66 protein-coding genes and 1 tRNA gene (2 of these 67 only partly in view) are annotated in these 57,245 nt (G+C 41.5%); 39 read left to right on the forward strand and 28 right to left on the reverse strand.

Translation table 11 applies throughout. The features are described 5' to 3' along the window. Positions 1–780: the 3' portion of an ammonium transporter gene (locus NAQ_RS08545; protein WP_100183121.1), read on the forward strand. It extends 498 nt beyond the left edge of the window; only the last 780 of its 1,278 coding nucleotides appear in the window; its start codon lies off the left edge, out of view; it ends in the stop codon at positions 778–780. Between the two features lie 314 nt (positions 781–1,094). Here NAQ_RS08545 and NAQ_RS08550 read toward each other — a convergent pair whose 3' ends face one another. Together NAQ_RS08550 and NAQ_RS08555 are read right to left on the reverse strand one after the other, a co-directional pair. Continuing rightward, entirely contained in the window at positions 1,095–1,517 is a 423-nt protein-coding gene (locus tag NAQ_RS08550) for a universal stress protein (RefSeq protein ID WP_162858719.1), read from the reverse strand. 1 nt (position 1,518) lies between these two features. Further along, complete coding sequence (locus NAQ_RS08555) at positions 1,519–2,382, reverse strand: CBS domain-containing protein (RefSeq protein WP_100183123.1); 864 nt, start codon at positions 2,380–2,382, stop codon at positions 1,519–1,521. A gap of 123 nt (positions 2,383–2,505) precedes the next feature. Between NAQ_RS08555 and NAQ_RS08560 the strand changes: the two genes are divergently transcribed. Beyond that, positions 2,506–2,850, forward strand: coding sequence for a P-II family nitrogen regulator (locus tag NAQ_RS08560; protein ID WP_100183124.1), 345 nt, complete (start codon positions 2,506–2,508; stop codon positions 2,848–2,850). A gap of 55 nt (positions 2,851–2,905) precedes the next feature. On the opposite strand, the gene NAQ_RS08565 is transcribed toward NAQ_RS08560, so the two are convergent. Beyond that, entirely contained in the window at positions 2,906–3,802 is an 897-nt protein-coding gene (locus NAQ_RS08565) for a transcription initiation factor IIB (protein WP_100183125.1), read from the reverse strand. 89 nt (positions 3,803–3,891) lie between these two features. On the opposite strand from NAQ_RS08565, the gene NAQ_RS10215 reads away from it, so the two are divergent. From NAQ_RS10215 to NAQ_RS08585, 4 genes are all read left to right on the forward strand, one after another. Next, complete coding sequence (locus NAQ_RS10215; protein WP_162858720.1) at positions 3,892–4,044, forward strand: hypothetical protein; 153 nt, start codon at positions 3,892–3,894, stop codon at positions 4,042–4,044. A 383-nt stretch (positions 4,045–4,427) separates the two neighbouring features. Beyond that, positions 4,428–4,736, forward strand: a complete 309-nt coding sequence (locus NAQ_RS08575) for a P-II family nitrogen regulator (protein WP_100183127.1) — start codon at positions 4,428–4,430, stop codon at positions 4,734–4,736. A gap of 204 nt (positions 4,737–4,940) precedes the next feature. Then, positions 4,941–6,176: an MFS transporter gene (locus NAQ_RS08580; RefSeq protein WP_100183128.1), complete on the forward strand. Its 1,236-nt coding sequence runs from the start codon at positions 4,941–4,943 to the stop codon at positions 6,174–6,176. A gap of 123 nt (positions 6,177–6,299) precedes the next feature. Next, positions 6,300–6,728 carry a universal stress protein gene (locus NAQ_RS08585; protein WP_162858721.1) on the forward strand — a complete coding sequence of 143 codons (429 nt, stop codon included), beginning with the start codon at positions 6,300–6,302 and terminating at the stop codon, positions 6,726–6,728. Positions 6,729–6,987: 259 nt separating this feature from the next. Here NAQ_RS08585 and NAQ_RS08590 read toward each other — a convergent pair whose 3' ends face one another. After that, positions 6,988–7,302: a hypothetical protein gene (locus NAQ_RS08590; protein WP_162858722.1), complete on the reverse strand. Its 315-nt coding sequence runs from the start codon at positions 7,300–7,302 to the stop codon at positions 6,988–6,990. 115 nt (positions 7,303–7,417) lie between these two features. On the opposite strand from NAQ_RS08590, the gene NAQ_RS08595 reads away from it, so the two are divergent. Both NAQ_RS08595 and NAQ_RS08600 read left to right on the forward strand, forming a co-directional pair. Continuing rightward, positions 7,418–7,843, forward strand: coding sequence for a winged helix-turn-helix transcriptional regulator (locus NAQ_RS08595; protein WP_245871600.1), 426 nt, complete (start codon positions 7,418–7,420; stop codon positions 7,841–7,843). A 184-nt stretch (positions 7,844–8,027) separates the two neighbouring features. Then, positions 8,028–8,411 carry a hypothetical protein gene (locus tag NAQ_RS08600; protein ID WP_100183131.1) on the forward strand — a complete coding sequence of 128 codons (384 nt, stop codon included), beginning with the start codon at positions 8,028–8,030 and terminating at the stop codon, positions 8,409–8,411. A 250-nt stretch (positions 8,412–8,661) separates the two neighbouring features. Here NAQ_RS08600 and NAQ_RS08605 read toward each other — a convergent pair whose 3' ends face one another. Beyond that, on the reverse strand, positions 8,662–9,147 hold the full coding sequence (locus NAQ_RS08605) for a hypothetical protein (RefSeq protein ID WP_100183132.1): 486 nt from the start codon (positions 9,145–9,147) through the stop codon (positions 8,662–8,664). Between the two features lie 102 nt (positions 9,148–9,249). Here NAQ_RS08605 and NAQ_RS08610 point away from each other — a divergent pair, with 102 nt between their 5' ends. From NAQ_RS08610 to NAQ_RS08625, 4 genes are all read left to right on the forward strand, one after another. Further along, a complete protein-coding gene (locus tag NAQ_RS08610; protein ID WP_100183133.1) occupies positions 9,250–10,638 on the forward strand; it encodes an NAD-dependent succinate-semialdehyde dehydrogenase in 1,389 nt (462 codons plus the stop codon). 58 nt (positions 10,639–10,696) lie between these two features. Further along, complete coding sequence (locus tag NAQ_RS08615; protein WP_100183134.1) at positions 10,697–12,247, forward strand: hypothetical protein; 1,551 nt, start codon at positions 10,697–10,699, stop codon at positions 12,245–12,247. A gap of 567 nt (positions 12,248–12,814) precedes the next feature. Continuing rightward, positions 12,815–13,096 carry a hypothetical protein gene (locus tag NAQ_RS08620; RefSeq protein WP_100183135.1) on the forward strand — a complete coding sequence of 94 codons (282 nt, stop codon included), beginning with the start codon at positions 12,815–12,817 and terminating at the stop codon, positions 13,094–13,096. A gap of 162 nt (positions 13,097–13,258) precedes the next feature. Continuing rightward, on the forward strand, positions 13,259–13,477 hold the full coding sequence (locus NAQ_RS08625; protein ID WP_100183136.1) for a hypothetical protein: 219 nt from the start codon (positions 13,259–13,261) through the stop codon (positions 13,475–13,477). Between the two features lie 56 nt (positions 13,478–13,533). Here NAQ_RS08625 and NAQ_RS08630 read toward each other — a convergent pair whose 3' ends face one another. Further along, entirely contained in the window at positions 13,534–14,781 is a 1,248-nt protein-coding gene (locus NAQ_RS08630) for a coiled-coil domain-containing protein (RefSeq protein WP_100183137.1), read from the reverse strand. Positions 14,782–15,181: 400 nt separating this feature from the next. On the opposite strand from NAQ_RS08630, the gene NAQ_RS08635 reads away from it, so the two are divergent. Continuing rightward, positions 15,182–16,027: a hypothetical protein gene (locus NAQ_RS08635; RefSeq protein ID WP_100183138.1), complete on the forward strand. Its 846-nt coding sequence runs from the start codon at positions 15,182–15,184 to the stop codon at positions 16,025–16,027. Here NAQ_RS08635 and NAQ_RS08640 read toward each other — a convergent pair. Together NAQ_RS08640 and NAQ_RS08645 are read right to left on the reverse strand one after the other, a co-directional pair. Then, positions 16,024–16,389 carry a response regulator gene (locus NAQ_RS08640; RefSeq protein ID WP_100183139.1) on the reverse strand — a complete coding sequence of 122 codons (366 nt, stop codon included), beginning with the start codon at positions 16,387–16,389 and terminating at the stop codon, positions 16,024–16,026. The genes NAQ_RS08635 and NAQ_RS08640 overlap by 4 nt on opposite strands. Before the next feature lie 36 nt (positions 16,390–16,425). Continuing rightward, the gene (locus tag NAQ_RS08645; protein WP_100183140.1) at positions 16,426–18,282 is read right to left on the reverse strand and encodes a sensor histidine kinase; all 1,857 of its coding nucleotides are present in this window, start codon (positions 18,280–18,282) and stop codon (positions 16,426–16,428) included. A 380-nt stretch (positions 18,283–18,662) separates the two neighbouring features. Between NAQ_RS08645 and NAQ_RS08655 the strand changes: the two genes are divergently transcribed. Together NAQ_RS08655 and NAQ_RS10220 are read left to right on the forward strand one after the other, a co-directional pair. Further along, positions 18,663–19,109: a hypothetical protein gene (locus NAQ_RS08655; RefSeq protein ID WP_100183142.1), complete on the forward strand. Its 447-nt coding sequence runs from the start codon at positions 18,663–18,665 to the stop codon at positions 19,107–19,109. Between the two features lie 55 nt (positions 19,110–19,164). Next, entirely contained in the window at positions 19,165–19,335 is a 171-nt protein-coding gene (locus tag NAQ_RS10220; protein ID WP_162858723.1) for a hypothetical protein, read from the forward strand. Positions 19,336–19,591: 256 nt separating this feature from the next. On the opposite strand, the gene NAQ_RS08660 is transcribed toward NAQ_RS10220, so the two are convergent. After that, positions 19,592–20,161, reverse strand: a complete 570-nt coding sequence (locus tag NAQ_RS08660) for a hypothetical protein (RefSeq protein WP_162858724.1) — start codon at positions 20,159–20,161, stop codon at positions 19,592–19,594. 259 nt (positions 20,162–20,420) lie between these two features. Between NAQ_RS08660 and NAQ_RS08665 the strand changes: the two genes are divergently transcribed. The 3 genes from NAQ_RS08665 to NAQ_RS08675 are packed head-to-tail and all read left to right on the forward strand — an operon-like array spanning position 20,421 to position 23,741. Then, positions 20,421–21,335, forward strand: a complete 915-nt coding sequence (locus NAQ_RS08665; RefSeq protein ID WP_100183144.1) for a ligand-gated ion channel — start codon at positions 20,421–20,423, stop codon at positions 21,333–21,335. A 39-nt stretch (positions 21,336–21,374) separates the two neighbouring features. Beyond that, positions 21,375–22,784 (forward strand): SLC13 family permease, encoded by a 1,410-nt coding sequence (locus NAQ_RS08670; protein ID WP_100183145.1) that lies wholly within the window; start codon positions 21,375–21,377, stop codon positions 22,782–22,784. 3 nt (positions 22,785–22,787) lie between these two features. After that, positions 22,788–23,741, forward strand: coding sequence for a sodium:calcium antiporter (locus NAQ_RS08675; protein WP_100183146.1), 954 nt, complete (start codon positions 22,788–22,790; stop codon positions 23,739–23,741). A 36-nt stretch (positions 23,742–23,777) separates the two neighbouring features. Here the strand turns inward: NAQ_RS08675 and NAQ_RS08680 are convergent, their stop codons facing one another. From NAQ_RS08680 to NAQ_RS08690, 3 genes are all read right to left on the reverse strand, one after another. Then, the gene (locus NAQ_RS08680; RefSeq protein WP_162858725.1) at positions 23,778–24,536 is read right to left on the reverse strand and encodes a hypothetical protein; all 759 of its coding nucleotides are present in this window, start codon (positions 24,534–24,536) and stop codon (positions 23,778–23,780) included. Between the two features lie 260 nt (positions 24,537–24,796). Next, complete coding sequence (locus tag NAQ_RS08685; protein WP_100183148.1) at positions 24,797–25,354, reverse strand: TIGR00341 family protein; 558 nt, start codon at positions 25,352–25,354, stop codon at positions 24,797–24,799. Next, positions 25,308–25,715, reverse strand: coding sequence for a hypothetical protein (locus NAQ_RS08690; RefSeq protein ID WP_100183149.1), 408 nt, complete (start codon positions 25,713–25,715; stop codon positions 25,308–25,310). The genes NAQ_RS08685 and NAQ_RS08690 overlap by 47 nt, the downstream gene beginning before the upstream one ends. 131 nt (positions 25,716–25,846) lie before the next feature. Here NAQ_RS08690 and NAQ_RS08695 point away from each other — a divergent pair, with 131 nt between their 5' ends. The 3 genes from NAQ_RS08695 (at position 25,847) to NAQ_RS10225 (ending at position 27,179) form a co-directional block, all read left to right on the forward strand. Beyond that, on the forward strand, positions 25,847–26,281 hold the full coding sequence (locus NAQ_RS08695; RefSeq protein WP_100183150.1) for a universal stress protein: 435 nt from the start codon (positions 25,847–25,849) through the stop codon (positions 26,279–26,281). 204 nt (positions 26,282–26,485) lie between these two features. After that, on the forward strand, positions 26,486–26,935 hold the full coding sequence (locus NAQ_RS08700) for a universal stress protein (protein ID WP_100183151.1): 450 nt from the start codon (positions 26,486–26,488) through the stop codon (positions 26,933–26,935). A gap of 100 nt (positions 26,936–27,035) precedes the next feature. Then, positions 27,036–27,179, forward strand: a complete 144-nt coding sequence (locus NAQ_RS10225; RefSeq protein ID WP_162858726.1) for a hypothetical protein — start codon at positions 27,036–27,038, stop codon at positions 27,177–27,179. Positions 27,180–27,410: 231 nt separating this feature from the next. On the opposite strand, the gene NAQ_RS08705 is transcribed toward NAQ_RS10225, so the two are convergent. The 3 genes from NAQ_RS08705 to asd all read right to left on the reverse strand — a co-directional run bounded on the left by NAQ_RS08705 (position 27,411) and on the right by asd (position 30,002). After that, positions 27,411–28,340, reverse strand: coding sequence for a heme o synthase (locus tag NAQ_RS08705; RefSeq protein WP_100183152.1), 930 nt, complete (start codon positions 28,338–28,340; stop codon positions 27,411–27,413). 52 nt (positions 28,341–28,392) lie between these two features. Beyond that, positions 28,393–28,818 (reverse strand): Lrp/AsnC family transcriptional regulator, encoded by a 426-nt coding sequence (locus tag NAQ_RS08710; protein WP_245871780.1) that lies wholly within the window; start codon positions 28,816–28,818, stop codon positions 28,393–28,395. A gap of 101 nt (positions 28,819–28,919) precedes the next feature. Further along, positions 28,920–30,002: an aspartate-semialdehyde dehydrogenase gene (gene asd / locus NAQ_RS08715; protein ID WP_100183541.1), complete on the reverse strand. Its 1,083-nt coding sequence runs from the start codon at positions 30,000–30,002 to the stop codon at positions 28,920–28,922. An 80-nt stretch (positions 30,003–30,082) separates the two neighbouring features. Here asd and cobD point away from each other — a divergent pair, with 80 nt between their 5' ends. The 5 genes from cobD to NAQ_RS08740 are packed head-to-tail and all read left to right on the forward strand — an operon-like array spanning position 30,083 to position 34,211. Beyond that, positions 30,083–31,147: a threonine-phosphate decarboxylase CobD gene (gene cobD / locus NAQ_RS08720; RefSeq protein WP_100183154.1), complete on the forward strand. Its 1,065-nt coding sequence runs from the start codon at positions 30,083–30,085 to the stop codon at positions 31,145–31,147. Continuing rightward, complete coding sequence (locus NAQ_RS08725; RefSeq protein ID WP_245871603.1) at positions 31,144–31,977, forward strand: cobyric acid synthase; 834 nt, start codon at positions 31,144–31,146, stop codon at positions 31,975–31,977. Before cobD ends, NAQ_RS08725 begins: the two co-directional genes overlap by 4 nt. Next, the gene (locus NAQ_RS08730) at positions 31,974–32,933 is read left to right on the forward strand and encodes a cobalamin biosynthesis protein (protein WP_320410618.1); all 960 of its coding nucleotides are present in this window, start codon (positions 31,974–31,976) and stop codon (positions 32,931–32,933) included. The genes NAQ_RS08725 and NAQ_RS08730 overlap by 4 nt, the downstream gene beginning before the upstream one ends. Further along, positions 32,926–33,651: an adenosylcobinamide-GDP ribazoletransferase gene (gene cobS / locus NAQ_RS08735; protein ID WP_100183156.1), complete on the forward strand. Its 726-nt coding sequence runs from the start codon at positions 32,926–32,928 to the stop codon at positions 33,649–33,651. The genes NAQ_RS08730 and cobS overlap by 8 nt, the downstream gene beginning before the upstream one ends. After that, positions 33,648–34,211 (forward strand): NTP transferase domain-containing protein, encoded by a 564-nt coding sequence (locus NAQ_RS08740; RefSeq protein ID WP_100183157.1) that lies wholly within the window; start codon positions 33,648–33,650, stop codon positions 34,209–34,211. Before cobS ends, NAQ_RS08740 begins: the two co-directional genes overlap by 4 nt. Here the strand turns inward: NAQ_RS08740 and NAQ_RS08745 are convergent. Together NAQ_RS08745 and NAQ_RS08750 are read right to left on the reverse strand one after the other, a co-directional pair. Next, positions 34,194–34,394, reverse strand: a complete 201-nt coding sequence (locus NAQ_RS08745; protein WP_100183158.1) for a 30S ribosomal protein S27e — start codon at positions 34,392–34,394, stop codon at positions 34,194–34,196. The two genes, NAQ_RS08740 and NAQ_RS08745, sit on opposite strands and share 18 nt — an antisense overlap. Continuing rightward, positions 34,391–34,669, reverse strand: a complete 279-nt coding sequence (locus NAQ_RS08750) for a 50S ribosomal protein L44e (protein WP_100183159.1) — start codon at positions 34,667–34,669, stop codon at positions 34,391–34,393. The genes NAQ_RS08745 and NAQ_RS08750 overlap by 4 nt, the downstream gene beginning before the upstream one ends. Before the next feature lie 122 nt (positions 34,670–34,791). Here NAQ_RS08750 and NAQ_RS08755 point away from each other — a divergent pair, with 122 nt between their 5' ends. Genes NAQ_RS08755 through NAQ_RS08765 form a run of 3 tightly spaced genes read left to right on the forward strand, consistent with a single transcriptional unit; the run spans position 34,792 to position 39,032 of the window. Next, positions 34,792–36,504, forward strand: coding sequence for an adenine deaminase (locus NAQ_RS08755; protein ID WP_100183543.1), 1,713 nt, complete (start codon positions 34,792–34,794; stop codon positions 36,502–36,504). Between the two features lie 42 nt (positions 36,505–36,546). Next, a complete protein-coding gene (gene thsB, locus NAQ_RS08760) occupies positions 36,547–38,142 on the forward strand; it encodes a thermosome subunit beta (RefSeq protein ID WP_100183160.1) in 1,596 nt (531 codons plus the stop codon). Positions 38,143–38,174: 32 nt separating this feature from the next. Continuing rightward, a complete protein-coding gene (locus NAQ_RS08765; RefSeq protein WP_100183161.1) occupies positions 38,175–39,032 on the forward strand; it encodes an ROK family protein in 858 nt (285 codons plus the stop codon). On the opposite strand, the gene NAQ_RS08770 is transcribed toward NAQ_RS08765, so the two are convergent. The 6 genes from NAQ_RS08770 to NAQ_RS08795 form a co-directional block, all read right to left on the reverse strand. Further along, positions 39,029–39,406, reverse strand: coding sequence for a hypothetical protein (locus tag NAQ_RS08770; protein WP_100183162.1), 378 nt, complete (start codon positions 39,404–39,406; stop codon positions 39,029–39,031). The two genes, NAQ_RS08765 and NAQ_RS08770, sit on opposite strands and share 4 nt — an antisense overlap. A gap of 35 nt (positions 39,407–39,441) precedes the next feature. Then, positions 39,442–39,870, reverse strand: coding sequence for a hypothetical protein (locus NAQ_RS08775; RefSeq protein WP_162858727.1), 429 nt, complete (start codon positions 39,868–39,870; stop codon positions 39,442–39,444). 111 nt (positions 39,871–39,981) lie between these two features. Beyond that, positions 39,982–40,875 carry a hypothetical protein gene (locus NAQ_RS08780; protein ID WP_100183164.1) on the reverse strand — a complete coding sequence of 298 codons (894 nt, stop codon included), beginning with the start codon at positions 40,873–40,875 and terminating at the stop codon, positions 39,982–39,984. Positions 40,876–40,918: 43 nt separating this feature from the next. Continuing rightward, positions 40,919–42,442, reverse strand: coding sequence for a glutamine-hydrolyzing GMP synthase (gene guaA, locus NAQ_RS08785; RefSeq protein ID WP_100183165.1), 1,524 nt, complete (start codon positions 42,440–42,442; stop codon positions 40,919–40,921). A 4-nt stretch (positions 42,443–42,446) separates the two neighbouring features. Next, positions 42,447–42,989 carry a hypothetical protein gene (locus tag NAQ_RS08790; protein WP_100183166.1) on the reverse strand — a complete coding sequence of 181 codons (543 nt, stop codon included), beginning with the start codon at positions 42,987–42,989 and terminating at the stop codon, positions 42,447–42,449. 36 nt (positions 42,990–43,025) lie between these two features. Further along, entirely contained in the window at positions 43,026–43,778 is a 753-nt protein-coding gene (locus tag NAQ_RS08795) for a 6-hydroxymethylpterin diphosphokinase MptE-like protein (RefSeq protein ID WP_245871604.1), read from the reverse strand. Positions 43,779–43,795: 17 nt separating this feature from the next. Between NAQ_RS08795 and folP the strand changes: the two genes are divergently transcribed. Genes folP through NAQ_RS08810 form a run of 3 tightly spaced genes read left to right on the forward strand, consistent with a single transcriptional unit; the run spans position 43,796 to position 46,604 of the window. Then, positions 43,796–44,650 (forward strand): dihydropteroate synthase, encoded by an 855-nt coding sequence (folP, locus tag NAQ_RS08800; RefSeq protein ID WP_100183167.1) that lies wholly within the window; start codon positions 43,796–43,798, stop codon positions 44,648–44,650. A 26-nt stretch (positions 44,651–44,676) separates the two neighbouring features. Beyond that, positions 44,677–46,107, forward strand: a complete 1,431-nt coding sequence (gene guaB, locus NAQ_RS08805) for an IMP dehydrogenase (RefSeq protein WP_100183168.1) — start codon at positions 44,677–44,679, stop codon at positions 46,105–46,107. A 32-nt stretch (positions 46,108–46,139) separates the two neighbouring features. After that, positions 46,140–46,604, forward strand: a complete 465-nt coding sequence (locus NAQ_RS08810) for a hypothetical protein (RefSeq protein ID WP_100183169.1) — start codon at positions 46,140–46,142, stop codon at positions 46,602–46,604. Here NAQ_RS08810 and pheA read toward each other — a convergent pair. The 4 genes from pheA to dph2 form a co-directional block, all read right to left on the reverse strand. Continuing rightward, positions 46,601–47,407, reverse strand: coding sequence for a prephenate dehydratase (gene pheA / locus NAQ_RS08815; RefSeq protein WP_100183170.1), 807 nt, complete (start codon positions 47,405–47,407; stop codon positions 46,601–46,603). The genes NAQ_RS08810 and pheA overlap by 4 nt on opposite strands. A 1-nt stretch (position 47,408) precedes the next feature. After that, a complete protein-coding gene (locus NAQ_RS08820; RefSeq protein ID WP_100183171.1) occupies positions 47,409–47,954 on the reverse strand; it encodes an exosome complex RNA-binding protein Csl4 in 546 nt (181 codons plus the stop codon). 38 nt (positions 47,955–47,992) lie between these two features. Continuing rightward, on the reverse strand, positions 47,993–48,361 hold the full coding sequence (locus NAQ_RS08825) for a hypothetical protein (RefSeq protein WP_100183172.1): 369 nt from the start codon (positions 48,359–48,361) through the stop codon (positions 47,993–47,995). A 102-nt stretch (positions 48,362–48,463) separates the two neighbouring features. Beyond that, positions 48,464–49,459 (reverse strand): diphthamide biosynthesis enzyme Dph2, encoded by a 996-nt coding sequence (gene dph2, locus NAQ_RS08830; protein WP_100183173.1) that lies wholly within the window; start codon positions 49,457–49,459, stop codon positions 48,464–48,466. Between the two features lie 80 nt (positions 49,460–49,539). On the opposite strand from dph2, the gene NAQ_RS08835 reads away from it, so the two are divergent. After that, the gene (locus NAQ_RS08835) at positions 49,540–50,862 is read left to right on the forward strand and encodes a TiaS agmantine-binding domain-containing protein (RefSeq protein WP_420887481.1); all 1,323 of its coding nucleotides are present in this window, start codon (positions 49,540–49,542) and stop codon (positions 50,860–50,862) included. A 4-nt stretch (positions 50,863–50,866) separates the two neighbouring features. Here NAQ_RS08835 and NAQ_RS10230 read toward each other — a convergent pair. Next, positions 50,867–50,976, reverse strand: a tRNA-Met gene (locus NAQ_RS10230). Positions 50,977–51,056: 80 nt separating this feature from the next. Between NAQ_RS10230 and NAQ_RS08840 the strand changes: the two genes are divergently transcribed. The 6 genes in view from NAQ_RS08840 to NAQ_RS08865 are tightly spaced (at most 37 nt apart) and all read left to right on the forward strand, a layout consistent with a single transcriptional unit that may run on beyond the window. Continuing rightward, positions 51,057–52,148 (forward strand): PQQ-dependent sugar dehydrogenase, encoded by a 1,092-nt coding sequence (locus NAQ_RS08840; protein WP_100183546.1) that lies wholly within the window; start codon positions 51,057–51,059, stop codon positions 52,146–52,148. A gap of 1 nt (position 52,149) precedes the next feature. Beyond that, a complete protein-coding gene (locus NAQ_RS08845) occupies positions 52,150–53,388 on the forward strand; it encodes a hydroxymethylglutaryl-CoA reductase, degradative (protein WP_100183174.1) in 1,239 nt (412 codons plus the stop codon). Between the two features lie 37 nt (positions 53,389–53,425). Continuing rightward, positions 53,426–54,403: an ATP phosphoribosyltransferase gene (gene hisG, locus NAQ_RS08850; RefSeq protein ID WP_100183175.1), complete on the forward strand. Its 978-nt coding sequence runs from the start codon at positions 53,426–53,428 to the stop codon at positions 54,401–54,403. Then, positions 54,403–55,659 (forward strand): histidinol dehydrogenase, encoded by a 1,257-nt coding sequence (gene hisD / locus NAQ_RS08855; RefSeq protein WP_100183176.1) that lies wholly within the window; start codon positions 54,403–54,405, stop codon positions 55,657–55,659. The genes hisG and hisD overlap by 1 nt, the downstream gene beginning before the upstream one ends. Further along, positions 55,656–56,726: a histidinol-phosphate transaminase gene (gene hisC, locus NAQ_RS08860; RefSeq protein ID WP_100183177.1), complete on the forward strand. Its 1,071-nt coding sequence runs from the start codon at positions 55,656–55,658 to the stop codon at positions 56,724–56,726. Before hisD ends, hisC begins: the two co-directional genes overlap by 4 nt. Next, positions 56,723–57,245, forward strand: partial view of an HAD family hydrolase gene (locus NAQ_RS08865; RefSeq protein WP_100183178.1) — the 5' portion only. It continues 449 nt past the right edge of the window; only the first 523 of its 972 coding nucleotides appear in the window; it begins with the start codon at positions 56,723–56,725; its stop codon lies off the right edge, out of view. The genes hisC and NAQ_RS08865 overlap by 4 nt, the downstream gene beginning before the upstream one ends.

Raw genomic sequence — 57,245 nt, forward strand, 5'->3', positions numbered from 1 at the left:
GTAATTCACACTAGTGTCGGCATGGGGGCACTGGCAGCTGCAATTGTTCTAGGCAAGAGAAGGAACTATGGGCCGGCAATAATGGTCCCGCACAGCATTCCAATCGCTGTTTTGGGCTCGTCATTACTCTGGCTGGGATGGTTTGGATTCAACGCAGGAAGCGCACTGTCTTCTGGCGGAGTAGCTGGAAACACTGTGATTGTCACTCACATGGCATCGTCCATTTCTGCCCTGATCTGGGTTGGATTGTCATGGATGAGAACAGGCAAGCCAAGCGTAATAGCTGCAATCAACGGCGCCATTGCAGGCCTTGCAGGAATCACGCCGGCGTCTGGCTATGTTAGCGTAGAGCACTCGTTTGTAATTGGTATTGCAATTGGCCTTGCGTCGTATTGCGGTGTATTGTTAATCAAAGACAGATTCAAAATTGATGATGCGCTGGATGTCAGCTCAGTCCACGGTATAGCTGGAATCATTGGATCTCTGGCAATTGGAATCTTTGCGTCTGCTGCAATCAACCCGGGCGGACCAAACGGATTGCTCTTTGGCAACCCGATGCAAATAGTCATTCAAGGAATAGGCGTAGCTGTTGCAGCTGCACTAGGGTTTGGAGGAACATTTGCCATACTCAAGGTAATCAAGTTCCTAATCGGAATTAGAGTATCAAAGGAAGTAGAGGAAATTGGCCTAGACATTGGCGAGCATGCGGAGCAGGCATATGCCGATGAGGAAGAATTCAAGCTAGACGAAGAAGCTCAGCACAAGCCAAAAGAAAGATGATAATCAAATAACGAGTTATATCGTTGATCTTCTAATTAGATCCAGATTTGGTCAAAGTAAGCGACGAGATAGTCCAGCTCATAATTCGGCAGGGAAACGTGGTCCTAGTCGATGCGTATTGCCGCCATGTAAAGGACTTGCTTTCAGCCGAGTAAATATCACGTCTGAAATTTACAATAATAATTATACTGGCCAAAAACCAAACTTGGCATGATGGACAGAAAGAAACTGACTTGGATTATTTCTGGAATAGGACTTGCAGCAATTTTTGTAGGTCCGGTTGTTTATTATCTAATTACCAACCCGAAATAATATTATCTTATCAAATACACTGGGATCTCTGATTTGTGCACAACATAGTTTGAAACACTTCCTAACATGTCGTCTTGTGCAGAGCCTGTACCTGTAGTGCTCATTATGACGTGATCAAACTTGCCCTTTTTTGCCAGCCTGACAATTGCATGTCCAGGCGAGTCCTTGAGAAGACTGGTCTTGAACTTGACTTTTTGCTTTTTTGCAATGGATGCGGCGTCATCTAAGATATCCTGACCCTGCTTTTCCAATTGCTTTTCAAACGCAGTCATTCTTGACTTGGGACTTTCTTCGACTGCCGGTATGACATGCAGTATTGTGATCTGTGCTCCAGACATTTGTGAAATTTCTATTGCGCTGTTTAGCGCCTTGAGCGATGCAATAGAGCCATCAACTGGAACTAGAAGATTTTCAAATAGCCCCATATTAGATCGTGTCCTTTTTCTTTTTGGAAATTGCGGCAATTGCCCGAACCACATCTGTTTTACTGAGAATTCCGGTAAGCTTGCCGTTGACCAAAACTGCAGCTGCATTAATGTCATTTTCAATCAAAGTGGTGCATGCCATGGTTAAGTCATCGTCATGCTCTACTGTTATCATGTTGAGAGTCATTGCCTCCTTTACTTGTGCTGTTGCGCCAAAGCCTGTCTTTGAGATCAGGCCTTTTCTTGAAAAGAGAACAGTAATTCCTGACGAATTATCCACAATTTCTTCTTCCTTTCCTAAAACCATTGATAGTCTGAATAAATCCCTAAATGACATGACGCCAACTGGCTTTTCTGCCGCGTTTTTGACTATGATTCTAGATACCTTTTGGCTTACCATGCTGGAGAGTGCTTCGTATAATGGATCGTTCTCATAACATGACACAAAAGAAATTGTCATGACATCGCCTACGCGTTTTTCTCCGACAAACTTTGTAATGTAATATCTGGTAAGATCCGTTCTTGTTATGATCCCCTGAGTTTTTCCATTGAAATTGACGCCAAGTGAGCCAATGTCTCGCTCTGCCATTATTTGGGCGCAGTCCTCTATGCTTGTAATGTGATTTACCGTTACCAGCTTACTCATTAATTCTGTAATTGGAACTGCGTCAATCTTTCTCTCTGTCTGCTCTGTTAGCAAGAAAAGCCCAACATCGCGTTCAGTTGCTACTCCTATTGGCTCACCATTGTCGCTAATTAGAACGCGGCTAATGTCGTCGTTTACCATTTTTCGTAGAGCGTCTGCAACGCTTGCTGCTCTATCAACAGTAATTGGTTGCTTCATTAGGTCTTTTGCGGTGGTCAATGAGACATTTCTTGCGTTTGTCTATAAAAAATCGAGACATAATTTTCTGTCTTGAAAATCAGAGATGCTCAAATCTGATAATCGGCTATTTGTATTTTAAATTGCAATTTCGCTCTTTTACCTATGAAGAGGATCGAGGCAATAATACAGGAAGACAAGCTTAGCAATGTCGTTAACGCATTAAAGATAAGCGAAGTGGGAGGAGTAACAATCACCCAATCTCGCGGAATAGGCTCTGGAGAACGACCAATGTTGCAAGGATCCAGAGGAACTGCCAAATTTGAGGCTGCCTACAATAGAATTGCCACAATAATGACCGTAGTCGATGATTCAAAGGTGGGCACAGTCGTGAACGCAATAATGAATGCCGTTAGCACAGGCACTGCAGGTGACGGCAAGATCTTTGTCACAAACGTAGAAGAGGCATTTGACATTGCCACAAAGCAAAGCGGCAAAAACATTCTCTAGATTTGCAAACCTTGGGAGTCGACTTCCATGATGTTTGTATGAGTCTAAAGAATGCCTAGGCTAGGCCTATTGCACACCTAATTGACGCGGTTCTATTTCTGATTGCAACCTCGGTTACATTTGCCGCCTGCGCAATGTCTCTTTGGGTAAAGCCATCGTTGTTTTTCAGAGTGGCAATGTATACTGCAGTTGCCGCAACGACCATCGGGCTTTTGCCTGCAGTGGTTTCCTTTCTTTCATATTCTTTGAGAATGTTTGCAGCCTCGCGTTTTGTCTTTTCTGATACTCCTGCCTTGTTTGCTATTCTTGAAACGCACACAATGGGGTCGACTAGCGGCATTCTCAGATCAAATCTCTCCACTAGTATCCTGTAGCACTTGTTGATCTGCTTTACTTTGACCATGCTTGATTTGCTTATTTCCTTTAGGGTTCTTGGAGTTTCCGTCTCTCTGCACGCTGCATATAGAGTGGCGCACAAAAATGCCGAAATTGGCCTGCCACGAGTTATCTTTTTTTCATGAGCTTTTCTGTAAATGTAGGCCGTCTTTTCTATTACTGCGTCGGATAGGCCGAGTTTTTCTTTTAGTGACAATAACTGGCTGAATGCCTGTCGGAGATTTCTATCACCTGCCGAATATGCCTGACTTCTATTATCCCACATCCGAAGTCGCTCAATTGTGTTTTTCATTCCAACAGATAGTGGTTTTCCTGTGACGTCCTTGTTTGAGCGGCTGATTATTGTTGCAAGGCCCATGTCGTGTTTGCTAAGACATGTACCATCGCCAGTCCTACCTCTGTCTGGCTGATTCTCAAATGATCTCCACTCTGCTCCGGCTTCTTCTGTTTTGTCTTGTATGACACGGCCGCATTTTGCGCAAAGAATCTCACCGTGCTCTTCATCATTTACCAGAATGTGTTCCTGACATTCTGAAACCTTGTGCTTTATGACCATCAAATTATACACAATTATACATCATCTTGCATATTTATACATTGTGCACAATTATACATAATTATATACTGGCCCATGGCATGATATTCATGGCAACGTCGTTTGTTACCAAACTTGCAAAGTCAGGCAGCGACACCAATGGAAATCAAAGGCGAATAATCATAGTTCCAACCGACAAGGTAAAGGAAGTAATCAAAAATTATGAGGGAAAGCAAGTCAAAATCACAATAGATGACATCTAGTCTTTGTGCCCATGCTTGCCAAGCCTACAGCTTGAGCAGATGTACTTGCCGTCCTTGTCTGGTACAATGACTTGTTCCCTGCATTTGCAAAAAGAGCACTGGCAGTGCGCTGTCAACTATTTAATGTCTGCACCCGATTCTCAAAACTGTTTCGCTGCATATCAAAATAAAAACAATGAACTGTTTTGTGGTGCAATGGCAAACAACAAACCGTGCGATTGTGGCTCATGCGGGCATGAAAAGCAATCCGAGTGTTATCTAAAGGAATGCAAGTGCTGCCTGCCTGATCATCAGGGGCCATTTGGGAAAAATCGTTAGTGCGAAATTATCACCTTTGATAATCGATCTGACCTGTTAAATTCAAGGTTGCACGCTTCATTTCAATGAAGAGAGTCGAGGCGTTTTTCCAGTTTGGCAAGCTAGAGCGAGTAGTTGAGGCAGTAGAAAAGGCAGGAGTTGGTGGACTAACAGTATTTTATGCACGAGGACGAGGTACTGCAGAGCGCGCAAAAATTCACACATCCAGAGGTACAAGGCTAGAAGAACAATCCTACAATCTAATCGACTGCATTGTTACCGTGGTAGAAGACGATCGGGTGGATGAGGTAGTTGATGCGATAAAAAAGAATGCAAATTCCACATCAAAGGGAATAATCACCATATCTGATGTCACTCATGTTGTAAAAATCTAGTCAAGTACGATTTGATCGTATGAATCAGTAGTGTTCCTTTAATTGTACCATTACGTATGTTATACACGCTGGTACGCGGGAGGATCTCTTGTCGGGCTCAAGCTTGGCATCATGTGAACCTGCGCACCACGAAATATTCTAGCCTATAACAAATCAAAACTGCAAAAAAGAAGAATAATGGTGAACGAGATAAAAGACTAGTGTATGTTGTCGCTAGACTGGCTCTCCAAAGATGGGAAATTGATTCTATCTGCCAGAATAGCTAGGGCATTTGCTTATGGGTTTTTGAGCATCATAATTGGAATCTATCTGAAATTAGCTGGATTCAGTGAAATCCAAATTGGTATTGTTCTTAGCGCAACTCTTGTCAATAGTGTAATCTTTACCTTGCTGGCTAGTTTTTACGCTGACAGAATTGGGCGCAAAAAAATCCTGATTATTTATGGTATTTTGATGGGTGTGTCTGGTGCAATCTTTCTTGCTACGAATAACTTTGTGGCATTAATTGTAGCTGCATTAATTGGAACAATAAACGTCACAGGCTCGGAAACAGGCGCGTTTCTCTCAATAGAGCAGTCAGTATTGCCGCAAACAGTCAATGACGCCAAAAAAAGAACAACAGCTTTTGCCATTTACAATACAGTTGGGACACTTGCAATGGCAGCAGGCGTCTTGTTGTCGGGATTGCCAGAATTCATAGGACAAGCATTTGGGTTTGGTCAGATTGATTCAATCAAGCCGCTTTTTCTTCTTTATAGTGTGATTGCTGTTGCGGTAACTGTGATCTATTTTCTGTTATCAAAGAATATTGAACTCAGGGCAGACCCTGCAGATAAAAAAGAGCATCCAAATACGCTGTCTGCAGAGTCGAAAAAACGTATTGGAAAACTGTCTGCTCTTTTTGCAGTTGACTCGTTTGCAGGTGGCTTTGTAATACAGAGCATTGTATCGTACTGGTTTTTTACAAGGTTTGGAGTAGATCTGCCCATTTTGGCAATGATATTCTCAATAGCTGGAGTTCTTACCGCTTTATCGTTTTTGGCTGCAACAAAGATTGCTGGAAAGATAGGCCTCATTAACACAATGGTGACCACACACATTGCATCAAATGTATTGCTCATCTTGGTTGCATTTGCTCCAATATTTCCAATCGCCCTTGGATTGTATCTGGCAAGAATGAGCATTTCACAAATGGATGTGCCTACACGACAATCATACATTGTTGCCATAGTAAATGACAAAGAAAGAACTGCAGCTGCAGGCATAACAAACACCTCACGAAACATTGCCCAAGCAGTCAGTCCGTCTATTACTGGAATGATTATCCAGTCACTGTGGCTGTCTGCACCATTTGTCATTGGCGGCGTTCTAAAAATTGCATATGACATTGGCCTGTATGTGAATTTTAGGAAAATAAAGCCAGCCGAGGAAACTCAGTAAACCGCTCTTAGCTGATCTGCTCTGCAAAATGATCCCTGTAGATTGACACAGCGCGAACTCTGGAATGTTCCAATTCCGAATCTAATAAAAAATGATTTAATTTGGTTGTTTCTTGTATGTTGTGTGTTTAAGAGAATTCTTGTTCCATATGACAGCTCAAATTTCTCCAAAAAAGCACTAGATGTGGCAATTGAAATATCAAAAAAATTCGACTCTGAGCTGTGGTTCCTAACTGTCTTGGACAAGGACTTGCCGCCAAGGCTTACCAGGACAGTAACTGATTCTAAAAAGCCCCACAAATCGTTGTCCTCAATAGAGCTAGAACTGCGTAACAAAGTAATGGACTGCAAAGAACAAGGAGCATCCGCTGATTATGATCTCATCAAGGGCTCACCAAAAGAGACAATTCTTAGATTCGCAAAAGGAAGAAGAATGGACCTGATAATAATGGGAAGCCAAGGCTTGCACGGCATCAAAAAAATCAAAACGCTGGGAAGTGTCTCGCGAGCCGTCTCTGAGAATGCACAATGCCCGGTATTGCTAGTCCATTAAAGCTACAACTGTTTAGCTCATCTGAAATGGCGATTTCATAATTTTAGAACAAGATTACAAAATCTTCGGCCAATTTTAATAGATTTTACTTTAACCCAACTTGGTGTAAAACAGCCATGTTTTGCCCAAACCCGTAACCAAAGTCACTGGCACGCTGGAAGCTTGGTCTACTAATTGCTATTGGCATACAGTCTGCCAGTGACGGTCTTATTCATAAAAAAAAAAGAAAATAAGAGATAGCAGGGGATTGGGGAATTTGCTATCTCTTATTTGCTTCAGAGAATATTTTTTGCAGCTTTGATGCGACTTCTTTTTTTGCCTCGGACTGAGTGAGCATGGAGCTCCAAACCTTGCCAATTGCTTCAAAGACAGCGTCAGCTGCCTTGTCCATAACTGGGCCGTAGGATGTCTCTATCCTCTTTCTCATTCTCTCGGCCATTGCATCATTGTGCGCAGCAAAGAACGCCTTGTGCCAAGCCATCATTGCATGTTCTACCGGATCGACTGTGTCGCATCCGCAACATTGCTCATATGACTTGCTAGAGCCACAAGCGCAAGATTCTATGCTTTCCATTTTGCATGTTCCGTCTGTACATTCCATAGTTAGTTACTTCCTTGTAGTTGCTATAGAAAGGTAAGTATTTAACATAGAAAGTTTCTAAACAGAAAGTAAGTGAGGAAACGGTAAGTTGAAGCACGAATACGAAGAATTTCTAAACCCAAGCTGCTGTGCCATCAAGGCATGTCCCGTGGACACCACAGTAAAGCTGATGGGCAAAAAATTCGCAATGCACATAATTCGAAACATGACTATGTTTAAGCAAACCAGGTTTAACCAGTTTCTGGACTCTATTGAGGGGATAAACCCAAAAACACTTTCCGTACGACTGCGCGAAATGGAAAAAGACGGTCTAATTACTAGAAAGATCTATCCTGAAACCCCACCAAGAGTTGAATATGCCATGACCGAAAAAGGGCATGCCCTAACCCCGATTCTCATACAGATGGCGGAGTTTTCCATGAAGTATTGTTGCGGTGATGTATTTGCGGACGGCAAGTCAAGGACCATAAAGCAAGTTCTCCACCCCAAGGTTCTAAAGCAATTACAACAATAATGATATAATGAAAATCAAGTGCGCTGACTGTAGCTGCTCTTGCTCTGAATGTAAAATAGCAAAATCGACAAAAGAATGCCCAAGATGTACCTGGTCTGAGTGTTGTTGCTGGCAGTCAGTTCATTAGGCAATCTCAAAAAATAATCATCAACAACTATTTTTGTAACAATGTTTCTATCATTTCATGGAAAAAGACCAAAAGCAAAACGATATGCTAGATGCATATGCCAAGGCAACCGATCTGTGGGCAAAGTCATTTCAGGCAATGCAGGAGCAAGCAACAAGTGCGTTCAAGCTGTACATCCAGGGCTTTGAGCAGGCACTCAAGTCGTCCAACTTTGAGGAGATGAAAAAATACAACGAGATCTGGCAAAACATGGCAAAGCAGTTTGAGCAAAATCCATATCAGTGGTCGCAAAAAGCATGGGAGGACCTCTGGAAAGAGTCGGGATTCGTATCATTCAAGGCGTTTTTCGACAACTGGCAAAACGTCTGGAAGAACTTTGCAAAAGATGCAGAGGCAAAATCAAAGGAAGCGCTAGACAAGATCCAAAAGCAAGCCAAGTAGTGCAAAAAAATCCGGCACCCCTAGCTTAAGGCCAAAAACGGGATTGTACTTTGGCGACAGCTACCGATGCCGATTCTGTATTGTATAGTCGCAGTATTATCTGGTTTGGTCTTCATACGGCACATTTTGTGTAGAAAATGTTAAACCTTATTTTGTGATTTCTGATCTTTTCTTGCAAAATTATTCTAATTCTTACAAAAATCATGCCGATATTCAGATCTAGAATAAAAAAAGAAAAAAGAGAGTAAATTTAGTTTCGTGGTTTCCAGGCACTAATCCAAGAGTTAACGATGTTTTGACCCATGTCTGCAAAGGCTGATGCGTTTTGGTTGATTGTCTTTACGTTTTGGATTGTTGCATCAAATGCTGTCTGGACAACTTTGTTGTTTGTCTCGACTGCCTTTACAAATGCCTCTGTCGCATCAGATACTGCTGTGATTGTTTGTTCTGGCAAAGAATAGTTGATACCAACTTTGTTGGCTACGCTTTGCTGGATTGTTACTGCAGTGTGCACAAAGTTAGTCCAAGAAGTTACTAGCTCCTGGTTTAGGCTTGTGTACGACTGTAGTGATTGTGCAGCAGATTTGTCTAATGCGGTCTTTAGCTTGTCAAAGCTCTTGGTGTATACTGAAAACACGTCTTTTGTTGTTTCGTTTGTTGTCATTTTTTGCACCTTTTGTTGTGGAGGATAGTCTACCTGGTCCTTTCTCGGGGCTTGGTATTTTTTTCCATCCATTGGTTATTACAACCAATGTGTGGTATTTAAACATTTGGTAGTAATTGGTAACTAATGGTAATTAGCACCATATTTAATTAGACCCATGCGTGATAATCGTGCGTGAAGCTGACCACAATCAATCCCGCAACAGAAGAACCAATCCAGTCCTATGAGGCCATGTCAAAAGAGCAGGTCCAGCAAAAGGTCAAAGTTGCAAAATCAACATTTTCAGAATGGAAAAAAGACTATGAAAAAAGAAAGGCACTCATCTATGATTTAGTATCGTTTCTTCGCAAAAACAAAACCCAGCTTGCAGAAGTTGCCACAAGGGAAATGGGCAAGGTACTCAAAGAGGCAATCTCCGAGGTGGAAAAGTGCGCCTGGGCAATGGAGTATTATGCAGATCATGGCAGCACGTTCATCCACGAAGAAGTGCTCAATACGGATGCTCGCAAGAGCTTCATTCGATTTGAGCCATTAGGAATTGTAGCATCTATTATGCCATGGAATTTCCCGTACTGGCAGGCATTACGATTTGCAGCCCCATGTCTTATGGCGGGAAACACCATAGTGATGAAGCCATCAAGTGTCACTTTACAGTGCGGCCTGGAATTAGAGCGAGCATTCTCAGAGATCGGCTTTCCAGAGGGAGCATTTCAGACCATAGTTGGCAGCTCCGAGTCGGCAAACCACCTAATTGATTCCGATGTGAATGCAGTAACATTTACCGGTAGTACAAAAATTGGCGCAATGGTTGGCCAGCGTGCTGCATCGCAACTAAAAAAATGTGTACTGGAATTGGGCGGCTCTGATCCATTCATTGTTTTAGATGATGCAAACGTGGAAAAGGCAGCAAACGGCGCAGTAAAGGGCAGGTTCATCAATTGTGGCCAGTCCTGTATTGCATCAAAGAGATTTTTTGTATCAAAAAAAGTGGCAAACGAATTCATTGAAAAATTCGTCTATAACACATCAAGATTGACTGTGGGCGATCCGATGCAGATTGAATCCGACATTGGGCCGCTGGTAAACCGGGACGCACTTGAGAACATCTCAGGCATGGTGGATGACGCCAGAGCCAAGGGCGCTACAATTCTTCTGGGTGGTGAGCGAGCCCACTCCAAGGGATACTATTACAAACCAACCATTCTCTCTGGGATAAAGCCGGACATGCGAATAGCAAAGGAGGAAACCTTTGGACCAATTGCGCCAATTACCATAGTAGAGGACGAAAAAGAGGCAATCAAGCTGGCAAACAGCTCCGAGTTTGGCCTAGGCGCTTCCATCTGGACTGAGAACCTAAACAAGGCAGAGGCACTGTCTCGCCAAATAGAATCCGGAATCGTCACAGTCAATAATGTGGTGATATCTGATCCTCGAGTTCCCTTTGGCGGAATAAAGCAGAGCGGCTTTGGCAGGGAATTATCCAGATATGGAATGCTAGAATTTGTCAACATCAAGTCAGTGCGGTTCTATGATAATCTGATACACCATCATTACGTGGAATAGTTCACTGCACAAAACATCCCAAGTCTTAAGTAGCAAATAACAAAAACAATTCCTAGAATTGAACTTTGTAGGACTGGCAGTCACACTTGCAATTTTGTCTGCTATTCCTGCCGCCTTTGGCGCATATGTTGAGCCCACCCCACAAGAACAGGCATTGTACAATACGCTAAAGTCAGAGTTTGAGCAAATCACAATTCCAAAAAAAGACGTCACTGATACGATAAACTCGTTTTCCGCACCAATTACGTATTATTTTCCATGCGACCAGGGAGAAACCTACAGCTCTGTTAATGCAACAATCCAAACAAGGCTTGCAAAATTTGATTCCTCAATTGCCCACCAGGGCGGTGCTATCACTGGGGGAATCTATGTCTGGAAGTGCTCTATTACAATATCAAATGGAAAGATGACCATAAACTGCAACAACGAGCTGATGCTAAATTCCGTGGCACTTGCAGCAAGCACAGAAAAAGATCCAGAGATCAAAAAGATAGAAGACCTGGTGGTGTATTATCACGAGTTACTGCACGGCCAGCTGATGATTGATGCAATAAAGTCGTCGTCAGCATGGCAAGACCACACCTGCAACACCCCAATTCAGCAAGACCTGGACTATTCCTATACAGATGCAAACCACCAAGTCATCACACCACTGCAGACCGAATTCGCAAAAAGGCTAATTGAGGGAAAAGGAGGATTCTTCAAGGTAGAAGAGATAACGCCAGACCAGACAAGCTCAGGGACATTCTCAAAGCTGGTCGGCTCGCTATACGATTACCCGCAATATGTAAAGTCTGGAATCAACATCTCTGCAAGATCCTACAATATAGCAGACATTCAGATAAATTCGCAAAAAAATGACATTTACATTTCCGGCTCACTCAACGACAAGACCAGAAACGGAATCGTCTGGCTCTATGTGTTTGGAAAGGAAGGCGCCACAACAAACCCTGCACCAAAACCCACACCAAAACATGTACCACAACAAATCTCCATTCCAGACTGGGTCAAGGACCTGGGGAAATGGTGGGCAGAAGGTACAATTTCCGATTCAGAATTTGTGGGCGGAATAAAATACATGATAGAGCATGACCTAATCACAATACCGCAAACATCCCAAGGCCAAGCAAGCTCACAAACCATTCCATATTGGGTCAAAAGCAATGCAAGGTGGTGGTCCCAGGGAACGATCTCTGATGCAGAATTTGTCTCTGGCTTGCAGTACCTAATCCAAAACGGAATAATGCAGGTGCAAATTAGCGCACCAGAAACACCTACAATTGTCTCTGCAGTGCCAGACCCAGAGCCCGAACCAATCCAAAAGGGTGGAACGATACAAATCAGCGCACCGACATTCTCAAAACAGTCCTACCAGACAACGCAAGCAAAAATCTCAGGCAAAATTGACGATTTTAAGACAGGCACATATGTCATTCTTACCATAGTCAGACCGGACGGCACATCATATGATCTAAAAGGGATTCTCACAAACAAGGGCCAGTTCACTGTCCCAATGATGATTGATTCGAGCTGGCAGGCAGGCAAATACATTGTCTCTGCGCGATACAACAATGTACTAATTGGCTCTGCCTCGTTTTCAGTTCAATAGATAACAAGTTGGAGCACAAACCATTGGGTCAGGCTTTGTCAAAACCAAATGAAAGTGAATTGAAGGCTTCATTTGGAATTGAGCACATACTAGGATCCCTAACATCTTGGTTTGTGTCCATGATTTCTGTTAAATCATATTATTAGTGCATAATTGTGGATTTGCGGCGTGCCTTTTCTATAAGGCATATTCTATTTTACGAGGCATGATCACTTGAACACATTCTAGATCGTAAAAACAATCTACATGAAATTGTTCTAGTGTTCTATGTCCACACGCAATACAGATCCTTTGCGTTCCGCATCTGCATTTGGCACACAAAGAGCAAGTCATTTGCACATTACCACATTTTCTGCAATGTTCGTCTGGCATTTCACAGACCGTGAGTTATTTTCGTATAAAGAAGTAGATGCAGAAATGCGGCATGCCTAGCTCTATATTTGTGTAAAAATAAGGCATACCGCATACGGATGTATATTCACTAATATCAAATTAATACAATATTGTTATGCAAGTAAATCACTCTCTCACATCTGAGAAGAATGAGAAGTCATAGGAGGTGATTCGGTGAAGTCATTAAAAATTTCTGCAATCGTAGCAATTCTCGCTGTCTCATTAGTATCTTCATCAATATCTGTTGCTGAAGCAAAAAAGGCATCAACAGATGACAAACTATCACCAAAAAGCTATGGTCTAAAAACATCATCTAATCCAGTAATAAAGTCTGCAGACAAATCAGATACAACAACAAAGTTCAAGAATTTGAAGACAGAAGAAATCAGATCAATACAGAAAATCATGGAAGAACAAAAAGCATCCATGTATATCAAAAAAACATACAGAATGTAAAACCTCTTTTTTATTTATTTTAGTTTTTTAAGTTTATGCATATATTTTCAAATTAGCTAAACATGACTGTGCTGAATTATGAATAAATTTTGTCAACTTACATGTTAAGGCATACCGCAATACGGTATACAGGCTCATATTATTCGCTATTGTACTAACATCATGTCAACAATTCAAGTCTACAAACAACAATCTGTACCAGAAAAAATTCTGATTGCAGGATTGCCGTCAAAAAAAGAAACAAATCTTGCAACAAATGGAATCAAATGCATGATTTGTTCTGACTCTAAGGTACCGTGCATTTTTGACGAGAGCAGAAAACCACTTGTGCTAAAATGCAGAGTGTGGCCACAAGTCGTGGCCAACACGTCATCTTGTTGATGACATTTTATTTTTAAAACAGAATTTGGTTTGTTTAATTGAACTTGTTATGATTTTTAATTTTTATATGCATTGTAGATGTTTTGGTACAGGCTTGACTTTGCTCTGACTATATCTTCCCTTAATGAAATGACCTCGTTGGTTACTTTGTGGATCTTTTTGGGATCTGGATTGACAGTATTTGTCAAGTCAGCAAGCTCGCCTCTTTTTGTAGCCAGTTTTGCCTCCATGTCTTTTATCAATCCTTGAAGTCTGGCTATCTCAAATGTCACATCCGAAAACTTGAGAGATATACTAGAAGAGGAATTTGCTTCTACTTTTGTTCCTGTCTTGTAACAAGAATTTGATGCTATTTTTGTAAGCTTCAAAGTCGTATCGACCGTGTCTGTTGTGACCTTGATTATGGGATCAGAAATCGATTCCCTTCCTGCACATACTTCCAGTACTACATCCCAAACTCCCTTTGTCTTAGATGGTAGGGCAGATATTATCTTGACATGATTTCCGGATATCTCCGAGCCGGTAAACGATGTCTTTGGTAGATCTGTTTTCGATTTTTGTCCATACAATACTAGGTTGTATCTGGCTATGTCGTCCCTAAGATCGTTAATTGCTTGTCGCAATGAGGTGATCTTGGTAGTGGATTCTCCTATCTTTGCCTTTTTCTCATCAGTGTTTTGTTCAAGCAGTATTGAGGCCAAGGTCTCTTTTTCTGCTTCAAGTTGCTGATTGAGACTGGTGATCTTGTCGTTTATTGATGCTATTTTTGACACAATATCGTCCTGGTTTGTTAGGCTTGCCGTTATTGAACTTGAATTAATCGCAGTTACTGTAGCAGACGACATTCTGCACGAGTTAGCCGGAATGTCTTGTGACAGCGTGATTGTCTTTGTATCGAGGTCGGTTTTGATTAGGATTTCTGGGGCAACAAGTGTTACTGATCCAGCACATACTTCAAAGATATAGTTGTATATGGATGTGGAACTCTTCTTTACTCCAATAGACTCAGCCTTTGTAATTGAAATTGTCTTGATTATATCTTTAATTTCTGTCACACTTGGCTCAGAATCCGGTAGTCTTTCCCATCCGCCTCTTGCAAATATATCCACTGATGATTCTTTGACACAAATGACTCTGGTCTTTTCAGAATCAACAAGCTTCACAAGATCTTCATTACATACTACTTCATTTGGCGGTATGCCCATGTGGACTTGTACTAGGGGGTGTATTGCGTCACCACGTGCTTCCTCTAGTAAAAGCGTACCAAAAGCCGCCGATAAAATAACTACAAGCAAAAGTTTCATGGGTAGAGTTACTCTTTCTTTGTATTTATTTTTGATCCTCAAATTGTGGTGAGTATATCTAGCTGACAATAACAAAACTCGTGCAAATCCGCGTATTCTTTTTTATCACAGGTGGTACATTTTAAGAAAATTGCTAATTTGCATTCTGTACAAAAATTGATCTCTTCTAGTATTCCACTGCATGATTTGCATTTTTGTAATTTTGCTTTGCTTTCATTTAATGTATCTTGAGCAGATCTCTTGTTGACTGTTTGTAGTATGTAGTAACTTTTCATAGTGTTCGTACACAATGATATTATTAGTCAATTAATGATGGTTTGCGGCATGCCTTTTTTGTAAAATATTGTACCTAAAGTAAATTCTTAGAAAGTATTATTAGTAGAATCTGCCTTTTTGCGGTATGCTTGATGAGCCCATAGTTTATGGAAATTTGCAATCTTACAAGCTATATGTTCTGCCTATGGCAAAACGTCTTTTTGGAAATTATTCCTTTAGAAGAAAATCCGCAATAAAACATCATTCTAATGTTCAGAAAATGTTGGAAATTCTGGCTTTGCATGGATCCCTCACAACATGGGGCATGGCAAAAATAGCATTAAACGATGATATCACAAATATTAGAACTAAAGAAAAAGAATATCGCCGCTTGTTAAAAGGGAGAAAAGATCGCGGAAAACATTCTCCAGGAGTTTTAGATGTTGGTCTTGTGGTGACCGATGGCAAGAACTATAACCGCGGCCCGGCCGATGTCTATAGGCTCTCCGTCCATGGTATTCTATACTGCCTTGATGTTTTGGAGCTTACAAATAAGGAAATTGACAAAATGGCGCACCATTACTCTAATGTTCTACCAATGATGTTTGGAAAATGGGAGTATCTCAAATCAATTGTGTCAAATGATGTATACAGATTAAAAACCCTGGCAGGTGGCATGTTTTTAGATAATATTCAGGTAACAAAGCTCTCAAAATTCCCAGTTTTTGAGCTTTTAACGTATCTGTCAATAAAATACCAGGAATTCTTTGAGTCAATAGAAGAAAAAAAACTTGCAGACCAGCTTTCTTATTGGTTTTACACGCATCTGTTTTTGCCCTCAGGATCAAAACAAGCGGGATTGGACAATACAAAACTCAAAAAAATCTTTGAAGACAAACAAATCAAAGACTGGTATTATGGATTTGTGGAAGAATCCATCCAGTTCTACCAAGACAGATTTACTGTAATGAAAAAGCTAGCAAAACATTAGGCGTGCTTGTTGATTAGGCCTTCTAGTATCTCAAATGAATATGGCTTTGATATTGCCTCAATTAGGCCTAGGCTCTTTGCCTTGAGGTATTTCTTTTCGTCCTGATTGTATGCCGTAATTAGAATCACTTTGGCACTCGAGTCGTGTTGCCTTATCTTAAGAAATGCATCATAGCCATCCATTTTTGGCATTCTTATGTCCATAAATGTCAAGTCTGGCCTTATGTCCTTGTATTTAGTCACTCCATCATCTCCGTCCTTTGCAGTAAATACATTGTGACCCATGCCCTTGATCATAAAGGCGGTGTTTTCTAGCAGATCTACATCATCGTCTACAATTAGAATTGTCTTTTGGCCGGACACTACATTACTTGGTTTTTCTTCTCATAAAAAACTTGCTTACGAGTTTTTCATTTCTTGTGTAATTGGTATAGTTATGGTAAAGATAGTTGGGTCATTCTGAAATGAAATGGAGCCATTGTGTTGCTCTACGATATTTTTGCAGCTGGCAAGGCCAAGACCAGTTCCTTTTTGTTTTGTCGTAACTAGTGGTTTGAAAACATCTGGAATTATTTTTTCCTCAATTCCAGGGCCATTATCCTCAATCTCAATTATGGCATTGTTGTTGTTTTGTTTGATTTTAATTGTAATTTTGCCCTTGTCTTGATCTGTTGCCTGAATAGAATTTAAAATCAAGTTGATAAATAATATTTCCATTTTTTTCTCATCGCAGTCTATTGTGATGTCTTGTCCCTCTATGGAAATCTGCACTTCTTTTGGAACCTCTAGCGATTGTATTGCTGATTTAATAATTGATCTTATGGACGCAGGCTTGATCAAAAGTGGTGTTTTTCTCAAGTAATTTAGAACGTCTTCCACCTGATGCGACATGCGAGAAACTGCCCTATCCATTCTTTGTATGACTGTGTCTATTTCTGGATTGGATCCGACGTTTCTCTTTATGATGTCCATTCCAGTGCGGATTGTGCCAAGAGGGTTTTTCATGTCGTGAGCCATGCTTGCAGAAAGCTCTCCTATTGCAGTCAGTCTTTCGTTTTTTATGCGTGCATTTGCTTCGGACAGCTTTTTCTCTGTTTCAAATAATTTCTTTAAGGAAACTTCCATTTCTCTAAAAGAATTCATTATGGTGTTTATCTCTGTAATTTTGCTTTTCTGTATCTTTGCATCAAAATCTCCCCTTCCAAGAAGCACTGTGATCTTTGAAAGCCTAGCAAGAGGATTTGTAACAAAACGGGACAGAACTATTCCAAGAGCCGTGGCAGATATTATTCCGAGTAACGTTGAGATCAAAAAGTTCCTCTCAAGCGTCTCAAATCCTTCTACTACTGAGGAGTCTTGCTCTATTACAACAACCCAGTCAAATCCTCTAAAGTCTCTATATCCTATTGATGTTGCATAAGACACAAAGATGATATCTGGATAACCGATCTCAAAACTATCATTATCTGTTGTGAATCTGGAAAAATATTCTATTTTTGAATTAGACGGGAATATTTGCCCGTTTTTGTATATGGCCTGACCATCATTGTCGACAAGTATGACGTTTTTTCTTGCTTCGTTTAGCACATCAGCATCATTTAGGAAGTCTTCCAATAAGACATGATAACTAACTGTAATTCTCAGCGTTCCGATATAGTTTGAAGATTCATCCAGAATGGGAAATGCAAATGGGACTACATAATCATCATAATTCTTGTCGTATTCCATCTTGCCCACAAAACTCTGTTTGTTTTTTGTAATTTGCCACCATTCCTCATCTGCTTGTATGTAATCTGTCGTGCCTGTCGTAAGGGCAATAACTGCCCCATATTGGTTTGTCACAAACAGTTCTTTTACAACATTTAGGTTGTATTCGTTCGTGTCTGATAAGACAAACTCATTGAGTCTAGCAGAAATTTTGTTCTCAAATATGCTCTTCATTAATTTGGTTCTATCATGTTGTGTAATATCTAGAGGAGATTCTAACTCTACAAGATCTGATTCATCAAATTTCTGGTTAGATTCTATAACTGATGACTGAATTTGTTTTATTTCTGTTAGACTTTGCAGCTCTAGTATTTTTGAATAAATGTGCCCATCGAGGTCTTGCATGATGTTGTTTGCCTGTGCCTGGCTCCTCAACAATGTTGTCTTTTTTGCTTCATCAATTGCAAATTCATAAGTAAAATAACTATGTCCTGCATATACCGAAAACAAAACTGTGATTGCCAGTATCAGCAAGTATGTGATTTTCACTAGTAAGTGGATGCTCTTTTTGCATTTAAACTCTGGTTTTCATACAAACAAAAAGGCATACCGCAAACCATCATTAATTGACTAATAACAAAACCACTAAACAAATCCATGAAAACAAACATTCAGATTAACAGTGATCCATCAATTCCTGATCATGTAAGAGAAAAACTGTTCAGCTATGAGAGCCTCATGAAAAAATTGTTTTATGCGTGCGAAAAGTGCGATGGCGCCCTGATACAGCTGGCCACATGTGTTGTTTGCAAGAGAACATCGATGAGAATATGCGTCAATTGTGCAACTGTTTCAAAAACCCCCCACGAATCCTGCAATATTGTAAGAATTGCTAACCATTCCTCGACAATCCTGGAGGCAGGTCGCTAGTGCTGAAAATACTCGGAATTGCTCTATTGGCAATGTCTGTGATGATCGCAGGTACTGTAGTCCCTTCTGGCGCGGCAATTAACTATGACAAACAGGAGAATTTCAAGTATGTCAAAGAAAAAATCGTAAAACCATACCCAGGTAAAAGCGGCTGGTGGATTTATCATGTGTGGGTCTGCGCCGATGATTATAGTCTGGGAATTGCCGAAGTTGTTCTAAGCTCGGATACTGAGAAAATTTACCAAGGCGTAAACAAGGCCATTCCAAAAGGAGAATGCAGTACATATGGCGCAGTCATGAAGGCAAAGAATGGCAATACTTTGGGATACAAAATAACAACAATCGCAGACGCAGCAGAAAAAATAGCCAAGTCAAAGCAGGGAAAACTTGACAATACCAACTGGAATGAGATTGGCAGATACAAGTTTGTTCTTGGCTTCTACTAAGGCATACCGCAAATCTACAATTATGATCATATAACATCTGAACAAAAGATACTCAATGAAAACATTCTCCAAGACTTTACTTCTTGCCACAATAGCGGTAATGTTGTTTGCATCAGTATATGCAAGTGTTGCGTTAGAGGAGGCAGATGCGGCAAAGTCCAAAAAAGACAAGCTCAAGTCCGTCAAAGCCAAGAAAGGTTGGCTAGCTCATTCAAAATATCGGTAGAACAATCCAAAACCAATTATTTTTTATTCAGAATAATTCATGGCACATTCAAGTGAGCAAAATTCTGATCTCCTATTTTCGAATTCTTTGCTACATTTTTTGCACTTCAAATTTTTTCCCTCATTGCGTGCAGAGGCAGCTAGGCACAACGCCTAGCCACCATCTGAAATGACCTGTCTTACACGAGATTGGTACTGGCACGACTCATCTCTGAGAAATTAATTATTAGATATTGTTTTGCAAGTGCGGTATGCCTTTAGATTTTTCTGTATTTGATATTTGTAAATTCGGTCAAGTCAGAAACATACTGGATCTTGATCTGAGCTGTGTCTTTGGAGTTGATCTGTGTGTGGTAACTTTGGCATTTTCCTGCCTGCATCGACTTGCCTGACTCGGCTATGAACCATTCAAGCTTGGATTCTATGAGAAAAGATGGCCTTTGGATTGATTTTTCTGAGCACGCCTGGAACTTGACTAGGTATTTTTCCTTGCCTAGTAGCGTGGTGGAGGTTACCTTGATGTCAATTTTGGCATTGTTGTTCTTAAAGCCAGACTGTATCTTTTCAAAGTTCTTGTCAATTTTGCTTTTGCCCACAAAATACCAATCTGGATTTTTGTACAGCTTTATGCAGTCATGAAGATCCGATTTGTATTTGTATTTCTCGCGAAACTTTTGCTCGCCAAGCTCCTTGTATTTTTCATACATTGAAATGCACTTGTTCTGATTCACTCTTCCCTCTACAGTGCTTACTGGCAAAACAAGCACTGATGAGAGAATGCCTATTGCAAAGAGAAGACCGATATTTGTTATGTATTGGCGTCGCATTGTGGTTACCCTTTGATATATGGACACAAATCTACGGCCTGCAAGGGAGAATTGTCGCAGATAAGATTCGGACACGCTCTTTTACAACAATCATCGTAGTTTGTGTCCATATTGCGATTCTACCTAAACATGTTATATGATCATGATTATAGATTTGCGGTATGCCTTCGATCAATATTCTACATATGCGAGTAATTTGGCAAACGACCTGTCAAATAAATAACATATACATGTAGAATCGATTCAACAAGCAAGAAAAATGAAAATCAGTTTCACATTTGTAATAGCTGCATTGTCCTTACTCTCAATCCCAGCTCTGGCTGCAGACGCACAAACTGTGGATGAACAAAAATCATACCGAGTCGGAATCTACCTCCTAAATGTCGGAAAAATCGATCTGCATACAAGCTCCTACGACCTTGATTTTTACATGTGGGTGTATTCCGAAGAGGATGACTTTACAAAGTCAAAACCCAAGATAGAATTCATGAATGGCAAAGCAACCATAGAGCCTATTACGGTAGAGCCGCATTATTATGAAGCAAGGGTCAAAGGCACGTTTCTAAACAACTTGGATTTTCACCAATATCCATTTGAGCAAATTCATCTAACTGTGGAAATAGAAGGGCTAGATGAGCATCAAAGTCTTGTCTTGATGGCAGATCCTGACGAGAGTGGCATTGATAAGCTGATCAGCATTCCGGGTTGGAATCTAGTTGAGATGACCCAAGACATCCTAATTCATGATTATCCTGATGGCAAGGAATATTCTAGATATGTATTTACGATGACAATTGAGAGATTTTTCCTCTCGTCTTTTCTTAAAACACTCCTTCCAATTATCATAATCACAACAATTGCAATGCTTGCTTTCTGGATGAGCCCAGCTAATTTTGCTCCAAGAATAGGCCTTGGCGCATCAACCCTTTTGGCTGCAGTAGCGGCACATCTTAATGCCGCAAACCAGCTTCCTCCAGTAGGCTATCTCACACTGCTTGACAAAATCATGATAATTGCATATGCATTGTTTTTGAACAACTTGCTTTCCATGGTTATACAAATGAGGTATGTAGATCATGACATGAAGGACAAGGCAGTACAAATCAATGCAAGGATGCGCAAGTTCATGCCAATAATTGTAATTGTGATTTTCTTCTCATTGTTGATAATCTAGAATGGAGTACATATCTGAATTTGAGAGGACTAGTATGGATTGAAAAAGCCAGAAATTAGCAGAATCGGCCTGGCCTTGGGTCCAGTTCTTTTTACAATCATAGTTCTAGCGCCAATTGACGGGCTGTCACTTGAGGCAAAAATAGTCCTTGGAACGGCGTTTCTGATGGGTGCTTGGTGGGTCACAGAGGCAATCCCTATCTATGTTACTGCCCTTTTGCCGCTGGTCGTCTTTCCGATTCTGCACGTGACTGAGCTTGCACAGGTGTCGACATTTTATGCAGACAGGATAGTTTTTCTTATGTTGGGCGGGTTCTTTCTTGCAGCCGCAATAGAGAGAACCGGCCTGCACCAAAGATTTGCATTTACAATATTGAAATTATTTGGGACAAATCCGAAAAGCATCATTGGCGCATTTGTCCTAGTGACCGGAGTTCTTAGCGCATGGATGAGCAACACCGCTACCACATTACTGATGCTGCCTATTGCAATTGCAATCATAACTAGTCTTGACATACAAAACAAGGAAAAATTCAGCATCTGTCTTTTGCTTAGCATAGCGTATGCGGCAAGCATAGGGGGCATTGCAACTTTGATCGGCACTTCACCCAATGCAATATTTGCATCGCTTTCCAAGTCGCTAGTTGGAATCGATGTGAGTTTTGCCCAGTGGCTTCTTGTGGGGCTACCGGTAAGTGCAATCTCTCTTTTTGTAATGTGGCTCTACATGGTAAATGTGGGTGTAAGGATTGGCAAAACCCCGATAATTGGCGAAAAAACACTCATCGCAAAAAAACTCGAAGACCTCGGCAAAATTAGCAGGGATGAAAAACTAGTCATTGTAGTCTTTGCTGGTGCTGTAACTGCATGGATAACTAGGGGATTGGTCTGGGCAGATCTATTCCCGTTGGTGGATGATTCAACAATTGCTCTTTTTGCGGCAATGTCTTTGTTTTTCATTCCTTCAAAAAACAAGAGACTGCTGGACTGGAGTTCCGCAGTAAAAATTCCATGGGGCATACTGGTGCTAATTGGCGGGGGGCTGGCACTTGCAGGAAGCTTTACAGTTACAGGAGTGGATGTCTGGATGGCAGACCATCTGTCCTTTCTGCATGGTGCCAATTATTTTATCATAATTTTGGTCCTAGCCTCTGTTGTGATATTTAGCGAATATCTCTCCAATACCGCAACTGCGGCATTGATGATTCCAGTTGCTGCAGCTCTTGCTCCCACCCTTGGCGTAAATCCAATTTTGCTCATGATGCCTGTGGCAATTGCGGCAAGCTATGGATTCATCCTGCCTTCGAGCACCCCCTCAAACGCAATAGTGCTCTCTAGTGGACATGTAAACCCAAAGAAAATGGCAAGAATTGGTCTGCCGCTAAACATCATAGGAGTGTTGCTTGTGTCTGTTCTGACCACGTTGTTGGTCCCACTGGTCTGGGGATGAGTCATGTCTGAGATGATTCTTGACATAATAATTCTGGCAGCATCGATTGCAGTACTGGTCAAAAGCGCAACCTTTGCAATTGAGAAAATTGTAAGGTTTTCCAAAATAACTGGAATTGGGGAGCTTGCAGCAGGGTTTGTCATAGTTGCAGTGGCAACATCGACTCCAGAAATCAGCGTGGCCGTATTCTCAACACATTCTGATAATGTGGGAATAACACTTGGCGATATTTTCGGCTCAAACGTTACCAATATTGGCCTCGTTACGGGATTGTTTTTGCTGATATCGCCGATACGGCACATAGAGCAAAAAACACTGCGTACTCTCTTGCCGCTTCTTTTGGCGTCATCTGCGATACCTCTGGCCTTGTTGGTCTCTCAGCAAGGTAGCAGGTTTATTGGAATTGTGCTCTTGGGAGCTTTTGGCTTTTTCCTGTATTATACCATAAAGTCTCACAAAATAGAAAAAGAGGATGCCGAACAAGAAAAAAACTCCGCACTAAAGCAATTGATCTATTTTTTTGTCGGAATTGCCCTTGTGATTGTCAGCGCCAAGTTCGTAGTGGACAGTGCATCATCGATTGCCGAGGTGACAGGAATAAGGCAATCCGTTATTGGAGCAACAGTCATTGCCTTTGGCACCTCCTTACCAGAACTAACTGTTGACATAATAGCGGTAAGAAAAAGACACCTACAGCTTGCCCTGGGAGATATTATTGGGTCGTGCATAACAAACATCACGCTGGTTCTAGGATTGGTCTTGGTGCTCTCTAGCGTGGACATTAACTTTGGAATTCTCTCATCGCTAATTGGATTTGCAATAGTTGCGCCATTTGCAATGTTTCTATTTCTTAGGACGGCAAAAATCAAGAAATGGCACGCCATGGCCCTACTTGCAATTTATGCTGCATTCATAATTACGATATTTGAGATCCAAATTCTGTTCATCGGAATTTAGAGTCATTTCCTGATTGCAAGAAAACAACCGTTTCAATCAGATTGGTTGCTCGGAATTGGAAGACTTGCTGCTTTTTTCCTTTTTTCCAAAAAACTTGAGTTTGATCAGATACAAAACGCTAAGGATAACCTCAATTGTAATTGCGACCACAATAAATGCTGCTATCTGAATTATGAAATTGGGCATTTCTGCTAGGCGCGGCATTATCTCATCAAGTGAGAAAAATTTGGGACTCAGTATGAATATGCCTAGCAGTACCAGTGGAAGCAACTTTGCCAAATCCCTGGCCAGATCCTCATTGTAATATGCAGCGATTCTGACAGATATGACAATTGAGCTTGAAACAAGAAAGACCGTTTTTACCGACATGTCTTGTGCAAGAAAGAACATGAATATGGAATAAACCAAAAACCACACAAACACTACGATCGGAAAAATGAACACGTTGGTTGCAATGTGTGCAGCTATTCTTGGGGCTGCGGAAATCTTCTGCCCACTAGGCTTGAATTTGCCGCCCCTGAGGCGTTGTTCTATGTTCAGTGAGAACATGTCTTTTTTTGCGAGGAATCTGTAGAAATGAAAAATGAAGATTCCGTAGACGACCATCCCTACAGAAAATCCAACTATGTCATAAATTGATGATTCAACAGTTATGTTTTCTACAATTTTATTCATATAGTCAACGACAGACTCTTGCGACAAATTTACAAAGTCAAACGATGTCTGGGCGTAAACTGGGACCGCGAGTAATGGCAAAACCAAAATCAAAAACATGAATTGATTCAACGCGGACAATCTATTTATGGCAAGATTTCGGACTTAAATCTATATCTCATATCTGTTAAAATCAAATTTGATAAACAGATATTTCTTTAATTGCAACGAGTCTTGTAAAATCGCATTGCCATACAGAACAATCCTAGTTCCATTTGACGGAATCAAAACATGATGCGATATTGCTCAAGATCATGAAATCGAACACCCAAAAGTAATTACGTGAATTAGGGCAACTTGAATGAACAAGTAGTTGAGATCTTAAGACAGCACACAGAAAACTAAATCGAACTAAGCACTCCAAGCAGTGCCCCGAGGAATGAAAACACAATAATGCTTACAAGCAGGTATTTTTTTGCCGTAGTGCGCTCATAGTATTTCCTCGGAGTTATTCCCTTGAGGAAGAATATGATCATGCATCCGAGTATTAGGCCTATTATGTTTGATGAGGTAAGTAGAAAACCCCCAGCAAATATCCGATAGTCCAAAAACGCAATACCAATACAGGTGACCGTGGTTGGTGGGACAAGGGCCGCCGCAATTGCGACTCCAACTAGAATTCCAGGTATTGTTGAGACCATGGCAATCCCGCCTGCAATCCCAAGCAATACTCCAATTATGATGTCTACTGGCGAGTTCTTTGTCCTAATTTCAATTTCATTTGTTATTGGAAGATCCACAATCAAAGACGTAAGAAACGTCAGAGCTGCACTTGCCATCACAACAGTTGCAATAAGAATAAAGCCTGACCATCCGGAATGTGCCATCTTTACAGGCCTGCCAATTGCCGCATTAAACGCAAAAGCTGTTATCGGCCCAAGAAGTGGCGAAATCAACATGGCGCCAATTACGACTGCCGGGCTGTGAGAACAAACCCACCAGTGCCACAGCACAAGAAATGATGATCATTATTGTCATGTCCTTTCTGAAACGCACAAACGGCTCAGTCAGCGGAACAATCTCTTCAATTACTTGAGGTCTCTTTTCTTCCTCAGTTGCACTCTCTTCCAGTTTTTGCAGGTATTCAGATACGGTAGCTTCGATTTTTTCGTTGATGATGTACAACTGTGGTTCCCTTGTATCCAAAAGTTTTGAGAATGTCTGTATGATGGAAGGCGCCAGCTTGTCCGGAGAAACTATGATGTATCGGTAGATCTGTTTGTCTTCAACCGTGACTCCGTCGATTCTTTGGTAGGGCACCTATTGCTTGTTGAGAAAGTTTTCTGCGTATTCCTTTTTATCTGGAAACACCGTGACTTCGATTCGCTCCAAATATTATCCATTTTTGAAACCATCATATTATTTAAAACCATTATCATATTATTCTAACAATGTTCAAAAACATCGTAGTCGCGTTTATCACAAAAAAGGTAAAAGAAAAGCCGTTCTTTGTGGGGCTTGGTCTGGCAAAGGCATTTGATGGCAATGTCACGATAATTGAGTGTGTATACAAAAAACCGCCCAAGTTAATCTTCTTTGAGACAAAAGAAGATCTCCGATCAATCGAACAGCAAAAAAAGATGGCAAAAAAATCGCTTTACAGATTCGAAGAACTTGCAAAGCGTAGCGGCATGAAGATAAAGACAAAGATCGCACTGACTGAGTCCATCGCAGAGTGGATAGTGGACTATGTCAAAGAGCACAGAACAGATCTCTTGATACTTGACCACCCACATCTCTCAGAATTAGAAGAAAATCACTATGACTATATCATACAGACAATAAACCATAAAGTCAAAGTCCCAGTACTACTTCTTAGATCATAGGAAGCAAAATTTTCAGCTACAGGCAATTGTTATAACTGGTAATGCAATGGTTGACTGAAATCTTTGATCATAACCGAAACCTAATCCAAAAAGCACCATCTAACACAAACATACACTATTCATACATTTTTGTTATAGTTTTTAAAATCAGATCTGATATTTACAAAATTCTTTAATTAGTGTAATTAGTAGTTAAATCGTAGTTTGGTATACAAAACAATCCTTGTGCCATTTGACGGCTCTATTCCTTCCAAGAATGCGCTAAAAGAGGCAGTCGAGCTCGCCAAGCAAAGCAAGGGAACAATTTTTCTGCTATATGTAGTACAGGAAATAGTTCTGCCACCTTGGTCAGGAAGAGCCACCACCCATAAAACAATGAGAGAATACGAAAAAGAGATGTATTATGCGGCAAAAGAAAGGGCAAGCAAGCTACTTGAGGAAAACGCCAAAAAATACGACTCGGTAAGCATCGAAACACAAACGCTGTATGGAAACACGGCGGAAAAAATACTGGCCTCCATTAAAAACAACAAAGCCAATCTGGTAGTGATCGGAACTACGAGCAGAACCGGCATATCAAAGATAATCACCCTTGGAAGTGTTGCAAGAAAAGTAGCAGAAAAGTCAACATGTCCCGTGTTGTTGGTGCATTAGATTCTCCAAAACACATCAGAGCTAAATTGAGTGCAACCAAAATACCAGTTTTGGTATTTGATGCCAACGTAGAAAAGTAATACCACATGGATGTTAGTCATTGATTAGAAGACACACCATAGTACTAGATGAAGAAGTGGAAAAAAAGCTCAGGCACATGCAGGCAGACCAGATAAAAAAGACAGGAAAATCCGTGAGCTTTTCCGCAATAATAAACGATACTCTCAGAAAGGCAATAAAATAGCGGAGATAGGACGTGTGGTCGTTGGGGCTCCGGTCGGGACTCCCAGTCCACAGTCTGATTTTAATTCAAAATTTTTTGATATTAAAGACGAGCGTAGAAATTATCAGTGCCTAGTTTAACACCTACGGCATTGGGATTAAATTCTGAAGTGACACATTTATGCACAAAACTGCCTAGTTCTGCATAGTTGTGGTACAATTGTACAATCAAAAATTGTTTAGTTCTGTCTAGTTATCGAAGACCCGAGTCTACCATCAATGCAATAAACAACACCGCAAGGTACGGACTGGAAAACTTGAACAAAACCCACGATGATTTCTCTGATGGTTTTGCGATTACCCAAAATGACAACACCAACATCAAAGCACCAGATGCAATTGCAGTGTACAGGTATACCTCAGTCATTACTGGTTTTCCATCATGAGTCAAAAAGAACGGAACAACGCTAAACAACACCATGACAAGTGTGGAAATGGCAATTACCCTAGCTGATGTCTTTTCTGATTGTACTGCTGTGAGCATTGGGACGTTTACCTTATTGTAGTCATCTTTAAAGTGCAACGTGAGTGCCCAGATGTGCATTGGAATCCAGATGAAGACTAGGCCAGCCATCACCATTCCAAGATCCCACAATCCTTGTAGAGTGACTGCGGCATGACCGATCAAAGGAGGTGCTCCTCCGCAAAGGCCACCAAGAATAATGTTGGTCCTGCTTCTTCTCTTTAGCGCATGAGAGTACACTGCCACATTGTTTACTAGGCCAAACGCCATGAAAATTCCAGCCCAGATTCCATTCCAGAATCCTGCCGTATATGATATTGCAAATGCACATGCCAGTGATATGCCTGCCAACGCCAACCCAAAGTCGCGCGCCTTTTCCGGCGGGGAAATCCTGCCGGAAGGAATTGGTCGACCCTTGGTTCTTTCCATTATTGCGTCAATATCCCTGTCGTGATAGTTAGTCAAAGTATTGGCAGCTGCCGATCCTGCGGCGACTCCAAAAATCATCAAAGCCCATGTGGCAGGCGACACTTCCACATCATACACATTTGATGCTGTTATTGTAGCGCCAAATGCAGTAAATACCAAAAGGTACCAGATTTTCGGCTTGGTCAGCTCGTAATATGTCGCAATTTTGCCTTTAGCCAGAGTCCTTTGCATCTATTTCCCTATTCCGTATGTAATATTATTCAAAATTAAATGTAACATGCCCCTAGGCCGAATGGTTATACGGCATAGTCTTGGTCCTGCGCTTCATTTCAATAAAAGACTCTGATGCCAAGACGCCCTCTATTCTTCCCACCCCTTCTGATATCAGCTTGTGCATTTCTGCCAAGTTTTGCGCATACATTGTCACTATGATGTCGAATCTGCCGGTTACCTCGGATATTTCTCGAACTCCCTTTACCTTGAATAACTCATCAATGATACTGTCCCGGAACTTGGAATCCATGTTAATTCCGGTCAAGGCCTTTACCCCATATCCAAGCTCCTTGTCGTTTACTATGATAGTGAATCGCTCAATTAGCTTTTTCTTGGTTAGTCGCTTGATTCTAGAATATACTACGGACGGGTTTACCTTGATTTTCTCCGATAGTCTTGGAATGGAAATTGACGCATCCTCTGATAGCTCAGACAGTATTGTCAGGTCTAGATCATCAATTTTTGCCGTCTAAAACACCTGCTCGACAAATTCCTTTACTGTTTTATAAGTCAATGAGAAAAAATTGCAAAAATTTTCTAGATTTTTCCTTTTTTGTACAGCATTTCTGCCAACAAGACTGCGCCTTTTGCAGAGCCCATTTTCTTGTTGTGCGAAAATAGCACATACTTCAAACCGTTGTCAAAGATTTGGTCTTCTTCCAGTCTTCCCATCGATGTGGTCATGCCGTCGTTGATCTGTCTGTCGATTCTTGGCTGTGGACGAGTTGGGTCCTGATGCACTACTAGGTAATCCTTTGGTGCAGACGGCAATCCAGTTACACTGATATGGTTCGAAAATTCCTCAATGGAATGTTTTACATCTTCTGCCTTTGCAGGTTTTGACGTCTCCACAAAGACGGATTCCGTGTGGCCGTCAATTACTGGAACTCGCGTGCATGTGCAGCTTACCTTGATGTTTGCTGGCTCTATCTTGCCATCCTTTAGCTTGCCAAGGATTTTTGCAGTCTCTACTCTTACCTTGTTTTCCTCTTTTGGAATGTATGGGATGAGATTGTCAGTAACGTCCAGTGCGGATACTCCTGGCGAGCGTCCCGCTCCAGAGATTGCCTGCATTGATGTCATGATTACTCGCTTGGCGCCATAGTTTTCGTATAGTGGCTTCATGGTAATGGCTAGGCCTGTCGTGGTGCAGTTTGGCAGTGGCAAGACATAGCCCTTCCAGTTTCTGTTCTTTTTTTGCTGCTCGATTAGCTCAACATGGTCATCGTTAATTCCTGGAATCAAAATTGGTACGTCCTCTTCGTATCTGTATGCGGATGATGTGGATACCACTGGAACGTCTTTGGCAAATTTGGTCTCTATGTCTCGAGCTGCCTCGTCTTCGATTGCTGAGAAGACCAGGTCTAATTCTGATACTTTGACATCGTTAATTGCTACTACTGGCATATCGCGTGCATATTTTGGAACATCCCCCCCTACTTGCCACTTTATAATGCCCGAGTTGGGGTCGCGGATTGCCTCGATGTACTTTTTGCCTGCAGATCTCTCAGATGCCGCAAGCTGGGTTACCTCAAACCATGGGTGGTTCTCTAGGGATAACAGGAATTCCTGTCCTACGGCGCCTGTTGCGCCCAAGATTGCTACGCGCTTCTTCATCAAGGAAAATTTTTGTGCGATCAATTAATAATTCTTAGCCCCAAAACCGCAACAACTAAACCCGTCACAGCCGGCCTTGATTCATGAAGTTTGCCAAAAACATCCAGTTTCATAGCCCAATCCACCATGGCGGACCATATTCAGTTTCTGGGTATGATTCTAAGATCGTAGATTTTAGCTCAAACGTAAACCCCCTGGGCTTTCCCGGTATAGTCAAAAAGGCAATGGATCATACAAAAATCCCGACTTATCCGGATCACAATTCTACAAAGCTAAAGCAAGCCCTCTCAAAATATCTAGGAATACCAATTACAAACATCACAATAGGAAATGGGGCAACCGAAATAATCTATGATTTTTGCAGGGCTGCATCAAAATCCAAGGTCCTGATAATTTCCCCAACATTTGGAGAATACGAAGCGGCAGCTCGACTCTATGGTGCAAAACCGGAATTCTTTGCAACACTGAATCTGCAATTTGATCTTGACAAATTCATACAAAAAATACCAAAAAACGGACTGGTCTTTGTCTGCAACCCAAACAATCCTACAGGCGAGCTTGTACCAAAGCAATCCATAATACAAATAATCAGGGCGGCAAAAGCAAAATCCTCTCTAGTATTCATAGACGAATGTTTTATCGAGCTAACACAATCTCCAAACCAGTCCGTCATTGGTTTGGTCAAAAAATATCCAAACCTCTTTGTTTTGCGCTCTATGACAAAATCATTCGGCCTTGCAGGACTTCGCCTGGGATACGCAATAGGAAACAAAGACCTCATCTCCGTCCTAAACAAGATCAAGGTCCCATGGAGCGTAAATGAGCTTGCGCACCAGGCAGGCATTGCAGCACTCTCTGATAAGACATTTCTTGAAAAAACACGAAAACTAGTCAAATCAGAATCCAAGTTCCTCATCGATTCAATATCAAAAATTCCCGGCTTTTCCTGTTTTAGTTCTGCAACAAACTTTCTTTTGATCAAAACAAAACAACCGGCAAAACTAGTGCAAAAAAAGCTATTACGAAAAAATATTTTGGTGCGAGACTGTGGCAATTTCCGCGGACTCGACTCGCACTATATCCGAATAGCAATCAGAACTAGAAAAGAAAACCAAAAGCTGGTGTCTGCGCTGGAGACAATATCATGACTAGGACATTAATGATCCAGGGAACGTCGTCCGGAGCTGGAAAAACCACCTTGGTAACGGCATTGTGCAGGATTTTCTCAAACCTGGGATATTGCGTTGCCCCCTTCAAGTCGCAAAACATGTCAAATTATTCCTACAAGGACGGCTTTGAGATATCCCAGGCGCAGGCAATCCAGGCAATTGCAGCCCGAGCCGAGATCTCCCCACACATGAACCCAATTTTGCTAAAGCCACTTGGCAACTATGTCAGCAATGTCGTAATCCAAGGAAAGCCGTTTAAGAAAATGTCAGCCAAAACCTACTATGAGAAATTTGCTCTGGGCCGCGGCCTCAAAACAGCAATGGACTCGTTTTCGCACCTAAAATCAAAGTACGACCTGATAATTCTAGAAGGTGCCGGCTCGCCTGCCGAGATAAACCTACAAAAATATGACATTGCAAACATGAAGATGGCACAAAAGACCCACTCACCAGTAATTCTAGTCTCTGACATTGAAAAGGGTGGAACCTTTGCAAGCATTGCAGGCACAATGATGTTGTTATCCAAGCAGGACCAAAGTCTGGTCCGGGGATTCATCATAAACAAGTTCCGTGGAAACAAAAAGCTGCTAGAGCCCGGATTTAGGCGCCTAAAGCAAATAACATCTAAATCCGTTCTAGGCGCAATGCCTCTAGTTGACCTAGAGTTGCCAAACGAAGACTCACTTGATAACAAAATTCACCTGTTCAGAAAGCAAAACAAGAAAAAACTAGACACCCAAATTGACAAGCTGGCAAAAATAACACAGCAAAACATTGACGTCAAATCAATAGAGAGGCTGATATCATGATCCCAATTTTAATCGCAATCGGAGCCATACTGCTTGATCTTGCGTTTGGCGACCCAAGATCAAAGTATCACCCGACTGCATGGGTTGGAACTATGATTGCCAAGATAATCCCATTTGCAAAATCACAAAACCCTACCACAGAAAAGTTCGGCGGAATAATTGTGACTACATCAATTACGGGACTTGTTGCTGCCTTGTTGGTATCCTTTGAGATATTTGCCAGTACTACTGATGTAATATCCACAATTCTGACTGTTCTGGTTGGCTCTGTTCTACTCAAGACAACAATTGCAATACGCGGCCTAGAGCAGCACGGAAAACAAGTTATGAAATCCCTACACCAAAACAACCTAGGCGAAGCCCAAGACAGACTGGCAATGCTGGTAAAGCGAAGCACCAAGCAGCTTGACAAAAACCATGTAGTATCAGGGGTCCTAGAAACCACAAGCGAAAACATCGTAGATGGCGTCACAGGCCCGCTTTTCTATTTTGGATTGTTTGGCCTACCTGGCGCGTTTGTGTATCGCACAATCAACACGTTTGACTCTATGATTGGATATAGAAATTCCATGTTTTCCAATGTCGGCTGGTTTGCGGCAAACTGCGACAAGGCTCTTAACTATATTCCTGCAAGAATCACAGGCTATGTGATGGTGCTAGCCGCACTAGTCATAGGAGCAGACTGGAGGGGCGCATTGCACACAATGAGGGCAGACGGTAAAAAAACCTCAAGCCCAAACGCAGGAATCCCAATGGCTGCGATGGCAGGGGCATTGCACACAAGGTTTGAGAAAATCGATCATTATTCTCTGGGTAATGGCACAACAGAGCTAGACTATTCCCATTTCAAGTCAGCAGTCATACTGATGAAGACTACATGTGTTTTGTTTTGCGGAATTGTGACAATCCCATCAATCATTGTATTGAGTTATCTTGGATGGTGGATTCATGTTTAGGCAAGCAGGTTCCGTGTTTTCGTTTCTTACAATAATTCCTGCAGGAAGCTCAGATCTGCAAACTGTTGCAAGACACATGTATCTATTTCCAGTAATTGGTATCGCGATTGGCCTGTTGCTTGGCGCAGCGGGCTGGGGCATGTCTTTCTTTTTGGAGCCGCTGGTGGTCGGCTTGCTGGTGACTGCAGGACTAGTACTAGTCACTGGCATACACCACACCGATGGATTATCGGATTTTGCAGACGGCCTCATGGTCAAGGGAACAAAAGAAAAAAAGCTGGAAGTGATGCGGGACCCAAAGGTCGGCTCTGCTGGAATAATTGCTATTGTATTTTATGTAGCGGCTGCCGTAATTGCGCTTTCTTTTATGAAGGGCTTTGAGCTGTTTTACGCAATCTTGATTGGCGAAATCATTGCAAAGTTTTGTATGGTATTGTCTGCAAGCATTGGTCCGTCTGCTTGGCAGGGCTCTAACTCGACATTTATCGAATCAATGAAGGATAGAAAGAAACTAGTCATTGCAGGAATAATTACCATATCAATAATTGCGGCATTTCAAAACAATGCCGGCTTTGTGGCACTGGGTGCCGCCATAGCAGTAACCTTGGTTATTGCAGGCGTCTCTAGGCGTAGTTTTGGCGGAATTTCAGGCGATATTATGGGTGCTACAAACGAACTGGCACGAGTTTCGGCATTTCTAGTGTTTGCATCGCTATGATTGGACTGGTCATGGCAGGAGGCAAGGGAACAAGGATGGCAATCCCGGGCGAAAAACTTCTGCTGGAATACAAAAAACCAGTCATATTACATGTAATTGATGCACTAAAAGACTCCAAGTGTTTTACAAAAATAGTTGCGGCAACCAGCCCAAATTCGCCAAACACGGAGAGGCTAGTCTCAGAGCATGCAGATATTGTATCAACAAAAGGGCAAGACTATGTCGCTGATCTGAATTTTGCATTGTCGCAATTTGATGAACCCGTCTTTGTGACCTCCGGTGATCTGCCGTTATTAGATCATAGTATAGTGCAAGATCTGGTATCAAAATACCAAAATAAAGACTGGCAGAGTTTTGTTGTGACAAAAAAATTCCTAGACCAAAACAATCTGTCTCTGGAATATTCAACAGACATTGATGGTATCCAGTGTTACTATACCGGAATCTCTATAGTAAACCCGAGGGGGACAAAGAGGGAGACCTGTACCATATTTGACGATAAAAGAATTGCAGTTAATCTAAACACAAAGTCAGATTATGACTTATTCCAAAATTCCTAACACTGTTCCGTGAATCTTTGCAACAGAGCCGGTTGGTTCTGCGATTACGTTGCCGCAAGACTTGCATGTAACTGTAGTGGTGACATGTGAGTACAAAACGTTCTCTGCACTGCATTCCTTGCACTGGACCTTTTGGAATTTGCTCTTTGGCTTTGGAACCAAGATGTGTGCTCGCTTTGTCATGCCGTCAACTCCAATTTGCGTAGTCTGATGCCATGTTTCATTGTTTTCTTTTTACACGTAGGGCATGTAAAAATCAATGTCTGCTTTTTTGTAGTCTTTGCTGGTTTTGCAAGTTTTGGGAATTTCTGTCCCCCGTACCCCTTTTTGTCCTCTTCGTGTCGTCGCTCACCAATAGCAGAACCTCTTCTCTTGCCTGCTTTGTACAAGGCGACCTTTTGAGCAGTATGTGTCTTGCATTTAGGACAATATCTGTTCATTTCCTTGGGTACGTTCATAGAGAAAGCCCGCCGACTTGGTAATTTAAACAATAGCTCCCCATTGAACCTATAATAGAGCGTACTGCAAACTGATTGGCGTGTCACGTCTTGATACAATCAACTCGCTTAACGCAGTTGCCATGGGTGACAAAAAGGCAGACATTATTCTAAAAAACTGCTCACTGGTCAACGTCTATACCAAAGAGATCAACGCACAGACCCAAGTTGCTATTGCAGGTGATAGAATCGCATATGTCGGCCCAGACGCGACACATGCCGCAGGACCAAACACCACAATAATAGATCTGGAAGGAAAATACCTCACGCCAGGATTTGCAGACCCACATGTCCACATTGACCAGTTTGTAATGCCGTCCGAGCTTGCCAAGCAGTCACTTCTTTGCGGAACGACGAGCCTTTTTTCCGATCCAATTGATATTGTGAGTGTTTGCGGATTTGCGGGCCTAAAACAATTTGTAAAGTCATGCTCTGGCCTGCCAATCAGGATTTTCTCTGTAACGCCTGGCGGCATACCTGTAGATCCAAAATTCAGCCACGGAAAGGTACTATCACTATCGGAGGAAAAGTCAGCACTAAATCTGGATGGAATTGTGGGGTTGGGAGAAGTGTTCTCATGGACCAAGGTCACAAGCAGGGACCCAAAAACAATGAAAAAGCTTGCGCAAATGCTGGACCACAACTGTCTGATAAACGGCCACACTGCAGGCGCATCAGACAAAAAGCTAAACGCGTACATTTCATCTGGAATCTTTTCCTGTCATGAGCCAATTGACTATTCCCAAGTAATGGAGAGACTCCGATTAGGAATGTGGGTGATGATGCGAGAGGGCTCTATTCGACGTGATCTAAAAAACATCATACCACAAATTCTGCAAACCCAGCCGTATCTATCAAGGCTGATGTTTTGCTCAGACGGCCTAGATCCGCTTGACATCTCACAGTACGGCCACATTGACCATTGCGTCAGAGAGGCAATTGCATTAGGAATGGACAAAATCGACGCAATAGCATGCGCATCCAAAACAACATTTGATTATTACAACATGAGCAAAGACATTGGCGGAATTGCGCCAGGCAAGCTGGCAGACATGCTTGTCTTTGATGACTTGGCCAAAAAACCAAGACGCGTATTTGTTGGCGGCAAGCTGGTCGCATCAAATGGAAGCATTGTGGCCAAGATAAGAAAAGATGCACTGCCCGCCTGGATTACAAAGACAGTCAAGCTAAAGAAATTCTCTGAATCTGATTTTATAATTCCAAGCAAAAGCAAGACAGTCACCGCAAACCTAATCGAAATGGACACCGAAATCATCACAAAATTATCTACTGCAGAACTTGATGTGCGACAAGGAAATGTTGTACCATCCAAAGAAAAAGACATCTGGATGGTAGCTGCATTTGATAGGACATATGGCTCAGGCAAGCATGCAATAGGATTTTTGAAGAACTTTGGGGCAGATGTAGGAGCATTTGCATCTACGTGGAGCTTTCATGAAAATGACCTAATTGTTATCGGTTCTACAGAAAAAGACATGACAATAGCAGCAAACCATCTGGTAAAATATCAGGGCGGAATGGTGATAGTAAAGGACTGCAAAATCGTATCGTTTTTGCCTCTCCAAGTGGCTGGAATAATATCGAAAAATTCCTTTGATGATGTTTTGGTCAAATTCACTAGCCTAAACCAGACATTGCGAGATGCCGGCTGCAAATTCCCAAGACCGCACCTAATGCCACTGTTTTTGCCGTTTCTCGCCCTGCCGTCAGTTAGGATCCTACATTCTGGAATTATTGACGTAAAAAAGAGATCTATCATCCCAGCACTAGCCTAGCAAACTTTTAAAAAAGGGTTTCAAAGATTTTTTTCATCTAGCATGGCTTCAATTCAGCAAACACCACAAGGACCTGTTCTGGTTCTAAAGGAAAGTGCCCTCCAGCAAAAAGGCAGGGACGCACAGAAAAACAACATCATGGCGGCCAAACTAGTAGCCGATCTGGTCCGAACAAGCCTTGGTCCAAGGGGCCTAGACAAAATGCTTGTTGACTCTATTGGAGATGTCACTATAACAAACGACGGTGCAACTATTCTCAAGGAAATCGACGTCCAGCACCCCGCAGCAAAAATGATGGTAGAAATCTCAAAAACCATAGACAATGAGGTAGGAGACGGCACAACATCATCAGTCGTATTTGCAGGCGCATTACTTGAAAAAGCAGAAGAGCTGCTTGCAAAAGATGTCCACTCTTCAGTTATAATAGAAGGATATCAAGCGGCACAAGAAAAAGTCATGGAATTGTTGTCGCAAATTGCAAAGAAAATCGAGCCAACAGACGAGGAATCATTATTCAAAATAGCAACAACTAGCATGCAATCAAAATTAATCTCTGAAGATTCAGGTGTTTTAGCAAAACTAGTAGTCGACGCAGTGTTACGTGTAGCCGAAAAGAAAGGCGACACATACGTAGTCGACCTTGACAACATCAAAGTAGAGAAAAAGGCAGGCAGCTCCATCCAAGCAACAGAGCTAGTCAAGGGCATAGTACTGGACAAAGAAGTAGTCCACAGCGGAATGCCGACCAAAATAGAAAAGGCAAAAATCGCCCTACTGAACGCGGCACTCGAAGTAGAAAAAACAGAGATGAGCGCAGAAATTAGAATCACCGACCCAACTCAGATGCAAATGTTCCTAGAAGAAGAAAACAGGATGCTCAAGTCAATGGTCGACAAGCTGCAAAGAATTGGGGCAAATGTTTTGATCTGCCAAAAAGGAATTGACGATATCGCACAGCATTATTTGGCAAAATACGGAATCTTATCCGTAAGACGCGTCAAAGAATCTGACATGACAAAATTAGCAAAGGCTTCTGGCGGCAGAATCACCACAAATCTGGATGACATGACAGACAAGGACCTAGGACATGCAGACCTAGTGCACCAAAAAAAGGTGGAATCCGACAAGTGGGTATTCATCGAAGGATGCAAGAATCCAAAATCCGTAACCCTTCTAGTCAGAGGAGGCTCACAGCGAGTAGTAGACGAGGTTGACCGCTCTTTACATGATGCCCTGATGGTAGTAAAGGACGTAATCGAAAAGCCAGCAATTGTTGCAGGCGGAGGAGCCCCGGAAGCATACTTGGCATCCCAGCTAAAGGAGTGGTCTGATAACTTTGAAGGCAGGGAGCAACTAGCAATTAGAAAATATGCCGAGGCACTAGAAGTAATTCCATTAACAATAGCGGAAAACGCAGGAATGGACCCAATTGACACCATGGCAAACCTGCGAGCAAGGCAAAGCAACGGCAGAAAGTGGGCTGGAATCAACGCCAAAGAAGGAAAAATCGACGACATGCTGTCACTCAATATCGTCGAACCAGTAGCGGTAAAAGAGCAGATCTCAAAATCCGCAACAGAGGCCGCCTGCATGATTTTGCGAATCGACGACGTAATCGCAGTATCTGGCAAAAAATAAACCCTAAAACATTATTCATATCATAGATTTTTGTGCACAAAATAGGCATTGATCTGGGCGGAACAAAAATCGAAGCAGTCTGCCTTGACGAATCCCTAAATGTAATACAGAAAAAGCGAATCCCCACAAACCAGCAAAATGGCTATTCCAGTATTGTAAATTCGATTGTTTCTCTGGTATGTGATATTACAAAAAACATTGATGATTATTCTATAGGAATTTGTACTCCCGGAACAATCTCAAAAAAGACAGGCCTCATCAAAAATAGCAACACACAATGCCTGATTGGAATGCCACTAAAAGAAGATCTGGAAAAATCACTGCACCAAAAAATAACAATGGAAAACGATGCAAACTGTTTTGCCATGGCGGAAGCGAAAATGGGCGCAGCTGTAGGATATGGTCTAGTATTTGGCGTAATAATGGGCACTGGAGTAGGGGGAGGAATAGTAATTGACGGCAAAATCCACCGCGGCAGAACAAACATTGCAGGCGAATGGGGCCATCACACGTTACACCAAAACGGAAATCTGTGCTATTGCGGCAGGCACGGATGCGTGGAGACATACATCAGCGGACCGGCACTGGAAAAGAGATGGACAGAGCTTACCGGCAAAACAGAATCTCTGCCTGCAATAATTAAGAATTCAGAATCTACACAATGGAAGCAGGAATTTTTGGATAATTTTGGTACTAGCCTAGCAAATGTGATTGACATTTTGGATCCTGATGTTATAGTATTGGGTGGAGGATTATCCAATATTGATTTTCTATACACACAAGGAAAGCAAGCAGTATACAATAATGTGTTCAGTGACTTAATCGACACACCAATTATACCAAACAAGCTAGGCGATTCTGCTGGCGTGTTTGGTGCGGCGCTTCTTTAGAAATTCTCGTACGCATAATATGCTATCTTTTTTGCCTCATCCAGCAGTCTTGCGCCAATCTGTGCCATGTCGTTTGGCGCAGAGTATTCTCTTTCTAGGAATTGGCCAAGTTCGGGATCGTTTCTGAGTTTTTTGTATTCTTTTTCATACCAGATAAGAAAGTTGATTGCATCAATATTGCCTGATTTTTTTGCCACCGTTTTGAATTTTTCAAGGCCAATTCTGTCTATTTTGAGGCCGAACTTGACATTGTATTCGTCTAGCAAATGCAAGAAGATATCATGAATTATCCCTACAAAACTGTCAAATTTTTCAGTCGATTCTAGATTTGCAAGAATTTTTTTTGCTTCGGATATTTTTTGCGCCGTACTCATCGATATGGATCTTTTTTTGATTCTTGAATATCTATTTATTTTAATTTCAGTAATTCTCTGTCTATTTTGGCCTTTTCTAGTGCTTTTTGTGCATCCTCAAAGCTTTGTTTTTTTGTCGCATTCTTGGAATCCAGCTTGTATGCTCGCTTCGCATCATCAAATTTTGTCTTTGCAGTTTCTATTGCTGCCTTTGCATCATCTAGTGCTTTTTTCTTAGCTGCATTGGAAGAATCGACAGCAGCTTTACCTTTTGGTACGACAGTTTTAGCAGCAACTGCCTTTGCATCAAGTGCTTTTTTCTGATCTTCTAGCTTTTTCTGTTTTTTCTCTTTGGCTTCTTTTGCAAGTTGCTCCTCTCGTTCTTTGGCCTTTTTTCTTGCCTCACTATCGCCTGCATAAACAGGAATGATCTGGGTAAATAGCATCACACCTGCAAGTACTGCAAATATCATCAATTTATTCATCTAATACCTTCTCCATGTCGAAGCAATTTCTACTCGATAATATTTTACAAAATATTTTCTATATGCATCTGTTTTTTCGTTTTAAACAGTCTAATCGTGGTATGTGGCATTCTAAAGTTTCTTTATTATTTCAAGAAATTTCATGCTTTTGTGGATGATGTTTTCCGGATAACAGTTGAGCATCCAACCGTTATTGATTTTATAAAATTGCATGTTTTTACAGTCTGTGTCGTATTCCAGATTGCTATTGTCAAATTTCCAATCAAAACCATTGCTGATTCTTTTTTCTGGATAACTGTGCCCGCGTACTAATGTAATTGTGTTTTTTGCATAATCTGGTTTTACTTCTGCATACAGGGCGTTTGGATAAAGATAGATCACATTAGGATGCGATGTGATTGCGTCAAATTCTTTCTTTGTAACATATTCGTTGTGCAATATTATGACTTTGTTGTATTTGCTAAGAATTGAAGGATTTTTGTCCACATCAATGTCTGTTACAAATGAATAGCCAAGCAATTTCAGAACTTGGACCGCGTTTGGATTTGCCTGTGGCAAGAAATTATTTTGTATTTTTATGGTCAAGCATTTTTCATTACATTCTCCTCTATAGTACGTGTAAAATCCAGGCTCACTGTATGCAGAATCTGTAAACGTAGGATATATCACGACTGTTTTTTTGTCAGATTTTATCTTGTCATAGTTTTTTGCCGAGTCGATCTTAAAAATTGCCTTGTTCCAAATTTTTTTGCCGTTTACAACCTGATAGTCGTTTACTTTGATCCATGTTTCAAAGGCTGATGTGGAGTTAATTTTTTTCCATTCTTTTTCTACCTTGAAATGTTTTGAGATTTTTGCCTCAAACTCTTTGTTGGATGTTTTAAATGTGTCCTTTGTCTCTAATTTTGGCTTTTTACTGAGATTTTCTTTTGATGTTTCTGAATGTGCCTGCTGAACTAGTATGATAGATACTAAAATAAACAAAATTATGAAAAATGATTTCACATGGTATCCAATTTTTCTTGTTTTAAAAAAATTACTACAAATTTTACTGCGGCTCTATTGTTGCAGGCGGCTTGCTTGATATCACATATGAGACCCAGGTTACTTCGTCGATCTCATTTGTTATGCGATTGCTGATCTTTGCCAATATTTCATGCGGCAGTCTGGTCCAGTCCGCAGTCATTGCGTCAATTGACTCTACCACCCGGATCATCACAATGTTTCCATACTTTCGCTCATCTCCTACCACACCTACTGCCTTGTCGTCTCCTACTGCTGCATATGCCTGCCAAACCTTGTCGTACCATCCAGATATCTCCAATTCCTCTTCCACAATTTTGCTTGCAAGCTTGCAAATGTGTAGTTTCTTTTCCGTTATCTCTCCGATTATTCGAACTGCAAGGCCTGGTCCTGGGAATGGATGTCGCATAAGTAGTTTTTTCGGTACGCCCAAAATTGCGGCAACCTTTCTGACCTCATCCTTGTATAGTTCTCGTAGTGGCTCTAGAACCTCAAGCTTGAGCCAGTCTGGCAAACCACCAACATTGTGATGGGTCTTGATCACAGCTGCAGGGCCCTTTGAGACTCCACTTTCTATTACATCAGGGTATAAAGTTCCCTGCGCAAGCCATCTGAATGGGCCGTTTTTTTCTGCAAATTCGGTAAAAATTCTAACAAATTCTTCACCTACTATCTTTCTTTTTTTCTCTGGATCGGTTACTCCTTGTAGCCCATCAACAAATCTCTTTTTTGCATTAATTGGGGTAAAATTGACTGCAAAGTTGTCCTTGAACATTTTTTCTATTTCATGTTCTTCGTCTAGTCGCAACAATCCATTGTCGACAAATACGCACTTGAGTCTGTTTCCAATTGCTTTATGAATTAGTAGTGCAGCAACCGTAGAGTCGATTCCACCGCTTACTCCACACAAGACATTTCCGTCTATTTTTGAGATCTCACTTACAGTTTTTTCTATGAATCCTTCCATGGTCCATTCCTGCTTTGCCTTGCAGATGTTTAGAACAAAATTCTTGAGAATCTTGACACCGTTCTCAGTGTGCACTACTTCAGGATGGAACTGTATTCCATAGATTGACTGGCTTTCGTTTGCAATCGCGGCTGCATGCGATCGTTCCGTGTGGCCGATTATCTTGAAATTGTCTGGTATTTTTTCTGCCTCATCACCATGGCTCATCCATGCCCGAAGCGAGTCTCCAACCCCTCCTAAAAGGCTGGCGTTGTTGTCTATTGTTAGGGTGGAATGTCCGTATTCTTTATTGGAACGCTTTACTTTGCCGCCAAAATTATCTACTATTAGCTGGTGACCATAGCAAATCCCAAGCAAAGGCAGACTCATATCAAAAATTTTGGAATCAGGGCGAGGCGAGTCCTTGTTGTAAACGCTTGATGGTCCGCCAGAGAAGATTACTCCCTTTGGATTCATTGCCTTTAGTTTTTCAATTGGAATGTCAAATGGAACAAGTTCAGCATAAACTGAAAATTCTCGTATTCTTCGGCAAATTAGGTGGCTGTACTGAGAACCAAAGTCCAGAACTACTATTTTGTCCATTTTATCACTTGGAGTTTTCTATCATCTTTGAGAGCGACCACGCAGCCGTGTTTAGGATTTCATTTATGCGCTCTTTTTGACGATAGTTCTTGATTATTATTTCTCGCAGTGATGTTCCGTCCTTGTTTACAAGGCAGTCTATCATGGAATCCTGCGTTATGATTCCTTTTTCCATGTCGGCAATGTCTTTTTTCTTCATCTCGCCTATGATTCTCTCAAGGAAAAACGATTTGAATGGATGCATGTCTTCTTTGAGATTTAGCGTATTGTCTAAAACAATTAGAACTTGATCAGGGCTGATGTGCGCATTTCCAATCAGGGAGCCGTCGGTGTTTTTCTTTAGAGGCACAGAATAGTCTTCTTTTTGGACTTGACTTGTTTCTTTTAGTGATGATGCCTTGGTAAAGCTTTGTTGTTTTAGTAAGGAATTGACTAATGCGAGATTCTTCTCAAGCATTTCGATTTCTTCTTTGTGTTTTTGTATTTCAGATGTCAGCTTTTCCTTGACTTCTAGTACGTCTTTGATCTGATCCTCTGAAAACTGCATATTTGCTCTGTGGTAATCTCGGTATTAAAACGCATTCTAGCTAGAAACGTTATGTTCTAGCTGTTGGTATGTTAATTTCTCAAAACCACGGATTGGCTTTGAGAGGGTAAAAAGATCGGATTTTGTTTTTGGCGCAAGCCATTCAAGCAGCATTTTTCCATGGTATAGTTTTTTCTGCTTGATTTTCCTTTCTGATTTTTTTGTGCGAGAATACGTGCCTATTTTTGGCCCAAAATCCATGCCAAATAGAAATATTTTTGATGCGTCAAACTTGCTTGCCAAAAACACGGCTCTGTCTCCATCGGTAAAGCCACCAAAATTTTCAATCTTGCCTACTTTTTTTGTCTGTGTTGTCCCAATGCAGTTTTTGAAATTTCTTGCAAATTCCAATTTTGAAATGTTGCCTCCATGTGCATGAACAACTATGATGCTAGTCTTGCTGAGTTTTCTTATCAAGTCCAAGTCTCCGTCCAGATCAGTTGCTATGATTTGGGGCCTGATTCCGTTTCTGACTAGGGCATCCAGCGCAGTGTCTGCACAAATCTTGACTGTATTTTTGTATTTTTTCAAAATTGGCAGTGCCGAGCCGAGCGAGGGGCCAGAGCCAATGACAAAGACTGTCTTGCCCGATATTGTTTTTTTTAGCTTTTGAAAAGAATATTGTCTTGATATGATTGAATTTAACATGGATGCGGCCTTTAGATCATTTTGTTTCTGATAGCCAAATTCTCGCGCTATTTGGTTGTATTTTGTGCCCCATCCGCGGATCATCAACTCTAAAATGAGCATACTTTATCATAAATGATGTGAACAAGCTAGGTCCAATACCAGTTGGCGGGCAAAACCCCGTTCGAATAATGGGAATACTAAACACCAGTCCTGAATCATTTTACAGAAAATCAATCAAGCATGGGAGAGCGATTCGGGAAACCGTCAAGCAAATGGAAAATGATGGCGCTGATTTTGTCGATGTTGGAGGAATGTCTACTGCGCCATATCTCTCAACACTGGTATCAGAAAAAGAGGAAACAAAACGAATACTGGATGCGATAAAACACATCCAAAATGCATCAAATCTCCCAATCTCAATTGATACGTGCAGATCTTCTGTGGCAAATATTGCACTGGAGCATGGTGCAGACATCATAAACGACATTTCCGGCCTAAAATACGACAAAAACATGATATCTGTAATAGAGAAACACCGCCCATCACTTGTCTTGTGTGCATATGGACAGTCTTCAATTAAAGACCCAATAGCACAAGTCAGGCATTTGCTAAAGCAGAGCATTACCATTGCAAACAACATCTCCAAAAACAATATTGTAATAGATCCCGCAATCGGTTTTTTCAGAAAGACGGGCAAAAACCCATTTTTTTCAAAAATAAAAACAGACTGGGCAACCAGAGATCTGAATGTTTTGCAGAATCTGTCTTCTCTTAATCTGGGCTTGCCTGTTTTGGTCTCTGTTTCAAACAAGTCATTTATTGGCAAAATTCTCAACAAAGATCCGCAAGACCGATTACACGGATCTGTTGCTGCAGAGGCAATCTCAGTTCTCAATGGATCTGACATAATACGTACCCACAATGTATCGCAAACAAAGGACGCAATTTTGGTGGCGCAAAAATTATCAAAACAAATCAGGAAAGGCTTATAACATAATCAAAATCTTCTGTAGAAGGTTTGGAAATTAAAGAAGGATTAACTTTTGATGATGTTCTTCTTGTGCCAAAATATTCAAACATCACGACCAGATCGCAAACAGATCTGAGAACAAAGTTATCCAAGAACATCTCACTTAACATTCCTCTAATTAGCGCAAACATGGATACCGTAACAGAGTCTGCCATGGCAATTGCTATGGCAAGAGAGGGAGGAATTGGAATAATCCACCGATTCCTAACCGTTGAAGAAGAAGTAGAAGAAGTGCTCAAGGTAAAGCGATCTGCAAGCGTAATGATAGAAAACCCATACACAATATCTCCTGATCAATCGACCAGAGATGCTATCTCTTACATGCAGGAAAAAGGAGTTTCTGGATTACTGGTGGTAAAAGACTCTAAACTGGCAGGGATTTTGACGCACAGGGATGTAATGTTCGAGTCGGAATCAAACAAGCTAGTCCGAGATATCATGACAAAGGATGTCATTACAGCAAAACCCGGAATTAATCTAGTTGAGGCAAAGGAAATCCTGCGTCAGCACAGAATAGAAAAACTTCCTCTAGTCGATGATTCAGGCCAAGTCAGAGGTCTGGTCACAAGCAAGGACATAACTCACAATGAAAACTATCCAAATGCGTCCAAGGACAAAAAGGGCAGGCCGCTTGTCGGCGCAGCAGTAGGCGTCAAAGGCGACTTTATGGAGCGAACCGAGGCATTACTGGAAGCAGATGCCGATGTTATTGTAGTAGATATTGCACACGGCCACAGCGAAAACGCAATTACCACGATCAAAAATATCAAAAAGGCATTTCCAAACTGCGAGCTAATCGCAGGAAATGTAGCTACTGCACATGGCGCAGAAGATTTGATAAAGGCAGGAGTCGATGCAGTAAAGGTTGGCGTCGGCTCTGGCTCTATTTGCATTACTCGTGTGATTACCGGTTCTGGCGTTCCGCAGCTAACTGCAGTGTATGACTGCGCTCAGGTCGGCAAAAAATATGACATTCCAATAATTTCCGACGGTGGCACTAGGACCTCAGGCGATCTCACAAAAGCACTTGCAGCCGGCGCATCAACTGTGATGGTTGGAAGCCTCTTTGGCGGAACCGACGAAAGTCCTGGTTCTTTTGTAATGAAAAATGGCAAGCGCTACAAGATCTATAGGGGCATGGCATCATTTTATGCAGCACTTGGAAGAAAATCAAAGGAAACAGGAAATGTAGCAATCAATGATGACCTCAATGATTATGTGGCAGAGGGAGTAGAGGCAATGGTTCCATACAAGGGCACAGTGACTGACATCATAAAGCAGCTAAGTGGTGGCGTGCGTTCTGGCCTGAGTTATTGCGGAGCACACACCATACCGCAAATGCAGCAAAATGCAGAATTTATCAAAATGTCGCGAGCAGGATTTGCCGAAAGCCAACCACATGACGTGGATTTGATGTAAGTTTTTTATTGTGTAGTATTGGATAACAGTTCGTGCTCAATAAATTCACAATAGCAGGAATTGGAATTGGCGCTGTAATCATTGCAATTGGTGCCTATGCACTAGTTACCTCACTAGGGCTCCAAACCGTCACACTAGATGACAAGGTAGATGTGACTAAATCAGTGTCGTACCAATTTCTAGCACCAAAGAGCTCACACCAGAATTTCAAGGTAATTGGTGAAAAATTTCATGTGAAATTAGAGACACCGGGTAGTGGAATCCAAAAGGATGAGGATTTCAAAAATGAAATCACGTTTGATTGGTATGTCCTACAGGAAGGCACAAACACAATCAAAATAACAAATGTCGGCCAAACCGAGCTTCAAGTCACTGGAACATTCCAAAAGAACACTGATCCGCTGTTATTCACATATCACTTTATGGTGATTACTGCAGGAATTGTGATAATCGGCTTTAGTGCTGCATTTAGCGTCAGAAAACCAAAAGGATTCTAGGGCAGTTTTGCCTTTTTGTAAGAGCCTAATATTTTGAGGAATATGCACTGTTTGTTTATTTTCTGTAGCAGCTCTGTTATTTTCTGGTCATTTTGGTTTCCATCGAAATCCACGTAAAAGTTGTATTCCCAAGGGGTGCTCTTGTTGGGCCTTGACTCTATCTTTGTTAGGTTGATCTTGTAGTCATTGAATTCCTTTAGTATGTTAAAGAGTGCCCCAGCTTCGTGCTTTACTGAAAATATTATTGATGTCTTGTCGCCGTCTTGGACTTTGGTTTTGGATAATACCAAGAATCTAGTATAGTTGTTTGTATTGTCTTCGATTCCTTCTAGTATTGTGGGCACGCCGTGTATGTCGGATGCACGCTTACTTGCAATGCACGCGATATTTTTTTTGTCTAGTTCTTTTATTATCTTGACACTTCCCGCAGTGTCATATGCTGGAATTGGAGTAAGCCTGTATTTTTGAATGAATTTTCTGCACTGTCCCAATGCCTGAGGATGCGAATAAACCGTGTCGATGTTTTCCAGCCTGTCAAATCCTATTAGACAGTGCCTTACCCTGTAGTAAATCTCTCCCACCACTGACAAATTGGTTGACAGCAGCAAGTCATAGCTCTCACCTACGCTTCCTTCAAGTGAATTTTCTACCGGCAGAACGGAATATTGGGTCTTTTCGTTTTCAGTTGATTCTATTGTTTCTGCAAATGTGTGACATGGAATGGTTTCAGAGTCTGCAAAAAACGTCACGGCCGCATCCTCGCTATAAGCACCTCGTTCTCCCTGGAACGATATCTTTGGCATTTTATTCTCGTAACTTTACAAAGTCTGCCTTTTCATAGTTGGTAGATATCTTTCGATCTTCCATGTATCCACAATTGGGGCACTTTACTCTGTCTCGAAGCGGCACAACATTGCCTGCACAAACATTACATTTTGTAAACAATACTCCTAGTTCTGGCTCGTCAATTGTGGCATGAATTGCGCCGTTGAGATGTGTCTCTACCTTTAGTGCTACCACATCGTTCATTCTTGCAATGATTCTTTTTCTGTCCGGGTTTTGGCAAATGCATTCAACGCCAGACGAGTTTGGTTTACCATTAAGATAACGAATCGCAACTGCAATCATTGATGGAAGCATCATGGCTACTGTACCAATGACAATGTCGCCTTTTTTTGGAATGGATAGCTGCTTGCCGTTTCTTACCTGGACTAGTCTTGCCTTTTTGTCCAAATCAACCATTCCTGCAGATGAAGCTCGTATTGTCTCCCCATCATCAAATGTGTTGGGTCCACCTTCTATTTCCTCAATTAATCCCAGCTTGTCGCCAGGCATAACAAAATCCGTCATGACTATCTTCTTTATAGTTGGCTAATAATTCTTTATGGCTAGATTTCAGACTCGCAGACTTGGATGTCTTTTAGGATGTCTCTGCCGTCATCGTCTACTATGGATGGTGCGACAAGGCAGATCTTGCCGTTCTTTCTTTTGCAGTACAATTCTGATTCGTTGTTGTCCTTGTCGCGTGCCCAAAAGGAATGTGTTTGTGAGAAATTGGGGCTCTGGCCGCTTTTTTCGTAGATCTCCTCGGCCGTCCAGACTTGGTCCCGCACAACAGAACTTGTTCCAAGCTTCATTCCCTTTATTGCAACGATGTCGCCTTCCTCATCCTTTATGATGCAGCTTACGTGAATCCTAGCCTTTGGATATCGAATAAAGTTCTTTTTTGCATGTGAGAAGTTGTTTTTTCGTGCCATTTACATCAATTATAGAAAACGAAAATGTTTGCTCTCAAGTTACTTCCTTGTCGAAAAAAACTTTCGAGTTCTTCAATATTAACATTATTGTTGGTATAATGATCAAAGCCAGTGCGGAATCTGCAAATAATCATCAATGTTTTCATGTCGCAGTATTTTGAGCAACGCGTTTGCTTGGGGAGTTGACAAAACAGGCTTGTCAAACTGATTGTCAGTTGAAATTCTGGGGCATGCAACTTGGATGAAAGCATCTATTCCCTTTAGGTTGCGCAGTCTTTCGTTTGTAATGTCAGTTAGGGCAAAGAGCTGCACAACCTTTCCTTCTTTTTCTAGCTCGCGCTTGAATTTTAGTGCAAAGGTTTTGGAAATCTGGCCTTCCTTTAGCCCTACAATGATTCCAAATGTTGTGGCTTCAGCTGCCTTGTATATTGAAAGAGTTGCTTTTCTCTGCAACATTTGAGCAAATTCCGTAACATCTCTCACCTCATTGAAATATGGGTCCAAGACATATGTGGGCTTGTTTGTGGACAGCGCAAGACCCGATGCATGAAAATTGCTTTGACCCATGAACACGTTTGCATCTACTTGATCTCTTACTTCCATTGCCGGATAAAACTCGCAACCAAAGACCTGGCCATCGTTTAACTGGCCTTTCCCTTTTCCTATTCTGACTGTGACTCCATTGTTTTCAAGAATCGTCCTGACTGAATCTACCTGATTTAGGTGCTGACTGTCGGTTACCAGTGATATTGTTTTTCCTCTTAGCATTTCTGCACATTTTGCAGCCACGCCATCAAAAGAAACATCGTCAAAGGCGTCAATCATAAAGACATTTTTTTCAAGACTTGGCATGTTTATTGTGTGACCAATATTGAAAAGAATTTCTGCACCTAGGACCTTGGCGCCATTTGAATTCAGATCACATGTTCCCCATGTGGTGTCTGCCAATACATATGCAGGAATTCCAAATCGATTCATGATGTTTGTTGCAGTTTCCTGAACTCTTGGCAACATTCCGTCTGGACCGTTTAGCGCAACAGAAACCGGCTTGCGCTCTTCTATTATTTGAAAAATTGTCTTTTCGTCTATTACTATCATGGAATGGATAACAAACCTTTGATTTTAATTTAAACCAAACTATGGCAAATCACAAATGTTGGTTGTGATTCTGATTATCAGTGAAAAACACAACACTCAACATTGGATTTGATGACACAGACTCACCAAAAGGAATGTGCACAACTTATCTTGCATACAAGCTAGTCAATTCACTAAAGCAAGACAATGTAAAATTTCTGGACTATCCAAGACTAATCAGGTTCAATCCCAACATTCCGTGGAAAACCCGTGGCAACGGAGCAGTCTCACTCAAAGTAGAAACTAAAAACCCTGAAAAAGTAAAAAGCAAGGTAATCAAATTTGTAACAAAATTCTCTGATCTAAAAAATGGCGCAAACCCAGGAGTTGTATTTTATGAGAACAATTCCATTCCGCAAGAATTCACAGAACTGAGCAAAAAGGCACTATGGAGTCTAATTAGCAGAAGTCAGATAAAAAAATTCATCTCAAAGCATAATTTAGAATCATTTCACATTGGTAACGGCCAAGGACTGGTTGGTGCACTGGGTGCAATCGGTTACCAGTTTGACGACCATACATTTGAGCTTCTCAGCTATAGGAAAAAATCTCAATTTGGAAAAAAACGCAACATTGTACCATCAAGCGTCAAACAAATGCAGGAAAAAACATACCCCAAAACATTCAACAGCTTTGATACAAAAAAGGAGAAAATTATCTTTGCACCACATGGCCCGGATCCAGTTTTCTTTGGGATACGGGGAGAAGATGTTGATTCACTGTTTGATGCATCAAAGATGATTCAAACAAAAGAAAAGCCAGTAGGTCATCTCATTTTCAAATCAAATCAGGGGACAGGTGATCACCTCCAAAACGAGCTAGAAATTGATTCAATCAAACCCTATTCTTCCGGGGTTATAGTGGGAGTAGTCTGTGGCGAGCCGACAATTGAGCAGGGCGGACACATCAAGTTTGTCATATCAAAAAACGGTTCCGAGCTGACCTGTTTTGTGTACAAGCCAACCGGCATAACCAATGATGCGGCCCAATTAATCAAAGGTGATCAGATCCGAGTAGGGGGTGGAATACGAAGGTCGTCTGCAAAACATGGAAGAGTGCTCAACGTAGAGTTCTTTGAAGTATTAAAACTGCAAAAAAAGACAATACTGACAAATCCAACATGTTTCAAATGCAACAAAAAGATGAAGTCAAAGGGCCGCAATCAGGGATTTGAATGCAAAAGATGTGGCAAAAATGCAACAAAAAAAATAACTCTAGTGTTGCCAAGAAAGATCAAAAATCAACTATACATTCCACAATCCTCAGCACACAGACACCTGACCAGACCACGGCAACGAATCCATGTCACAAACAAGAATACGAAATTTGTAAATTCCTCAAAATGGATTTCAAATTATAATTAAGTACTAGCGGGGAGTAGATTTGAACTACTGATCTGCGGGTTTCACATCATGGATGATTATGAGCCCGCCGGGATGACTTTGTCCTGAAAGACAGTCTGACTTCCCCACCCCGCTGACTAAAATTGGGTCTAGCAGTGATATATACACTCTCATTTTTGCAAATAATTAATAGGATTTTCAAAACCTCATTTTCTGTGAACAAAAAACTGCGAATCGCAGGGATTCTGGCGGCACTTGCGGCATCTGCAATAATTCTGACATCCCCATCACAATCTCCACCGTTGCCTCCACCAACACCGTCTCAAGACCAGTCAATCAAGACGCTTGCAACAGACCTCAAAAAGCCATGGGCAATGGCATTTTCTGGTGATCGGATTTTTCTTACAGAAAAAGAAGGCGATATCAGAGTAATTCAGTCTGATGCGTTATTATCAGAACCGTTGGCCTCTATTCGAGCAGCCAAGATACATGGAGGAGGACTGCTTGGCATAACAACACATCCAGATTTTGAGAACAATCACTTTTTGTACATTTACTATACTTATTTGGAAAATGAACAGCTCTGGAACAAGGTTTTACGAATCACAGAATCTGACAACAAGATCAAAGATGTAACAACTATAATAGACAAAATTCCCGGCTCGCAATTTTACAATGGTGGAGTAATAAAGTTCGGCCCTGATGGAAAATTATATGTCGCAACAGGACTCTCAGAGGAATTCTCGCATGAATCCCAAAATCCTTCCTCGCTTGAAGGCAAAGTTCTCAGGCTAAACGATGACGGCACAATCCCTGATGATAACCCATTTGCCAATTCTCCAGTATTGTCGTTTGGCCACCGCGACATTCAGGGCATGACATGGGATCAGCAAGGCAACATGTTTGTAACAGAGCTGGGACCGACAAAAAGCGACGAAATCAACCTGATCAGGCCTGGCCACAATTATGGATGGCCAGAACAAGAATGCGGCGGAAACGAGAAATTCACTGACCCAATAATGTGCTATGATCCAAGCATAGAGCCTGGCGGAATCATATTTTACAGCGGAGACCAATTAGACTACAAAAACAAACTAATCATGGCCACACTGCGAGGCTCTAATCTTTATGCCATGAATTTTGAAGAAACTGGCATAGACTCACAAAAAAGCATATTGAGTGGGCTGGGTAGAATAAGAGATGTCATGCAAGGACCGGATGGCTATCTTTACGTTATTACCTCAAACACGGACGGAAAGGGATTTCCCGCCAAATCCGACGACAAATTATTGAGAATTCTGAAATAACTTGGCATCAAAATTTTTTGAAAAAAGCAGGAAAGAACGCATAGACGAGGTATCCAAATTTGCAAATCTTACTCCAGAAGAAAGACAAATTCTTGAAGGAGCAGGCGGAATTGGCTTTGATCAGGCAGACAAAATGGTGGAAAACGCAATTGGAACGTTCTCGTTTCCGCTTGGCATTGCAACAAACTTTGTCATAAACAACAAGGAATACCTTGTACCTATGGTGATCGAGGAGCCATCTGTAATAGCCGCTGCATCAAAGGCAGCTAAAATAGCAAAAATCCATGGCGGCTTTAGGATGCAAAATGAGGAATCTTACAGTATAGGCCAAATCCAAATAATCAATGTAAACATCAAGGAAGCAATACCAAAGATTTTGTCGCATACAAAAGAAATACTAGACTTGGCAAACACAAAAAGCAATACCCTGTCCAAAATGGGCAAGGGAGCAAAGCAAGTCTCTTGCAAGGAAATAACGACACCATCAGGCCCGATGCTAATAGTTGAACTATTGATCGATGTTGGCGATGCAATGGGCGCAAATGTAACAAATACAATGTGCGAAGGCGTAGCGCCACTAGTTGAGCAAATAACTGGCGGAAAAGCACTATTGCGAATCCTATCCAATTATTCCACAAGACGACTGGTCAGTGGTACTGCTACATTTGACAAAGAGGAACTTGGTGGTGAGCAAACAGTCGACAATATTATTCTGGCGTATCAGTTTGCAGACAATGACGAATACAGGGCAGTAACACACAACAAGGGAATAATGAATGGAATAATTGCAGCTGCGAATGCAACCGGCCAAGATACGCGTGCAATAGAGGCAGCCGCCCATGCCTATGCAGCAAAATCCGGTAAATATCGATCGCTTACACAATGGAACAAAGACAAGGATGGCAACTTGGTTGGCAAAATAGAACTGCCAATGTCAGTCGGTGTTGTGGGGGGAATAATCAACGTCCACCCAATGGCCAAAGTCTGCGCAAAAATCCTGCAAATCAAATCTGCAAGCGAGCTTGCATGCGTTATAGCGGCCGTGGGCCTTGCACAGAACTTTAGTGCAATTAGGGCGCTTGCCTCGGAAGGAATCCAAAAGGGGCACATGAAATTACACGCACGAAACATCGCGGCAGCTGCTGGCGCAACACCTGATCAAATTGATGCAATAGCGGCAAAAATGGTCCAAGAAGGCAAAATCTCAATTAATCGTGCCAGAGAACTGGTAGGCAGCTAAACACCAAAAATATAGAGCCTAACGTTCTGGTCTTGATATGGCCGGCGTAAAATTTGCTATTCCAAAGGGAAGCCTAGAGGAAGCTGTATTTGCCCTGATGGAAAAGTCCTGGACCAAGGTCTCTAGAAAAAGCCGCACCTACATAGTCAAACTAGACGATCCGCAAATCACAGTCAAAATGCTCAGGCCGCAGGAGATACCTACCTTTGTCTCAGACGGACTGTACGATGTAGGTATTACAGGAAAGGACTGGATTTCAGAGACCAAGTCTGATGTGGAAGCCCTTTTGGATTTAGAGATTGGCAAAATAAGACTAGTCATTGCAATTCCAGATAACTACAAGTTCAAATCAATTGATGAAATGATTGCATCATATGCAAAACAAAAAAAGATCCTACGAATATCCTCTGAATACCTGACTACTGCATCAAAGTACCTAAAGCAGCAAAAATCATACAAAAAATTCTACGGAAACAAGGACCCGCAAATTGTAACACCATGGATGCGCATTGGCAATAACAAAAATGTCCAAATTCACCTCTCATTTGGAGCAACCGAAGCAAAGCCTCCAGACGCAGTTGACGCAATAATGGATGTCACCGAGACAGGAACCACACTGGAGCAAAACCAGCTCAAAATCACAGAAACAGTGATGGAGTCAAGCGCTCACCTAATTGCAAACAAAAACGCACTGCAAGACAAGACAAAGCGAGAAAAGATCTATGACATTCTAACTGTGATGCGTGGCGCAGTACAGGGAAGAAAATACCTGCACATATATCTAAATGTGGAGGAAAAAAATCTCCCCAAGCTACTATCTAGTTTGCCATCGCTGAAAAGACCTACGGTTAGCCCCCTGAGCCAGAAGGGCTGGTATGGAATAAACACGGTTATCCCCAAATCTGAATTTCACAAAATGATTCCAAAGCTTCGCAAAATAGCTCAAGGATTGGTAGTGCACGAGCCGCGCCAAATATTGGAGCTTGAGGAGATAAAGCGTGATGAAGAGAATTGATGAAAATAATCTCAATTACAAAGGCTTTTTCCCTAGCACAAAAAGCTAGAAAAAATCAAAACATTCAGGCAGTCCAGGCAATAATACGCCAAGTGGAAAAAAGCGGGGACTCTGCACTTTTCAGATTTGAAAAAAAACTCAATGGTGTAAATCTCAAAAGTCTCTTGGTTTCAAAAAAAGAAATCACGAATGCGTACAAGCTAGTCACAAAAGACCAAATCGACGCAATAACTGAGGCAAAGAAAAGACTGACCAAAACTGAATCTGCACTAAAAAGAAAGCTAGGAAAAATAACCATAAAAACAGACGGCACAAAAATCACAAAATCCTTTGAACCTCTAGACAAAGTGGGCTGCTATGTTCCAGGCGGCTTGGCAAGATACCCAAGCTCGGCCATAATGTCAGTAGTTCCAGCAAAACTGGCAGGAGTCAAATCTATAATAGTTGTAACGCCACCAAACAAGCAAGGCAAAATAGATCCAATGGTTTTAGTTGCAGCAGATATTTGTGGCGCCAACATGATATTCAAAGTGGGCGGGGCACACGCAATTGCTGCTTTGGCATTTGGTACAAAATCAATATCAAAAGTGGATAAAATTGTAGGACCTGGAGGCGCATTTGTTACTACTGCAAAGCATCTTGTAGCTAATGCTGCTTCAATTGACATGCTTGCAGGCCCAACTGAGCTGGTAATACTTGCAGACGACTCTGCAGATCCCAAACTGGTTGCACTGGATCTTGTTTCCCAAGCAGAGCACAGCTCTGACACGAAATGTCAGCTAATAACAACGTCATCTATATTGGCAAATAAGGTAAACTCTGAAATTGCAACACTTGCATCTACTATATCGAGAAAAGAAATAATCCAATCAAGCTTGAAAGAAAACGGGTTTATTGCAATAGGGAAACTCTCTGACGCTATATTGCTTGCAAACAAGATTGCCCCAGAACACATACAAATCATGACAAAAAATCCACGTAAAGTAGCCCAGAAAATCAAGACTGCAGGCCTAGTACTGATTGGGAAGAACACCCCCTCTGCGGCAAGTGACTATCTGCTTGGAACAAACCACATCTTGCCTACTAACCAGTTTGGACGCTCCAGAGGCTCGCTATCGGTGCTTGACTTTCTTAAAATTCAAACTCGTATAGAATCATCAAAGCCTGATCTGCAAAAGATCAATAAGCATCTCAAAACCCTGACACAATCGGAGAATCTGCCAAACCACTATGGCGCAGTAAGGAAAAGAATATGACAAAAAAACAATTCACATCCAAAATAGATGAGCTTGCACAACTGCAAGGATATCAAAAACCTGAATATCATTCTGGGGTGCTAAAGCTGGACTCTAATGAGAATTTTGTAATCAATAAACAGCTGCAGCAAGACCTGATCAATGCGGCACAAAAGAATTCCGACGTACGCGAATATCCACTTGGAAGATCAGAACGATTGGTAGAATCTATTGCAAACTATGTGAATTTGCCAAAACAAATGGTCGGAATAGGAAACGGCTCCGATCAGATCTTGGACATCATTCTCTCAAATTTTGCATCAAAGAAAGCCAAGATTCTGACATCAAATCCAACCTTTGGCTTTTTTGAAGAAAGATGCAAGCTGTACCAGATTCCAACAATAAAGATCCCATTTGCCAAAGACATGACACTGGATATTGGGGATTTCATATCAAAATCAAAACAAGCAGACATTCTTTATCTGGATTCCCCAAACAACCCCACAGGATTCCAATTCAAAAAAGATGAAATCACAGAACTGGTCAAAAAGTTTGACGGACTTGCTATAATAGATGAGGCATACGGGGAATTTTCCGATTATTCCCTGGCAAGTCTAACAAAAAAGTTTGAAAATCTAATCGTGGTCAAGACGTTCTCAAAGACATTCGGCCTAGCAGGATTAAGGTTAGGCTATGTCTTGGCAGACAAAAAATTCATCGATGTCTTCTCTAGAGTGCTACAGTATCCATATCCACTAAACACGTTGGCCATCGAAGCTGGAATTCTGGCATTGCAAAAAATAAAACAAATCCAAGAAACAACACAAATTATCAAAGAAGAACGAGCAAGAATAATCAAAAAACTGCGAGAAACAGGAGCATTTGATGTGTTTGACTCAAAGGCAAATTTTGTCCTATTTGATGCCCGCGGAGCGGACAAGAGAATCTATACTGCATTGTTGGAACAGGGAATATCTATTCGTAAACTTGGCAAAATTGGAAAGCATGAAGGGTGTTTGCGCGTAACGGTTGGAACAAAAGACATGAATTCCAAGTTTTTGCTTGCAATACGTGATCTCCTAAAATGAAATATTACAAGAAAAGTGGGATCCTGATCAAAAAAGATTCCCTAAAAAATCTAATCCAAGTTGACACAATAATTTTTGATTGTGACGGAGTTTTAGTGGATGTTTCCAAATCATATGATCTGGCAATAAAACAGACCACTGCATTCGTACTCGACAAATTTGCAGGAATCAAATCTATTCCAATCTCATCCGAAATAATTAGTGGTTTTAAGGCAAGCGGCGGATTTAACGACGAAGTAGATGTCACATACGCATTAATTCTATCTCTTGTTGCGGCAAAGCGACTTGGTATTGATGCAAAAAAATTCATCAACAAAGTCATCGACAACGCAGACAGTACGGGAATTATATCTGTTGAAAAGTTTCTTGATACCGTGCCGGTTGACATTTCTGACATAAAAAAGAAATTACAATATCCGGGACCGCACTCTACAAATCCATTATATCGAATATTTGATCAAATGTTTTACGGAAAGGACCTATACAAGAAAATCTTTGGCAAAAAATCTCAATTCAAAA

It is taken from the genome of Candidatus Nitrosotenuis aquarius (assembly GCF_002787055.1).
Classification (GTDB): domain Archaea; phylum Thermoproteota; class Nitrososphaeria; order Nitrososphaerales; family Nitrosopumilaceae; genus Nitrosotenuis; species Nitrosotenuis aquarius.

Bases quoted from the DNA above. Each gene is read 5' to 3' on its own strand.
- NAQ_RS08600 (WP_100183131.1), top strand. From the start codon at position 8,028: ATGGAAAAAGACCAAAAGCAAAACGATATGCTAGATGCATATGCCAAG.
- hisD (WP_100183176.1), top strand. From the start codon at position 54,403: ATGAAAATAATCTCAATTACAAAGGCTTTTTCCCTAGCACAAAAAGCT.
- NAQ_RS08725 (WP_245871603.1), top strand. From the start codon at position 31,144: ATGACTAGGACATTAATGATCCAGGGAACGTCGTCCGGAGCTGGAAAA.
- dph2 (WP_100183173.1), bottom strand. From the start codon at position 49,459: ATGATAGTAATAGACGAAAAGACAATTTTTCAAATAATAGAAGAGCGC.
- NAQ_RS08565 (WP_100183125.1), bottom strand. From the start codon at position 3,802: ATGGTCATAAAGCACAAGGTTTCAGAATGTCAGGAACACATTCTGGTA.
- NAQ_RS08560 (WP_100183124.1), top strand. From the start codon at position 2,506: ATGAAGAGGATCGAGGCAATAATACAGGAAGACAAGCTTAGCAATGTC.
- NAQ_RS08740 (WP_100183157.1), top strand. From the start codon at position 33,648: ATGATTGGACTGGTCATGGCAGGAGGCAAGGGAACAAGGATGGCAATC.
- NAQ_RS08630 (WP_100183137.1), bottom strand. From the start codon at position 14,781: ATGAAACTTTTGCTTGTAGTTATTTTATCGGCGGCTTTTGGTACGCTT.
- NAQ_RS08625 (WP_100183136.1), top strand. From the start codon at position 13,259: ATGTCAACAATTCAAGTCTACAAACAACAATCTGTACCAGAAAAAATT.
- NAQ_RS08775 (WP_162858727.1), bottom strand. From the start codon at position 39,870: ATGAATAAATTGATGATATTTGCAGTACTTGCAGGTGTGATGCTATTT.
- hisG (WP_100183175.1), top strand. From the start codon at position 53,426: ATGGCCGGCGTAAAATTTGCTATTCCAAAGGGAAGCCTAGAGGAAGCT.
- pheA (WP_100183170.1), bottom strand. From the start codon at position 47,407: ATGCCAAAGATATCGTTCCAGGGAGAACGAGGTGCTTATAGCGAGGAT.
- cobD (WP_100183154.1), top strand. From the start codon at position 30,083: ATGAAGTTTGCCAAAAACATCCAGTTTCATAGCCCAATCCACCATGGC.
- NAQ_RS08820 (WP_100183171.1), bottom strand. From the start codon at position 47,954: ATGACGGATTTTGTTATGCCTGGCGACAAGCTGGGATTAATTGAGGAA.
- NAQ_RS08730 (WP_320410618.1), top strand. From the start codon at position 31,974: ATGATCCCAATTTTAATCGCAATCGGAGCCATACTGCTTGATCTTGCG.
- NAQ_RS08770 (WP_100183162.1), bottom strand. From the start codon at position 39,406: ATGAGTACGGCGCAAAAAATATCCGAAGCAAAAAAAATTCTTGCAAAT.
- NAQ_RS08575 (WP_100183127.1), top strand. From the start codon at position 4,428: ATGAAGAGAGTCGAGGCGTTTTTCCAGTTTGGCAAGCTAGAGCGAGTA.
- NAQ_RS08695 (WP_100183150.1), top strand. From the start codon at position 25,847: ATGTTCAAAAACATCGTAGTCGCGTTTATCACAAAAAAGGTAAAAGAA.
- hisC (WP_100183177.1), top strand. From the start codon at position 55,656: ATGACAAAAAAACAATTCACATCCAAAATAGATGAGCTTGCACAACTG.
- NAQ_RS08635 (WP_100183138.1), top strand. From the start codon at position 15,182: ATGCTTGATGAGCCCATAGTTTATGGAAATTTGCAATCTTACAAGCTA.
- NAQ_RS08665 (WP_100183144.1), top strand. From the start codon at position 20,421: ATGAAAATCAGTTTCACATTTGTAATAGCTGCATTGTCCTTACTCTCA.
- NAQ_RS10215 (WP_162858720.1), top strand. From the start codon at position 3,892: ATGGCAACGTCGTTTGTTACCAAACTTGCAAAGTCAGGCAGCGACACC.
- thsB (WP_100183160.1), top strand. From the start codon at position 36,547: ATGGCTTCAATTCAGCAAACACCACAAGGACCTGTTCTGGTTCTAAAG.
- cobS (WP_100183156.1), top strand. From the start codon at position 32,926: ATGTTTAGGCAAGCAGGTTCCGTGTTTTCGTTTCTTACAATAATTCCT.
- NAQ_RS08675 (WP_100183146.1), top strand. From the start codon at position 22,788: ATGTCTGAGATGATTCTTGACATAATAATTCTGGCAGCATCGATTGCA.
- NAQ_RS08550 (WP_162858719.1), bottom strand. From the start codon at position 1,517: ATGGGGCTATTTGAAAATCTTCTAGTTCCAGTTGATGGCTCTATTGCA.
- NAQ_RS08590 (WP_162858722.1), bottom strand. From the start codon at position 7,302: ATGGAAAGCATAGAATCTTGCGCTTGTGGCTCTAGCAAGTCATATGAG.
- NAQ_RS08685 (WP_100183148.1), bottom strand. From the start codon at position 25,354: ATGTTGATTTCGCCACTTCTTGGGCCGATAACAGCTTTTGCGTTTAAT.
- NAQ_RS08605 (WP_100183132.1), bottom strand. From the start codon at position 9,147: ATGGATGGAAAAAAATACCAAGCCCCGAGAAAGGACCAGGTAGACTAT.
- NAQ_RS08750 (WP_100183159.1), bottom strand. From the start codon at position 34,669: ATGAACGTACCCAAGGAAATGAACAGATATTGTCCTAAATGCAAGACA.
- NAQ_RS08745 (WP_100183158.1), bottom strand. From the start codon at position 34,394: ATGACAAAGCGAGCACACATCTTGGTTCCAAAGCCAAAGAGCAAATTC.
- NAQ_RS08755 (WP_100183543.1), top strand. From the start codon at position 34,792: ATGGGTGACAAAAAGGCAGACATTATTCTAAAAAACTGCTCACTGGTC.
- NAQ_RS08660 (WP_162858724.1), bottom strand. From the start codon at position 20,161: ATGCGACGCCAATACATAACAAATATCGGTCTTCTCTTTGCAATAGGC.
- NAQ_RS10220 (WP_162858723.1), top strand. From the start codon at position 19,165: ATGAAAACATTCTCCAAGACTTTACTTCTTGCCACAATAGCGGTAATG.
- NAQ_RS08790 (WP_100183166.1), bottom strand. From the start codon at position 42,989: ATGCAGTTTTCAGAGGATCAGATCAAAGACGTACTAGAAGTCAAGGAA.
- NAQ_RS08580 (WP_100183128.1), top strand. From the start codon at position 4,941: ATGTTGTCGCTAGACTGGCTCTCCAAAGATGGGAAATTGATTCTATCT.
- NAQ_RS08795 (WP_245871604.1), bottom strand. From the start codon at position 43,778: ATGCTCATTTTAGAGTTGATGATCCGCGGATGGGGCACAAAATACAAC.
- NAQ_RS08825 (WP_100183172.1), bottom strand. From the start codon at position 48,361: ATGGCACGAAAAAACAACTTCTCACATGCAAAAAAGAACTTTATTCGA.
- NAQ_RS08705 (WP_100183152.1), bottom strand. From the start codon at position 28,340: ATGCAAAGGACTCTGGCTAAAGGCAAAATTGCGACATATTACGAGCTG.
- guaA (WP_100183165.1), bottom strand. From the start codon at position 42,442: ATGGACAAAATAGTAGTTCTGGACTTTGGTTCTCAGTACAGCCACCTA.